The organism is Pseudarthrobacter sp. HLT1-3 (genome assembly GCF_059383535.1).
The window spans coordinates 1-56,054 of record NZ_JBWZCJ010000023.1 but is presented as its reverse complement, the minus strand read 5'-3'; the positions used below and the strand labels follow the sequence as shown (position 1 = coordinate 56,054).

Here is a 56,054-nt window from a genome sequence, read left to right as displayed (position 1 = left end):
TGCCTGATTTAGTTCCCGAGTTATGTTGCTATTTCAAGTCAAGTGCGCGCCTACGGCGCGCCCTGCCCTGCTACCGGAATATCGCGATGGCGTGCAGGATCACCGTTGGCGAGTTGAAAAGGAAATCATCCTCTGACATCTCAACACCCAGCGCCTTCGCAGGCTCAATCATGTTCTTCATTCCCTCGGTCACAACATTGGCCTCCAGGGATGTGGGTGGGGTGTCGCGCATGACCCTGATGGCCGGATAGTTCTCGTCCTCTTCCAGCAGCGCTTCAACCTGACCGATAATGGTAAATTCGCCCTCAATCCCCTGTGCTCCCCCAATCAGGAAGGCTTCGTCCAGGCCCGCCATGATCCGTGGGTGTTGAATACCAAAGGGCGCAATCTGCACCAGTTGCATGCGCGTCTCACCCTTGCCACGTATCCAGCCCGCCATCATTCTTGCTGTCTTTTTCAAGCCGGCGATTTCGGCTGTCGGCCGCTTCAGTGCTGAATCCGGATTTCCAGCTTCATTGGAAAACGAAATAAAAGCTGAAAACACGCGGTGCAGGGGAGCAAGTGTTACGCGAGCGGTGAACTCTACGGTGTCCCCAATCCCGATCTCTTCACGAATTTCTTCGTCCCAGTTGTCGAGGGTTCCGAACGCGCTGGCCGCATGAAGATGTTTGTACCAGGCATCGAAGGAGGAGAAAATCGTCCGGGTCCTGACCATCTCTTCATGGATGTCGGCAGACTTCTTCTTCCCACCGGATGCCTTGAGTGGGCCGTAACCAATAGTCCCCTCCAACCCACCTTCACGAGCTTCTGAAGCCTTTTGGATGATCTCGTCAATCTTTCCTGCTTCGACTGCTGACAGGGAATTGATGACTGTCTCGTGATTCAGGTACAGGAACTCACGGTGCAACTTAGTCTTCGGCTTGTTGTATCCAGCCACTTGGCCCTCCTGCCAATAGTCAGTCTTGAACGTACACGGCAGTAGGCCATACTCCCCAAGACCAGACGATACCCTGCAAAAGCCCCACAGACGTTCCCGAGTCCTAGACGTAAGAATGAACCGACACGCAACTGCTCACTTCATTGGGCCTAAAGCAAAGCGTCCTTGTGCGCCATCCGAACCGCCTTGGCCAGCTCGGTTCGCCAGCGCCGCACATCCGCGCCGCGTGTCTTACAAGCGTGACAATTAGGGCAGAGAGCAACCATGTTCGTGGGGTGGTCGTTCCCACCAAGTCCCAAATCCACGATGTGATCGACATCCAAAATTGGTTCGCCTCGACGGTTCATCTCTGCTGGCATACCTGTACAACGCGCGCTTTCGCAGCGTCCACCACACCTGACCAAAACCGCTTGACGCGCCGCAGCGCTACGTGCGAAGTCAACGCGCACGACACCGTCCCGACGACGGGGCTGCCCGCGGCCCTCAACGCGGTTCAACAAATTAGCGTAGGAAGCCCCAGGTCTAGCTTCAGGGACTTCCGGACCGTCGTCCGGCTCAGCTGAGGCTTCGTCTAGAGCAGTAATCGTATCCTCGGGCCATTCGCTTTGTTCGGGCCCAGGTACCGCTTCCAACCGCCATTCAATTTCTGGACGGGCTACATGGTCCTCACCAACTCCTTGAACCCAAGCGCGACCAATCACCGCCGCCCATGTGAGGAAAACAAAGGAGCCGCCGAGCGGTTTGTACCAAAACCGGACAGGCGAACGGGAACCACGAGCAGTTTCGAGCAGCGCGTTTCCGCCAGCATTCAGCCTGTGGGCCCCGTTGAGGCCCTCGCCACGGTACCCGAACTGTTCCGTCAACGTGGGAGGTTCGTCCGCATATGGGCCGGCAGCATCGGAAAAAACGTTAACCACGCTTTCCCCTGGAAACCTCACGATGCCCGCCTGTTTATTCCCCCCGAACGCGTTGTAGATTTCCGTTCGGCTTCCAAACTCGTTGCCAAGTCTCGGAGGGTTCACTTGCGCAGCGGTCACCACGTCGAAGCCGAGCCGCTGGAGCGCGCGAACAGCGCCGTTGGAGCCACCGCTAAAGTCTCCCGGTTTCAACGTGCCAACGTCGGGGTGTTGTCGCCCGAATGCGACAGCGACGACCGGCTTAGAGTCGAACAACTCGCCGTCAATTCTCAGAAAGTAGTCACGCGACTCCTCAAATTCGTAGTGGCCCAGGAAAGCAGCGCGCTGTAGCCGGCGAAACTCACCAACTGCCCAAAGAACGGCCTGCGGGTCGTCGAGCTGACTAAGCCGAGCCATAGGACTCCCCTCCAAGTTCGATTGATGGAACGTAAATTGCCACTAGGCGGGACGTCTGGCGACAGCTCCAGCGCTGTACCACTCGACCAGCGTGGCGGCCAGGGCTACTGCTGCCCGGGCCTCCTCGTGATTCACGTCGCTGTAGTCAACGCTTCCATGGCGGTCGCGGTGCCCGTGCCAAAGCGTCCGCGTCGACGTGAGTATAAGTTCGGTACTGGGGGCATGCTGATGCTCTCGCAGCGGAAGACGCCAGTCTCCCTGATCCCGCATCTGAGTTATGACCGTGCCGAGCGTGGCAGCCTTGTTATTCGGCTGTACGACGTCGATTGCCGCAATCTCCACGGCCCGGACTGCATCGGCGTATCCGGCGCTGTCATTCGGCTGAAGCCCATGAACATGAGCCCAAGCACGCGCGAGAATCCTCCCAGCGGAGCCCGCAGAGTGGATGACACCCTCAACGCTGGCCTGTACGCCCTCGGGTACCCGCTCGGCAAGCCCAATTCGTCCCGCCCGCTCTCCAACGGTCCACTTTGACCGCCCCGCCTTCAGCAAACCCTCCAGGGTCCGCGCATTTTGCGCAGTCACGTACGAGGCCGATGCGGAGACGACGTAATCAACAATACGAAGTAATTCCATGTCCGATACAAGACGCAGCTGGTAGAGAACATGCTCGGACTGTACGAAAATACCGCCAGTGGAGACGCCGAGGTCTACCCGAGTGTTCAACTGAACATCAAGGCATTTCGGGGAGCTGTAGTACGACCTGTCCTTGAGGTAGGCGTCGACGTAGCCGATCAACGGCTCCTTGAGCCAGACAGGAACACCCGCGACAAGAACCTCATACTCGACTACTTCGTTATCGTCTAGCCCAAAGGGCACCCACTCGGCTGTCATGCTACGCATCTTGCCAGAAAATTACTCCGTTGTTGTTTTGGCCACATGCTTTACTACGGTGCTCAAGACTTGGCGGTGCATTAAGAACTTGTCGGATTTCCCGACCCCGTTGCGCCGCTGATCAGGAAACTCAGACGGCGCTCCACCATCCGCTCCAGCACGGTCTGCACGAAGGACCCGAACATCCCGTTGCGCCTGAGCTCGTCCATCGAGAAGACCCGTTCCCGGCGGATTCTGATGCTCAGCAGTGTCCCGGCCGTGGAGATCGGCGGCAGGACAGCGTGCACGCGGAAGCCGCCGTCGAGTCTGATATCGACGCAGGGTGAGCCATCGTCCAGGCGCCGACCGCCGGCCGCCACCAGCCGGGCCGCCAGCGCCCGGACCTGCGGTTCACCGGAGAAGGCCACCGGTGCCCGCTCGAGTCCGCCGCCGCGGTCCAGCCAGACGGAGCCAGGGCCGTTGACGAAGATGTCGGTCACGGCCGGGTCCCGGACCAGCACCTGCAAAGGACCGAGGCCGTTCAGTTCCGCACTGATCCCCTCGACCGCGGCCAACGCGCCGGCGGTCCCCAGCAGGCGTCCGCTCGCTTGCACGGCGGCTGCCACGCGCGACGGCGTCACCGGCCCGGCGTCGGACATCACGGATTCGCGGACGGATTCCAGCAGCCGGGCGTCAACGGCGGCGCGGGCCGGCGTGCGGTACCGCGGGGCGCCCGGGCTTGCTCCGCCGTCCGGGGGGCCCGGCGCGGAATGGGAGCTCATCCGGCGGCTCCCGCGCCGAAGTCCAGCACCATTCCGGCGAACCGCCGGACGTTGCGCTGCCGTGCGGTGTCCAGCAGGCGCCCGAGTTCGGTCGCCGCCGCGGCACGCCGGACGTCCGGCATGATTCCGGCCAGCGGCAACCCGACGGACTCGGCAATCAGCCCGGCGTCCAATGCGGCCCCCGGTGTGCCCCGCACGACCAGCACAGTCTCCACCGCGGGAAGGTCCTGCAGGAGCCTCGCCGTTGCCACGGCCGCGCGCAGCAGCGCGGGCGCGATGACGACTATCCGGTCGCAGTCCCAGGCGAATGTCCGCAGCGTGTCCCGTCCCCGGCCGATGTCCACGAGAACGAGCTCGTGGCCGCGCCGGGCGGCGTCCAGGACTCCGGCGACGACTGCCTGGTCCACTCCGTTGTGGCGCTCCCTGTTGCCGGGCCAGGAAAGGAAGGGGAACCCGCCGGCCAAGGGCAGGGAATCGGCGAGCTGGCGGGGATCAATCGTGCCGCTGGCGTCGGCCAGATCCGGCCAGCGGAGACCGGGGGTTTCCTCGGCAGCGAGCGCGAGCTCCAGACCCCCGCCCCACGGGTCGCCGTCGACGAGCAGGACCCGCATTCCCTCCCGGGCGGCAGCATGGGCAAGCCAGACCGCGGCCGTGCTGGCCCCCGCGCCGCCGCAGCCGCCGACAATGCCGAGGACTGTTCCGCCGGACTCAGGGGTGCGGGCACGGGTGAGGTACTCGGCGAGCCAGGACGCGGCATCGGGCAACACCGCGACCCGTTCGGCCCCGATGGCGGCCGCCAGGTGCCACAGACCGTCGCCGTCCCCGTGGTGGCCCACAAGGACAGCCGGTGAACGCCCCCGCGGCGGCAAGTCGGGGATGTCGCTGCCGAGCAGCACCACCGCGGCCGTGTCCCACACCGCCGACGCCTCCCTGATGCTCCGCACCGTCCGCAATTGGCCGCCGGATGCCGCCACCACGCGTTCCACTTCACCGCGCAGCACCTCGGAGCCCGTCACCAGCAGCGTCTGCGCCGAGTCCTCGGGCAGCCACCGCACAGCTCCCGGCACGGGGTCGGAGCCGGTGCCCGGCGCGCCTGATGCCCCGGGGAACGGCCGGGCGCCGGCCCGTGGCTCAGCGCCGGCCCAGGGAGCGTTGCCTGCGAGGGGATCAGGGCCGGCGGCCGGGAGTTGGTGCCTGCTCATGCGGCCACTCTTCCGGGCCGCGGGGCCGGCCATAACCCGCGCGGGCCGCTATGTGGACAAGCTTTGGACCAACCAGGGACAAGCACCAGACGTTGATGCACCAGCAGCCGGCCGGCACCATGGACGGGCCCGGTGAACGGGGAAGCCCGCCGGCAGGGCAGAATTGACTCCATGTACCTGCTGCTCGCCGCCCACGCCGACGGCGCAGCCCTTCAGGAACTCACCGCGGACGGCGCCCCGCACCCTGACGCACCGGCCGCCCGGATCGTCAGCGCCGGCGAGCTGACCGGCGTCGTGCGTGGCCTCGAACGACGGCGGCCGCGCTGGATCTGGCACCGCACCCAGGACTGGTACCCCGCGCTGCTGGCCGCCGGCGTCGAGCTGGAACGCTGCTACGACCTCACCCTGTGCGGTGCGATCCTGGCGCACTCGGAGTTCACCGCCCACACCGCGTACGCACAGCACGCCGAGAAACTGACCCAGGACGAGGAACTGCCGCCGCGCGCGCTGCAGCCGCCTCCCCCGCCCGCTGACCAGGGCGCCCTGTTTGACGATCCCGGCCTGCGCAAATCACCCCGCTACAGCCCCGAGGACCTCCGCACGGAATACGCGGCCCAGCAGCAGGCACTCAGCCAGGCGGCAGGGCCCGGCGTCGAACACTCCGGCGAGAACCGCAGGCAGCGCCTCCAGCTGCTGCTCGCGGCCGAGTCCGCCGGTGCCATGATCGCGGCGGAAATGCAGCACACCGGTGTGCCGTGGCGCGAGGAACTGCATGAGCAGATTTTGGCGGACTACCTCGGCCCCCGTCCTCCCCTGGGCCAGCGTCCGGCCAAGCTGGAGGCGCTCACTGCCGAGCTGCGGCGGCTGCTGAATTCGCCCTCGCTGAACCCGGATTCGCCGCAGGAGCTGATGCGCGCCCTGCACCGGAACGGCATCGAGGTGAAGACCACGCGGCAGTGGGAACTCAAGGAATCCAGCCACCCGGTGATTGAGCCGCTGCTGGAATTCAAGAAACTCTCCCGCCTGCACGCCGCCAACGGCTGGGTGTGGCTGGATGCGTGGGTCACGGCTGGCAGGTTCCAGCCGGAGTATGTGGTGGGCGGAGTGGTCTCCGGCCGTTGGGCGTCCCGCGGCGGCGGCGCGCTGCAGATTCCGCGCCAGATCCGCGGCGCCGTGCATGCCGATCCGGGGCACAAGCTGGTCGTCGCCGACGCCTCGCAGCTCGAGCCCCGGGTGCTCGTGGCGCTTGCGCAGGACGCCAGAATGGCTGAAGCCGCGCGCGACAAAGACCTGTATGCCGGCATCGCCGCGCAGGGTTTCGGCGGTGACCGCGCCAAGGCGAAGGTGGCACTGCTCGGAGCCATCTACGGGGCAACGACCGGCGAATCCGGGCGCCTGATGCCCCAGCTGACCCGGACCTATCCCCGGGCGGTCGGTTTCGTGGAACACGCAGCCCGCGAGGGTGAGGCCGGCAGGACCGTCACGTCACGGCTGGGCCGCAGCAGCCCGCCGCCGTCGGACCGCTGGCTGCAAAGCCAGCAGTCGACCAGCGCCGAGGAACAGCGCCGGGCCGATTCGATCGCCCGCTCGCGCGGCAGATTCACCCGGAACTTCGTGGTTCAGGGTTCCGCGGCGGACTGGGCGGCCTGCTGGCTGGCGGAACTACGACGCCGGCTGCGCGCCCTGCGCGCGGACGGAACCCCCGCCGGGGAACTGGTCTTCTTCCTGCACGACGAAGTCATGGTCCACTGCCCCGAAGCCGCCGTGGACGCCTGCGTCCGCGCAATCGAGGACGCCGCGAACGCCGCCAAGGAACTGCTGTTTGGCAGAATCCCGGTGGAATTCCCGGTGAGCGTCGCCGTCGTGGACTCGTACGACAACGCCAAATAGTCCGCCGGGGTCGCCCGCCGTAACGTACCCGCCGGTAGCGTTGTGTGCCCGTGTGACGGCGGTTACCCTCGAAGGGCCGGTCGGTGATCCGACAGCGGGCTGGCATGCAACGACGCATATTCCTTGGGGAGGCAACACATTGGCTGGAATTTTTGAGATCGCCGAGGCCGGCGAGACGAAGTACTTCTTCAAGCTGACGGCATCCGACGGAACGGTGGTCGCCGTTTCACCTCTGTTCAACACCATCAAGGGCGCCGCCGCGGGCATTCGGGCCGTGCGGGAGAACGCCGCGACCGGGCTGGTCGTCGACAACTCCGGTCGACGCAGCAAGTCCGTACCCCTGAAGGCCGCCACCCGGCCCGGCACGCTTCACGGTGCGAGGCTGGCTCCCAGTTAGGACCATGGCTTAGGTCAGGACCATTTGGGCGGGGCCGGGGGCTCCGGCAAGGCCGGGACCTACCGCCTCAGCCGTGCAGCCTGCTCCAGGTGTCGACACTGAGCAGACGCGTCCGGTCCCACGGGACCGCCCAGCCCAGCTGGTCGAAGAGCTGGCTGAGGATCATCCCGGTAAAGCCCCAGACCACCACGTCATTGACGGTAAACGCGGGACTCTCGAACGTTTCCCCGGCCCGGGTCACGGTGGCCATCACCCGGTTGTCCGGGTCGAGCAGATCCCGGACCGGAACGCGGAAGACCTGGGCGGACTCGCCGTAGTCCACCACGCGCACGGGAGACTGGGACGCCCACCAGCCCAGAACCGGCGTCACGAGGAAGTTCCCCCGGGGAAGCGCCAGTTCCGGCATCACGCCGAGGACCTCGACACCGGCCGGGTCCAGCCCGGTTTCTTCTTCGGCTTCCCGGAGGGCGGCGCCGATGACGGATTCTCCCGGGTCGATGCCGCCGCCGGGGAACGCGACCTGACCCGGATGGTCATCCAGGGTATGGGCGCGCTGCAGCAGCAGGACATCCAGGCTGGCCGGCGCCAGGAGTTTGACCGAGGTCGCCGGGACATCATCGAGGGAGCCAAACAGCATCAGCACGGCCGCCCGGCGGATCCGGCCGCCGGACTCGACGGGGATTTCGCGCCAGCGCGGGTCCGGGGACGGCGCCGTCCCGGCCTCCACCGCGGCCGCCAGATCGATCAGGTCCTGGCGGGCCGTCACAGCGGCCTCCGCTGGGATTCCATCCGGATTTCCGCGGCACGGTGTGTTTCGGCGAGGAGCTTCGACAGCAGCTCTTCCTGCCCGGGCGCCAATTCGTACTTGAGCAGCTTCTTCGCCTTCTCCGGGTCGGTCTCCCCCATCCCGTAGCTCGGGCACCAGTTCGCCACAGCACAGGAGCCGCAGGCGGGCTTGCGGGCATGGCACACCCGCCGGCCGTGGAACACCACCCGGTGCGAAAGCATGGTCCAGTCCTTCGGCTCGAACAGTTCACCGACGTCGGCCTCGATCTTGACCGGATCATCGGAATCCGTCCAGCCGAAGCGCTTCGCGAGCCGGGCAAAGTGCGTATCCACCGTGATTCCGGGGATGCCGAACGCGTTGCCGAGCACCACATTCGCGGTTTTCCGTCCGACGCCGGGAAGCGTCACCAGATCGGCCAGCCGGCCCGGGACTTCGCCGTCATACTCATCGACGAGCCGGTTGCACAGCGCCATCAGGTTCCGTGTCTTGGCCCGGAAGAACCCGGTGGGCTTGATGACCACTTCCACTTCGGCCGGGTCCGCCTCAGCCATGCTCCGTGCGTCCGGATAGCGCGCGAACAGCAGGGGCGTGATCTGGTTGACGGTGACGTCGGTGGTCTGCGCGGACAGCACCGTGGCCACCAGGAGCTCGAACGGGCTGCGGAAATCGAGCTCCGCGTGCGCGTACGGATACTGCCCCGCCAGGGCCTTGTTGATCCGCCGGGCACGCCGTTTCAGGCCCAGCAGCGACTCCCCCGCGGTCCGCGCGCGGACACCCTTGGGACCGGCACTCTTGCTGCGGGCGCCCTTGACGCGGGTTCCCTGGGGATCCGCAGTCTGGGGATCCGCCGTCTCGAGCCCCGCCGCCTGGAGCCCCGCGCCCTCGAGCCCCGCGCCGTCGGAACTCGCAGCCTGGGAATCATCGCTTTGCGGACCGGGTGCGGCGCCGCCGGGTGCGGGTTTGCTGAACTCGATGGCCACGGGGATTGGCTAACCGCGCTCGATGTTGCTGAGATCGCGGAGCAGGCCCACGCGGCCGTCGGTGTGCTGGACGAGGAACTCGTGGCCCCGGTCCTCAAGGGCGAGCACCCAGCCGCCGGGCTCAATCACGAACGCCGGTGCTCCGCTGTGCTCGTCCACTGCGGTGCGGGGCTGGGCGACGGCGAACCAGAATGCCTCGTGGACGGGCTGGACGTCGTCGTCTTCTTCCGGACGGCTCGCGGGGTCAACCGTGGCGCCGATCGGCTCCTGCTCGCGCACCCGCGGGTTCACCGTGGTGGGGGCGTGGCCCGAAGCCGCGGGAACGTCGGCCGCCCGGGTGTCCTCCGCGGCCGCGGCGGCCCGGGCGTGCGCGTCCGGAACCTGCCCGGCGGGGGCTTCCTCAGCGTTTTTCCCGGCGGACGCTGCGGCAGGGGCCACGACCGCGGCGGCCTGGGTCTGCTCGACGCCGGACGGCGCTGCCGGCGCGGACGCCGCGGACGCCGCGGACGCCGCGGACACTATCCCGCCGACCTGGGTTTCCGGGGAACCCACGACCGGAGCGGGCGCGGCGGCCCGTGCCGGTGCTTCCCCGGCTGCTGCCGGCGTCGACGCTGCGGGACGCACTGCTGACGGGCCCGACACGCCTGCCGGGACGGCGGCGTCGGGCTTTCCGCCCGAGGTCATCCGCTTCGCCCAGCCGGCGACGGGATTGGCGCCTTGGGCCTTCGGCGCGTGCTCGTCTTTGGCTTCTTTCGGCGCCTTCGGGGCGCGCGGCTTGCGGTCGGGGACCGCAGACTCGCGGGCCAGCACGTGGGCAGGGACCTCGGCGCGGTCCAGGAAGTCACCGGCGAAGTACGGGATCAGGCGGCCCAGCACGGTGGCCGCGAAAAGTCCAAGGGCGCCGACCAGGGCCAGCAGCATGCTGGGGACGTAGGCGCCGGCAATGGCCAGGAAGAAGAACGCGACGGCGAACGACGCGACCACGGAGCCGAACTGGTCAACCGACAGGGAGCCAATCCGGATCTTCGTCCCGGGGCTGAGCCTGCGCGCCGCGAACAGGGCAGTCACGATCACCGGCAGCAGGATCCCGAGGCCCAGGAAGAACAGGCTGCCGAGGTTCCACAGGTTGTAGCGGCCGGCAAACATCGGGATCAGCGACGCAACGAACAGAATAAGCGTCGAGCCGAAAACGGTCAGATCGCGGATGGTGAACGGTCCGAGGACCGCTTCGTTCTTCTTGCCGGCCGGCTTGCTGGTTGCCTTGTCGACCGTAAAACGGGGGGCGTCCCCGTAGCCGGCAGGCTGGTCCCCGCTGCCGTTGCCCTGGCTTTGGGCGGGCGTCTTGAGTTGCCCGTTTGCTTGCTCGTTCATTCGGTTCTCCTTAGCATGGCGGCACTCTGGACAGCGCCGTCTAACAGCAGGCCGAGCAGGGACCGTGGGCGGTCCTGTCGCCTCCATCGGATGTCACAACTTCATCTCAGCCTAGTCAAGTGGCAGGCCGATCACTAGCTGACAAGCCGGGGGCAGGGGCACGAACTGACGTCCCGGTTTTGCTGCGCGGGGCACCCCCGCCGCCACTCGGCGCTTAACAAACACCGCTCACGGTTCGGCATGTGACGCGGCACACGTCCGACGCGGCGCAGGCGTTAGTGTGTATTTCGGAACAGCTTTTCGCGGTACGTCCGTGACCAGCCGATGCCCGACGACGCGCAAGCGGCCCGGCGCTGCGGCGGGAACGGATGCTCCCCACAGCACGGATCGATGAATGATGAGGTTCACCATGTCCCAGCAGACACCCGGCTCCACGACGACGCAGGCTCCCCAGCGCGATGCCTTCGAAAACCTGTCGCAGGAGAACCGTAAGTTCGCCCCTTCTCCCGAGTTCGCCGCCAACGCCGTGGTCACCGCCGCGGACTACGCCGAGGCCGACGCCGACCGGCCCGCCTTCTGGGCGAAGCAGGCCCGCGAGCTGCTGAGCTGGAGCAAGGACTTCAGCCAGGCCCTGGACTGGTCCAATCCTCCGTTCGCGAAGTGGTTCGTCGGCGGCGAGGTCAACGCGGCCTACAACGCGCTGGACCGCCACGTCGAGGCCGGCCACGGCGACCGCGTTGCGATCTACTTCGAGGGCGAACCGGGCGATACCCGGACGTATACCTACGCCCAGCTCACCGACGAGGTCAAGAAGGCGGCCAACGCCTTTGAGTCGCTCGGCGTCGCCAAGGGCGACCGTGTGGCCGTGTATTTGCCGATGATTCCCGAGGCTGTCATCACGCTGCTGGCCTGCGCCCGGATCGGCGCCATCCACTCGGTGGTCTTTGGCGGCTTCTCCGCCGAGGCGCTCCGCTCCCGGATCGACGACGCCGAGGCCAAGCTCGTGGTCACCGCGGACGGCACCTACCGCCGCGGCAAGCCCAGCTCGCTCAAGCACGCCGTCGACGACGCGTTGTCCCACGAGGGAGACGGTTCCGGGCACACTGTTGAGAACGTCGTGGTGGTCAAGCGCAACGGCCAGGACGTCGACTGGCACGAGGGCCGGGACCACTGGTGGGCGGACACGGTCGAGACCGCCTCGCCCGAGCACACCGCCGTCGGGCATGACTCCGAGCACCCGCTCTTTATCCTCTACACCTCCGGGACCACGGGCAAGCCCAAGGGCATCCTGCACACCACCGGCGGCTACCTCACCCAGACCGCCTACACGCACAGGGCCGTCTTTGACCTCAAGCCGGAAACCGACGTCTACTGGTGCACGGCCGACGTCGGCTGGATCACCGGGCACTCGTACGTCGCCTACGCCCCGCTCCTGAACGGCGCCACCCAGGTGATGTACGAAGGCACCCCGGACTCCCCGCACCAGGGCCGCTGGTGGGAAATCGTGGAGAAGTACAAGGTCTCCATCCTCTACACCGCACCCACCGCGATCCGGACGTTCATGAAGTGGGGCAAGGAGATCCCCGCGAAATCGGACCTCTCCTCGATCCGCGTCCTGGGCTCCGTCGGCGAACCCATAAACCCCGAAGCGTGGATGTGGTACCGCGAGGTCATCGGCGGCAATGCCGGCAAGAACGGCGAGCGGAAAGAAACCCCGGCCCCGGTCGTGGACACCTGGTGGCAGACCGAAACCGGCGCGCAGATGATCGCCCCGCTGCCCGGCGTCACGGCCACCAAGCCCGGCTCGGCCCAGGTCCCGCTGCCCGGCATCGCCGTGGACGTCGTGGACGAGGCCGGGGAGTCCGTGCCCAACGGCTCCGGCGGCTACCTCGTGATCCGCGAACCGTGGCCGGCCATGCTGCGCGGCATCTGGGGCGACCCGGAGCGCTTCAAGGAAACCTACTGGTCCCGCTTCGAGACCATGTACTTCGCCGGGGACGGCGCCAAGAAGGACGAGGACGGCGACATCTGGCTGCTCGGCCGGGTCGATGACGTGATGAACATTTCCGGCCACCGCCTCTCCACCGCCGAAATCGAATCCGCCCTCGTGTCCCACCCCGCCGTCGCCGAGGCCGCCGTCGTGGGCGCCGCGGACGAGACCACCGGCCAGTCCGTCGTCGCCTTCGTGATCCTGCGCGGCGACGCCGTGGACACCGGGGACGCGATCGTGCAGGAACTGCGGAACCACGTCAGCAAGGAGATCGGGCCGATCGCCAAGCCCAAGACCATCCTGGTGGTGCCCGAACTGCCCAAGACCCGCTCGGGCAAGATCATGCGCCGGCTGCTCAAAGACGTCGCGGAAGGTCGCGAAGTCGGCGACGCCACCACCCTGGCCGACAACACCGTCATGGCCCAGATCGCGCAGTCGCTCCGGAAGTGAGCGGGAACCCGGTCCGGGCTGCGCGGGGCGGAGCGCTGCAGCGGTGAGCGACGCGTGTGAGGTGCGGCGCGGGTGACCTTTTCCGTGTCGCGCCGGGTCGCCGCGCCCGTGCAGGATGTCTGGGCCCTGCTCACCGATCCTGGGAAGTGGCCGGACTGGGGGCCGTCGATCACCGGCGTCGAGCCCGCCCCGGCCGGAACGCCGGCGGGGACCGCGGCCGGAGGGATTGGGCTCGGCAGCCGTGGCAGGGTCCGCACCGTCCTGGGTGCGGCGCTGCCTTACACCGTGACAGCGTTCGAGCCGGCACGGTACTGGTCCTGGTCCGTGGCGGGGGTCCCTGCCACGGGCCACCGGGTCGTTCCGCAGCCCGGCGGCTGCCTCGTCACCTTCACCGTCCCGTGGTGGGCGCCCGCCTACCTTCCGGTGTGCGCCCTGGCGCTGCGGCGGATAGAGCGGCTCGCGACACGTTAGGGACGTCCGGGACACGTTGAGAACTCAGGCCCCGGAGCAGGCCCTGACCAGGACTACCTCGAAGCTCGTGGCCTGAGGCGTCGAGAACTTCGCGTTGACGAGGGCGAGGGTATCGCCGAACAGCGCCGCCGTCGTCGGGACGTCGAAGTTCGGGCTGGTGATGACTTCCTGCACCTTCCCCCTGCCCAGCGACCCGTTCAGTTCGATCCGGCTGACCTGGTTCGAGAAGTTCTGCACGGCCCAGAGGGTGTCGCCACGGACCACGATGCCGTCGACGTTCGTCACCTCGACCGGGGCGCCGGAGGAGTCCGTGACGCGGATCTGCTTGTTGGATCCGTCGTCCGGGTCCACCGCATACAGGGCACCGCGGGCGAAGTGGGCCACGATCAGCGTGTCCCCGTCGTCGGCGGCGGCGATGCCGTTGAGGTTGAACCCCTTATCCACGGTGCCGGCCGGCGCTTCCAGCGCCAGGGTCTGGACGTCGCCCAGTTCCCCGTTGTGGCCGATCGGTATCCGGTACAGCTCGCCGGCACTGGAATTGGTGAACCACGCGCCGTCGCCGGTCAGCGCGACGTCGTTGATGAAGCTGGCACCGGCCGGCGCGAGCTCATAGATTCTCGCGGTTTCTTTGGTCTCCAGGTCATACACATAGGCCTGGCCGGTGGCGCCGCCGGCGACGAACAGAAGGTCGTTGTCCCGGTCGACTTTCAGACCGACGGCCGCCCGGCCCTCCGGGGCAGTGATGAACAGTTTTGCGGTGCCTTTGTCGATGTCCCCCCGGAAGATGTTGCCCTTGAGCAGGTCGCCGGCGAAGAACGTACTTCCCTCCCCTGCGGCGATGCCTTCAGCGCCGGTAGCGCCGGGGAGTGTGATGACCGGGGACCGGTCATCCCGGTCCCCGCCGGAAGCGGCGGCCGGGGGCGCCGGCACGAGAAACGCGGCCAGGGCGATGATGCCCACGGCGAGCCGGCGGAATGATTTTTCTGCATGAATGCTGCGCATGATGTGCTCCGAGATCGGGCTTTCCGCGCACGAGCTGACCGGTACGGGAGCTCCGCACGGTGGTCCTTTCAGTTTAAGCAGGGCAGCAGCTGGGTTCCAGTGCCCGCCGGCCGCCCCCGGGCAGTCATCTGCGCACGGCCATGCGCCGTTTCCGCTGACGTTTCCGCTGACGTTTCCGCAGCCGGAGGCGGCGGGCCGCAACGCAACGCGATACATTGGCAGGCATGAGCGAAACCACCCCCGGCGGCGCCGGCCGCGGCACCATCCTGGTCCTCAACGGACCCAATCTGAACCTGCTCGGCACCCGCGAACCCGACAAATACGGCACCGCCACCCTCGCCGACGTCGAACAGCTCGCCAAGGACACCGGCGCGGCGCACGGCCTGGACGTCGAGTGCTTCCAGTCCAACCACGAGGGTGCGCTCGTGGACGCCATCCACGCCGCCCGCGGGAAGGCGCTAGGCATCGTCATCAACGCCGGCGCGTACACGCACACCTCGGTCGCCATCCGGGACGCCATCTCCGCAGTGCAGCTGCCCGCCGTCGAGGTCCACATCACCAATGTCCATGCCCGCGAGGAGTTCCGGCACCACTCCTATCTCTCCGACATCAGCAAGGCCGTGATCGCCGGCGCAGGCGTCCTGGGCTACCAGTTCGCCGTGGAGTACCTCGCCGGGCTGCAGGCCGGCAAGGACTGAACTTGTCCCCCGCTGAGCGCGGCGGCGCCCGCGGCAGGGGTCCGTCGGCCACCGCCGAGTGGTACCGGCACTTCGGCACCGTCGACGCGCCGGGCAACTCCGCCTGTTACGCGGAGTGGTCCGTGCGCATCGCGGGTGACCCGGAGCTGATCCGGCGGATCGACCAGTGGCCGTACAACAAACGCCAGCCCCTGCTGATGCTCGCGGCCGCACGCTTCCTCGGCGCCCGGATCAGCCCCTACCCGGACTTCCGGGCATTCCTGGACGCCCACGGGGACGACGTCTCCCGGATCGTGCTCAGCCGCGCCACCCAGACCAATGAGGCCGGGCGCTGCGCCACCCTGCTGCCGTCCCTGGCGCAGATCGCCGCCGCAGGCGGGCGCCCGCTGGCGCTCCTCGAGGTCGGAGCGTCGGCCGGCCTCGCCCTGTTTCCGGACCGCTACGGCTATGAGTACGACGCCGGCGGTCAGTTTACGCGGCTGGTCCCGGCCGGCGCCGCACCGGGGAGTTACCCGGTCCTGGGCTGCACCGTCACCGGCCCGGTCCCGCTCCCGGCGGAACTTCCGCCGGTGGTCTGGCGTGCCGGGATCGACCTTAACCCGCTGGACGTCAGGAACGCCGACGACGTCGCCTGGCTCGAAGCGCTGGTCTGGCCGGAACAGGACTTCCGCCGCGAACGGCTGCGCCGGGCAATCGCTATCGCCCGGGCCGACCCGCCGCTGCTGGTGGCCGGGGACCTCAACGACCGGCTCCCCGCCCTCGCCGCGCAGGCCCCGGCGGACGCCACCCTGGTGGTCCTCCACAGCGCGGTCATGGCCTACCTCGATGCGGAGGCCAGGGAGCGCTTCCGGAGCACCATGGCCCGGCTCGCCGCCGAACGCGGCTGCCACTGGCTCTCCAACGAAGGGCACACGGTGATCATCCAGGCCGATGGCTCCAGCGTGGTTCCCGAAATGGACGAATCCCGGCTCCGCGGCCGGTTCCTGCTGCTGCACAACGGCCGGCCCGCCGCGATCGCCGGTCCGCACGGCCAGAGCCTGGAATGGCTCTAGCGATCGAACCCCGCGCGCCGGGGCGGTTCCGCCGGCCCTGCTACTTCTGGATGCACTGGCCCGGGGAAACGGCACGGCCGAGGCCCGGCGCCTGGGCGGCCACCGGCCCCAGATCCGTCATCGTGATGGCATAGCCCAGCGACGATTCCTCCGTCGCCTTGGCGAAGATCACGCCCGCGACCTGCCCGTCGGTGGTCAGCAGCGGTCCGCCGGAGTTACCCGGCTGGACGTCCCCGGCAATCCGGTACACGTCCTCCGGCGCGGGGTTGCCGCCGTAGATGTCCGGCACCAGCACCGTCGCAATGTCCTGCACGGTGGCGGGTTTGGACTGGAACGGGCCGCCGTGGGGGTAGCCGGCGAACGCGGCCGGACTGCCGGCGGGCAGGTCGGCGCTGAGCGGCAGCGGGGCCGCGCGCAGGCCGTCCACGGCCACGACGGCGAGGTCATGCTGGCTGTCGAAGTACACCACGCGCCCGGGCAGGGCGCCGCCGCCGGGGATCTCCACGACCGGTTCGGGCACGCCGGCGACCACGTGGGCGTTCGTCACCACCCGGCCGGGAGACACGACGAAACCCGATCCGGTCTGGTTCTGTCCGCACTGGTAGGCGGTGCCCGCAATCTTCAGGACCGAAGCCGCGGCGTTGTTCAGGGCCGGGGTGTTGGTGCTGGCATCCGGAACGGCCACCGGCTGGCCCTGGCCGATTCCCTCGAACAGGGTCGGGATACCCTCGCCGATCACGGCGGACCGCAGCTGGGCCATCGACGCCTTGACCGGCACGGGAGTCACGCCGTCGATGAAGCGGATGACTTTCGACTCGGCGAGCGGCTGGGAGACGAAGGGAACGCCGAGCGCACCGAGGCTAAAAGCCAGCATCGACATGACCAGGGCGGAGACCACCACGTTGACGCCGCCGCCGGCCACGCGGTCGATGGACCGGAGCGGCCTGATCCGCACGACATTGCGGACCCGGCGGCCGATCGCCGTGCCCAGCCCGTGCCCCAGCACCATCAGCAGCACGGCGGCGCCAATGATCGCCGTGAGGCGCCAGCCGCTGTCCTCCACCAGGCCGCTGACAATGGGGACGGACAGGAACGCGGCCACGGCGCCCGCGGCGAAGCCGGCGATGCCGCCGACAGTGACGAGGAAGCCGTTGCGCAGGCCATGGATCAGGTAGGACAGCAGCGTCAGAATCAGGACGAGGTCCAGGATGGTCAAGCCGAACACCAATGCTCCTTGATAGGCAGGTAAGCCCCAATTCTACCGGCGCCGGCTGACAGTTTGCCGGGCCCGCCCGGCGGCCCGCGGCGGGTGCTCCTCCCGCCCCGGGCATGACGTTTGCCGCGTTTCGGTGCCAAGTACGTCACAGAAGCTCCAAAATTCTGAAACAATGGCTGAAGCGCCCCAGCCGACACAGTTTAGACAGGAGATTTCATGGATATCGAGGTATTGCGCCGCGCACCCCTCTTCGCCACGCTCGACGACGAGGCGTTCCGTCTGTTGACGGACGAACTCACCGAGGTGGACCTCTCACGCGGAGCCTCGGTATTCCGGGAAGGCGACCAGGGCGACCAGCTCTACTTCATCGTCTCCGGCAAGGTCAAGCTCGGGCGCACCTCCCCGGACGGCCGCGAATCACTGCTGGCCATCCTCGGCCCGGGTGAACTGTTCGGCGAAATGGCGCTGTTCGATCCGAGCCCCCGCACCGCCACGGCAACGGCTGTCTCGGAAACGCGCCTGGCCGGGCTCAAGAACGAGAGCCTCAATGCGCTGCTGCGCACCCGCCCGGAGGTCTCGGCCCAACTGCTGCAGGCCCTGGCCCGCCGGCTGCGCCGCACCAACGATTCCCTCTCCGACCTGGTCTTCTCCGACGTTCCGGGCCGGGTCGCCAAGGCGCTGCTGGACCTGGCGGACCGTTTCGGCCGCCCCGCGACCGACGGCGTCCTGGTCGCCCACGAGCTGACCCAGGAAGAACTGGCCCAGCTGGTCGGGGCTTCCCGCGAAACCGTCAACAAGGCCCTCGCCGAGTTTGTGCAGCGCGGCTGGCTGCGCCTGGAGGCCCGCGCCGTCGTCATCCTCGACATGCAGCGCCTCCGCCAGCGCTCCCGCTAACCCTCTTTGGCAGCACACGAAGGCCGGACCGCGGAAACGGTGCCGGCCTTCGGTGGTTAAGCCCTACCCCTACGCCCCTGCCCGCGGGACATGCCCAGCGTTGGTCACAGCTCGCCCGCGGGACATGCCCAGTCCTCGCACCCAGGAGTGGACACAATGCCACCCTGTCCACCCGCCGGGGCCACCGGAGGACATGTCCAGCCGTGGGAACCGTGGGGCCCAGGGTGGGGGCAGTCGGGGCTAGGGCCGGGGTCAGCGTTCGCGCTGGGGTTCTCCGGCGACGGTCTTGGCCGCCTCGACTTCAAGCATGAGCTGCCCGTCTTCCTCGACGAGCTTCGGCTGGTAGACGTGGAATTTGCGCTTGTAGCTCAAGTACGCGATGCAGCCGTTGGCCGCCGCCATCTTCTCGAGCATGATCTCCGAGCCGGGCACCAGGAGTTCGCCGAGGGTGCGCCCGACCGTGTTCTCCTGGCCCACCTCGTCGCCGAGCGCGGTGGTGTTCCGTTCGTCAATGACCCTGCGGGCGCAGACCCAGCGGCCCCAGACGCCCTTGGTGGCCAGCAGCGACGGCTGCTGGTTCACCGGCACCGTCGCGGCGAAATAGCGGGTGTTGAAGCGGCGGTGCGCGAAGTCCGGGCTGAGCCAGTTGACCAGGGGTTTGAGCAGGTCGGTCCGCACCGAAAGCCCGCGCTTGGCGAGCACCTCGGTGAAGGACTTCTCCTGCTCCGCCACAGCAACCCGGGCCCGCATCCAGTCCGCGGAGGTGGTCGCCTCCACCGTGGTGGACAGGTCGGGACCGGCCAGCAGGATGCCGGTTTCCTCGAACAGTTCGCGGATGGCGCCGACCACATGGCGGCGCGCCAGCCCGACGTCGGCGGTCCCCATCTGCTCGGCCCAATGCTGCTGCGAGGGGCCCAACCAGCCGACGGCGTCGTCGTCGGACGCCTCCAGGGAGCCGCCGGGAAAGGCGAGAACACCCAGCGGTGACGTGCCGGGCCGGTAGCCCAGCCACGTCTCCAGCCCCGTGGGCGAGTCGCGCAGCAGCACCACCGAGGAAGCGAAGCGGGGCTTGCGGGGGGTCCGCTCGCCGTGTTCCATCCAGCTGCGGGCCGCCCCCTCAAGATCCGGGGGAAGAGCAAAGAGGCGTCGGGCTAACTGAGGCAAGGGAGTTGACCTGCCCTCTAGGCGAATTCGGCGATCAGTTCGACTTCAACCGGGGAGTCGAGCGGGAGGACGGCCACGCCGACGGCGGACCGTGCGTGCTGGCCGGCGTCGCCGAGGACCTTGCCGAGCAGGTCCGACGCGCCGTTGATCACACCGGGCTGGCCCGTGAAGGACGGGTCAGAGGACACAAAGCCGACCACCTTGACGATCCGCGTGATCCGGTCCAGGTCACCGATGACACTCTTCACGGCGGCCAGGGCGTTGACGGCGCATACCGCGGCGTACTGCTTGGCAGCCTCCGGGGAAACGGTGGCCTCGTCCGAGGCGCCTTCGGTGCCGGAGGACACCTTTCCGGTCGCCTCAAGCCTGCCGTTGATGAACGGCAGCTGGCCGGAGGTGTACACGTGGTTGCCGGAGATGACGGCGGGCACGTAGGCGGCCACCGGGGCGGCAACCTCCGGCAGGCTCAGGCCGAGCTCGGCGAGGCGCTGCTCGACGGCGGACGACGCGCCGGTGCCGGCGGTACTCTGGGTCGGCGCCCCGGGAACTGCGGAGGCGCCCGGACCGGCGGATGCGGGGGTGCTCATGGCTACTGCTTCTCCCGCTTCAGGTAGGCAACGAGGCCGTTTCCGTCCGGGCCCGTGACAACCTGCACGAGCTCCCAGCCGTCGTCACCCCACTGGTCCAAAATCTGCTTTGTGGCGTGGATAATGAGCGGAATCGTGGCGTACTCCCATTTGGTCATGAGCTAAAGCCTAGTCCTTGCCGGTAAAGTGGAAAACATGGCGACTGGTAAGAACCCTTTATTTGACACGGCCACCACCCTCGGAAAGATCCTTCTTTTCCTGGGCGTGAGCGCCATTTGTGGCGTCCTGGTTGCGGGGCTGCTGGTCCCTGCGGCCGCGGTCACCGGCGGCTCCGCGAGCGGATCGATCAAGTTCTTCGAGACCCTCCCGGCCGAGCTGCAGGTGGACCCGCCGAGCCAGTCGACGTCGATCCTGGCCTCCGACGGCAGCGTGATCGCCAACCTCTACGCGGAGAACCGCACCCGGGTATCCCTCGACCAGATGTCGCCGTACGTCAAGGACGCGGTAATCGCCATTGAGGACAGCCGCTTCTATGAGCACGGCGGGGTGGACACCACCGGCATCATGCGCGCCCTGGTCAGCACGGCCCGCGGCAACCGGCAGGGTGCCTCGACCATCACCCAGCAGTACGTGAACAACGTCATCAACTCCACCCTCGAAGCCGAGGGCAAGGGTGACCAGGTCCTGCTGAACGGCGTGAACAAGGGCGTGGGCGACAAGCTGCGGGAGATGAAGCTCGCCATCGCGCTCGAGAAGAAGTTCACCAAGGAGCAGATCCTTGAGGGCTACCTCAACATCGTGTTCTTCAACCGTGACGCCTACGGCATCGAGGCCGCGTCCAAGTTCTTCTTCAGCACCACCGCCAAGGACCTGAACCTGCCGCAGGCGGCGCTCCTGGCCGGCCTGGTCAACAGCCCATCCTTCTTCGACCCGATCAACAACCCGGAAAACGCCAAGGTCCGCCGCGACCTGGTGCTGCAGTCCATGCTGACGCAGGGCAAGATTCCGCAGGCCGAGTACGACGCCGCGGTGGCCACCCCGGTGGAAACAAAGGTCACCCAGCCGCGCCAGGGCTGCGCCTACTCGGCGACGGCCCCGTACTTCTGCGACTACGTGCTGCACCTGCTGCTGAACAACCCGGCCTACGGCGCCGACGCGAAGGAACGCGAGCGGACGGTGTTCCGCGGCGGCCTGACCATCAAGACCACGCTGGACCCGAACGCCCAGGCGGTGGCACAGGCCCAGGTTGAGGCCTCCGCCGGGGAAAACCCGGACAAGTGGGGCGCCTCGCTGGTCTCCGTGCAGCCCGGCTCCGGCAAGATCGTCTCGATGGCGCAGAACACCCAGTTCCTTGAGGCCGAAGGAAAGTTCAACAACGTCATCAACTTCAACGTCGACATGCGTGACGCCCAGGGCAACGACCTCGGCGGCCTGGGCGGCTTCCAGCCCGGCTCCACAATGAAGCCGTTCACCTTCGCCGCGTGGCTCAACGAAGGCAAGTCGATGAACACAGTCCTCAACGGGACCGTGCGCAAGTACCCGCTGAACTACCGGTGGAAGAACACCTGCCCCACCCCGGTGGACGGCGCCTACAACACCGCGGAAAAGCGGCTCGGCGCGGCGGATGACCTGCAGAACGCCGAAGAAGGATATTACAAGAACATGAGCGTCGTCGACGGCCTCGCGAACTCGATCAACACCATGACGTTCGCCACGGCGGCGGGAGTGGACCTCTGCGGCATCCAGAAGATCGTCGACGCCGCCGGAATCCACGCGGGCCAGACCAACGAGCCCGTCCCCATGACACGGCTGTCCAACCTGATCGGCGCGACCCAGACCTCGCCGCTGACCATGGCCAGCGCATTCGCCACCTTCGCGAACGACGGCAAGTACTGCGAGCCGATGGCCATTGAGTCGGTGACCGACGCCAGCGGCGCCCAGCTGCCGGCCCAGGCCACCAGCTGCCGCGATGCGATCAAACCGGAAGTTGCCCGCGGTGTCAGCTTCGCGCTGCAGGAAGTCCTCAACCGCGGCTCCGGCTCCCTGATCAGGCCGCGGATCTCCACCAAGACCAGCTTCCCGATCGCCGCCAAGACCGGCACCAACGACCCCAACAACTCCACCTGGGTGGTCGGCTACACCAGCGGCCTGGCGACGGCGTCCTGGTTCGGCGACGCGCTGGGCGGCCAGGACCGGCCGGGACGCAACCTGACCTTCAACGGCAAGTTCTACAAGGCCATCGACGGCTACATGATCGCGGGCCCGCAGTTCTCGAACTACATGACCGAGGTGGCCCCGGCGTACGGCACCAACCCGTTCACGGCCCCGCCGTCGAACCTGGTGACCGGTCCGACCCCCACCACGGCACCCAAGCCGTCGACGCAGGCAACGCAGTCTTCACCGGAACCGTCCAGCCCGGCACCGGAGCCAGCCCCCTCGGAGACCAAGCCCGGCAACGGCGATAAGCCGAACCCGTGACCGGAAACAACCCGCTGGCAAGCCGCGTCCGAAGCATCGGGCGCGGCTTTGCCGTCACCGCCGCCGCGGGCGCCGTGACGGGTGCCGCCGCCACCGGATACGGGCTGTGGGAGAAAAACCAGTTCGTCCTGCGCGAGGAGACCCTGCCGATCCTCCCGGCAGGGTTCGCCCCGATCCGGGTACTGCACCTGAGCGACATCCACTTCGTGCCCGGCCAACGCAGCAAGGCCGCGTGGCTGTCCTCGCTCGCGGAACTGGAACCGGATCTGGTGGTCAACACCGGCGACAACCTCAGCCACGCCAAGGCCGTGGAACCGGTGCTGGAGGCGCTGCGCCCGCTGATGAAGTTTCCCGGCGTCTTCGTCCCCGGTTCGAACGACTACTTCGCCCCGCGGCTGAAAAACCCGGCCGCCTACTTCCTGGGACCGTCCGTCAAGCCCAAGGATCCCATCAAACTGGACTGGCCGCGGCTCCGCGCCGGCTTCGGCATGGGCGGCTGGGTGGACCTGACCAACCGCTGCCAGTCGCTGATCGTCAGGGGCCTGCGCGTCGACTTCTCCGGCGTCGACGATCCGCACCTGGGCCTCGAGCGGTACGCCGGCTGGCCCCGGGGCACCAAGGGCCAGGACAGCGCGCCGCACCTCCGGGTCGCCGTCATCCACGCCCCGTACCAGCGCGTCCTGGACCACTTCACCGAGGACCAGGCCGACCTGCTCCTCGCCGGGCACACCCACGGCGGCCAGATCTGCGTCCCGGGATTCGGTGCGCTCGTGGCCAACTGCGACCTGCCGACCTGGCGCGCCAAGGGCCTGCACGACTGGGAAAGCAACGGACGCACGACGCCGGTGAACGTCTCCGGCGGCATCGGCACCTCACGCTTCGCCCCGGTCCGGATCGCCTGCAAACCCGAGGCCGTGCTGCTCACGCTCGCACCGCGCCCCTGAGCCCACCCGGGTCCTCCCGCCCATTCCGGCAACCCGGCCAACGCCAGCCGCCGCAGGACATGCCCTCCCCCGGGCTCCGGGGATGGACATAGTGGCCTCCTGTCCCCTCCCCGCGGCCACCACTGGACATGCCCTCCCCGGCCTGCCCCGGCCACCGCGGGACATGCGCTCCCCCGGGCTCCGCGGGTGGACATCGTGGCCTTCTGTCCACTCCCCGGGGCCGCCACTGGGCATGTCCCGCTGCCAGCACAAGGCATGCCCTCCCCGGCCGCCACTGGGCATGTCCCGCGGGGCGCCGATGCCCTAGGGTAGTTGCTACAGGAAACTACATCCGGGTGCGTTTACCCCTACGCAGCTGAGCATTAAGAAGCGGGCATGGCCAAGCAGACCTCATTTTTCTCCTCCATCAGCCGTCTCTATCCCCACGTCAGGCCGATCATTCCGCGGCTCGTTATGGGCCTGCTCTGCGCCCTGACCGCCAGTCTTGTGGCCCTGACGATCCCCCAGGTGCTGCGGGTGCTGGTCAACGAGTCGCTCCGGCCCGGCGGCAGCGCGGACGCGGTCTGGATCGCCTCCCTCGTGGTCCTGGGCCTGGGTGTCGCGGAGGCCGGCCTGGTGGCGCTGCGCCGGCAGTTCGTGATCAATCCCGCCACCACCGTCGAGACCCGGATGCGGGTCTCCCTCTATGACCATCTGCAGGACTTGACCGTCTCCTTCCACGACCGGTGGGGCTCCGGCCAGCTGCTCTCCCGTGCCATGACGGACCTGAACTTCCTGCGCCGCTGGATGGCCTTCGGCGCCATCATGCTGGTGGTCACCACCCTTACCGTGGTGATCGGCGTCGTGGTCATGTTCACGATGAGCTGGCAGCTGGCGCTGATCTTCCTCGCCGCCGCCGTGCCGATCATGGTTTACGGCTTCCGCTTCCGCACCCGCTTCAGCAAGGTGGCCCGCCGCAGCCAGGACCAGGCCGGCGACCTCGCCACCACGGTCGAGGAATCGGTCCACGGGATCCGGGTGCTCAAGGCGTTCGGCCGCAGCCGCGAGGCGCTGGAGAACTTCAACGAACAGGCCGAGGAGCTCCGCCAGACGGAGATCGTCAAGGCCAAGCACGTGGCCACCTTCAGCATGGTCGTCACGCTGCTGCCCGAGCTGGCCCTCGGCGCCGGTCTCGTCGTCGGCGTCCTGCTGGTTTCGACCGGCGAGCTGAGCATCGGCGCGCTGGTGGCGTTCTTCGCGACCGCTGCCGTGGTTTCAACCCCGGTCGAGTTTTCCGGCACGCTGCTGGCCATGGCCCTCAACGCCAAGTCCGTGCTGGACCGGCACTTCGAGGTGATGGACTCGGTGAATACGATCACCAGCCCGGCACAGCCGCGCCGCCCGGCCGAGCTGAAGGGCGCGCTCCGCTTCAGCGGCGTCAGCTTTGCCTATGAGGATGCCCCGGAGAAGCCGATCCTCAAGGGCATCAGCCTTGCGGTCCAACCCGGTGAGACGATGGCCTTGGTCGGAATCACGGGCAGCGGCAAAAGCGCGCTGCTCCAGCTGGTTCCCCGGCTCTTCGATGTCACCGACGGCGCCGTCACCATTGACGGGGTGGACCTGCGCGAGTTCAGTGTCGAGGAGCTCCGCACGGTCGTCGGCGTCGCGTTTGAAGACACCACCCTGTTCTCCAACTCGGTCCGCGACAACGTGATGCTGGGCGCCCCGGCCGGCCTGCCGGACGGGCAACGCGAGCAGGCGCTGGAGGAAGCGCTCGACGTCGCCCAGGCCCACTTCGCGTACTCGCTGCCGGAGGGCCTGGACACGCTGATCGGCGAGGAAGGCCTCAGCCTTTCCGGCGGCCAGCGGCAGCGCATCGCCCTGGCCCGGGCCATCGCTGCCCGGCCCAGGGTCCTGGTCCTGGACGATCCGCTCTCCGCCCTGGACGTCCACACCGAGGAACTTGTCGAGACCAGGCTGCGGCAGGTGCTCTCCGGCACCACCACGCTGATCGTGGCCCACCGGCCGTCGACCGTGGCGATGGCGGACCGGGTGGCGCTGCTGGAGGACGGCCGGATCACCGCGGTCGGCACCCACACCGAACTGCTCGCGGAGAACCGCCACTACCGCTACGTGATCGCCAGCCTCGATCCGGAGCCGCGGGACCTCGACTCCGACCTGCTGGATAACGAACTGTCAGGCTTCGGCGCCGAGGAGATCTCCCGATGAGCAGCACAACCTTCGGCACCGCGAACGAGGACAACGCGCACCTGTCCCGGACCGAGAGCAAGGCCGTGCGGCGCCGCTCCCTGGCCCTGCTCGGCTCGCTCATCCGCCCGGTGCGCCGGCGGTTCTGGCTGACCATTGCCGCCGTCGTGCTGTCACAGGCTGCGCGGGTTGCCGGGCCGGCGCTGATCGCCTTCGGCATCGACCGGGCGCTGCCTGCCCTGCGGGCCGGTGACAACCTGCCGCTGCTGCTCACCGGCGCCGCCTACCTGGCGGCCGCCATCGCGACGGCGGGCCTCACGGCCCTGTACGTGACCTCGACGGCGCGCCTGAGCCAGGCGATGCTGCTGGACCTGCGCGTCCGGGTTTTCCGGCACACCCAGCGGCTCAGCCTGGAATTCCACGAAAAGTACACCTCGGGGCGCATTATCGCCCGGCAGACCTCGGATCTGGAGGCGCTGCGCGAGCTCCTGGACTCCGGGATCAGCTCGCTGGCCTCGGGGCTGCTGTTTATGGTGCTGACGGCCGCGACGGTGGTCGCCCTGGACTGGCGCAGCGGGCTGCTGGTCCTGGCCGCCGGCGTGCCGATGTACTTCCTGACCCGCTGGTACCAGAAACACTCCCAGATCGCGTTCCGCGAATCCCGCGTCGCTTCGTCCGGGATGATTGTGCACTTCGTGGAAACCATGACCGGAATCCGCGCGGTCAAGGCCTTCCGCAAGGAACGCGACAACGCGGCACACTACGCCGGCCTCGCCGAGGACTACCGCAGGGTCACGGTCCGCTCCATCAACCTCAACGGCATCTTCCAGCCCGGCCTGGTGCTGATCGGCAACGTCTGCGTTGCCGTCGTCCTGCTCTTCGGCGGTTTCCGGGTGCTCAGCGGCGATCTCGCCGTCGGCGTCCTGCTGGCCCTGATCCTGTCCACCAAGCGCTTCTTCCAGCCGGTGGACCAGATGGCCATGTTCTACAACTCCTTCCAGAGCGCCCAGGCGGCGCTGGAGAAAGTCTCCGGGCTGCTGGAGGAGGTCCCCACCGTCCGGCCGCCCACGAACCCGGAGGCACTGCACGACGCCGGCGGAACGATCGACTTCCGGCAGGTCGAATTCCGCTACGGCGACGGCCCGGTGGTCATCCCCACGCTGGACCTGCACATCCCCGCCGGCCAGACCGTGGCGCTGGTGGGCCAGACCGGTGCCGGCAAGTCCACCTTCGCCAAGCTGATCGCCCGCTTCTACGACGTCTCCGCCGGCTCCCTGACGCTCGACGGCGTGGACCTGCGGGAGCTCGCGACGGCCGACCTGCGCCGGAACGTCGTGATGGTCACCCAGGAGGCCTTCCTGTTCAGCGGCTCCGTGGCGGACAACATCGCCCTCGGCCGGCCGGGGGCGTCCCGCGCCGAAATCGAGGCCGCCGCGAAGGCCGTGGGCGCGCACGGGTTCATCCAGGCGCTCCCCGAGGGCTACGACACGGACGTCAACAAGCGCGGCGGCCGGGTTTCCGCCGGGCAGCGCCAGCTGATCAGCTTCGCCCGGGCCTTCCTGGCCCGGCCCGCCGTGCTGATCCTGGACGAGGCAACGTCCTCGCTGGATATCCCCTCTGAACGGCTTGTCCAGGCCGGCCTTGCACGGCTGCTCAAGGGCAACGGAACCGACGCCGGACGGACCGCCCTCATCATCGCCCACCGCCTGTCCACGGTGGAGGCCGTCGACCGGGTCCTCGTGATCCACGACGGGCTCGTCGTCGAGGACGGCAGCCCGGCAGAGCTGATCGGCGGCGGCGGCCGGTTCGCCCGCCTGCACGGGGCCTGGAAGGATTCGCTGGTCTGAGCCCCGATTTCGCATCCGGGGCTCCTATCGGATACTCTTGTGAAGTTGCTTTTGAAGTAACGGATCGGGATGTGGCGCAGCTTGGTAGCGCGCGTCGTTCGGGACGACGAGGTCGCAGGTTCAAATCCTGTCATCCCGACCAATCAAGAAGAGGGCCTTCCAGCTGGAAGGTCCTCTTCTTTTTGCGTCGGCGGAAGGCCCGGTTCAGGACGACGCCTTCAGCAGTTCCCGGGGCCGCCAACCCGGTTCCTGATTTACCGCCACCAGGGCAAAAAATAGCCCCGGGACGCGTTCGCGATGTCCCGGGGCTACGACGTGCGTTTGCTTACATCGGGTCGGGCCAGTTGCCCACGTTGGTGGAGTAAGTCATCGGGTCAGGCCAGTTGCCCACGTTGGTGGAGAAGGTCATCGGGTCAGGCCAGTTGCCCACGGCCTGAGGGGCGTTCATGGGATCCGGCCAGTTACCCACAGCGGTGAATCCGACCTCGTCGACAGTGGAACCAGCGGACAGCATGGCCGGGGCCGCAGCGGAGAATGCCAGTGCACACGCCAAAACGGCGCCAGCTGCAATCTTCTTCAACATAGAGTTCCTCAATATGAGTCGGAGTCGTTACCAAGTCAGCACTACCCTTGTTGACACACATTGTAAAATGATTTCCACAGAGACTGTCAAGCATTTAGTACAAAGAATGTCCGGAATTAGGAGGTATCCGTGGGGAACGGATTCGGGGAAAAACTCCGAGCGGAACGGCTGGAACGCGGCCTGACGCAGGCCGAACTGGGTCGGGATCTCTACTCGCCCAGCTACATCTCCCTACTGGAGACCGGGCGCCGTGAACCAACCGCGGATGTGATTGAAGAGCTGGCCCGGCGGCTGGAGCTCGCCCCAAAAGCGTTGGAAGCCTGGAGCCAGCCGGTATCCATCAGTGATGCCGAGTACGTGCTCGCGGGGCTTTATGCCCGACAGGCCTGGGACCTGCGGGATTACCCGCTGGCGGCGAAGCACGCCGCGGCCGCGGCCCAGATCGCGCTCGATGCCAAGAACACCAGTGCCTGGTGGAATATGAGCTATATGCAGGCCGAATGCCTGATCAAGCAGGGCCGGTGGGAAGAGTGCAAGGACATCGTGCAGCGACTGCTGGACCACCCGATGGCCGCCGAGTCGGCGGGGCTGGGCGTACGGGCTGAGCAGATGCTCGCCGCGGCCGCGCAGGGGCAGGGACAGCTGACGGCCGCCGTCGAACACTCGCAGGCGGCAGTGCGGCTCTGCGCCGAACTGCCGAAGGGATCCACCCTGATCATCGGCGCGCTGCGCGCCCTGATCGGCGCGCTGGCCGAAAGCGGCCGCCTCGATGAGGCGTGGCAGTACTGCCAGGACATGAACGAGCAGATGGATGATCATTCCATGACCCAGCTCGCCGGCGAGGTTGCCTGGGTGATCGGCAACGTGGCATTCATGCGCCACGACTACCAGGAGGGCATCAAGTACCACGAGCGTGCGGCACAGATGCTCTCCCCGGCGAACGACATCGACCTCTGGGCCCGGTTCAACAAGGCCTCGGCCGCCGTCCGCCTGTCCTCCGGCATCGTCGAACCCGAAACGCTGACCTCGATCGAACGTGCCGAGCTGGCGCTGTCCATCGTGGGGGGCAACAAAACGGACCACCTCGAGGTGGCGTTCATCCGGGCCCGCTGGCTCTACCTCACCGGCGATATCGTCGCTGCAGTCCAGAAACTGCGCGAGATCCACGCCGACAAGGATGCTCTGGCAAAGCACACCGCCGGCGAAGTCTCGTTACTGCTCGGCAAGGCGCTCAAGGCGGCTGGTGAATCCGACGAGGCTCTCGTCTACCTTGAGGAAGCGCAGCGGGAATTCAGTGCAGCCGGCGCCTCGGACCGGGTCCAGCAGTCCATGGACGCCGTGCTGGAAATCCGGCTGGCGCAGCGCCGGGCGCAGGCCGCTGCTTCCGCCGGAACCTAGCGGCCCCCGCCCGTGGTTAATTACGTCTAGGCGAACGTGCGCCCGGTGAGCTTCTCGTAGGCCTCCACGTAGCGGCTGCGGGTGCGGACGACGACGTCGGCGGGCAGCGCCGGCGGCGGGGTGTCCGAGGACTTGTCCCAGCCGGATTCGGCCGAGGTCAGCCAGTCGCGGACGTACTGCTTGTCATAGGAGGGCTGGGCCTTGCCCGGTTCGTAGGTCGCGGCATCCCAGAACCGTGAGGAGTCCGGGGTAAGCACCTCGTCGCCGAGGGTGATGACGCCGCTGGCGGCGTCGAAGCCGAACTCCACCTTGGTGTCGGCGAGGATGATGCCGCGGCCGCGGGCGATCGCCTCGGCCTTGGTGTAGATCTCCAGGGTGAGCTCGCGCAGCCGGGCGGCGATGTCCGCCCCGACGAGCTCCACGACGGCGTCGTAGGTGATGTTCTCGTCATGCTCGCCCACCTCGGCCTTCGCGGAGGGGGTGAAGATGGCCTCGCCGAGCCGTGACCCGTCCACGAGTCCGTCCGGAAGGGGGATGCTGCAGACGGTGCCGGACTGCCGGTACTCCAGCAGCCCTGAGCCGGTGAGGTAGCCGCGGGCGATGCATTCGACCGGGAACATGTCCAGCTTCTTGCAGATCATCGCCCGGCCCTCGACGGCGGCGGGCACGCCGGCGTCGACCGTGGACGCCAGCACGTGGTGCTCCACGCCGAGCTGTTCGAACCACCAGAGGCTCAGCTGGGTCAGGATGCGGCCCTTGTCCGGGATTTCACTGGCGAGGACGTGGTCGTAGGCGCTGATCCGGTCGCTGGCGACGACGAGGACGCACTCCTGGCCGATCCGCTCCGTGATAGATGCGTCGGACGAGACGTACAGGTCGCGGACTTTTCCGGAGTAGATATGCTTCCAGCCGGGCAGGTCCAGAGTCGCGGTGTCCAGGCCGGTCTTCGGCGCAGAGGTGGGTCCGGTCGTTTCCGGGACGGAGGATTCTGGCGTGCTCATGCTCAGGCCTTCGCTTTCGTGGCGCCGGGGGTGCCGGGCGTCGTGACCTTGATCTCGCCGCGGGCCGCCTTGCCTCCGATGTCGGTGCGGAACTGGCTGCCGTCCAGCTGGACCAGCTCGACGCCGTCGTAAGCCCGTTCCCTGGCCTCGACGAGGTCGGTGCCCAGCGCCACCACGGCCAGGACCCGGCCGCCGGCGGAGACAACCTTGCCTTCGTCGTCGAGCCTGGTGCCGGCGTGGATCACGTGGACACCCTCGATCAACTCGACTTTTTTGAGCCCGCGGATCCGGTCGCCGGTGCGCGGGGTGTCAGGGTAGTTTTCAGCGGCGACGACGACGGCGACCGCGGTGTCCTTGGACCAGCGCAGCGGCTGGACCTTGTCCAGTTCGCCCCTGGCGGCCGCCATCAGCAGCCCGCCGAGGGGGGTTTTGAGGCGGGCGAGCACGGCCTGGGTTTCCGGGTCGCCGAAGCGGACGTTGAATTCGATCACGCGGGTGCCGCGGGAGGTCAGGGCGAGGCCGACGAAGAGCACGCCGACGAACGGGGTGCCGCGGTGCGCCATCTGGTTCACCGTGGGCTGGGCGACGCGGTCGATGACTTCCTGGACGAGGCCTTCGGGCGCCCATTCCAGCGGGGTGTAGGCGCCCATGCCGCCGGTGTTGGGGCCTTCGTCGTTGTCGAAGATCCTTTTGAAGTCCTGCGCCGGGGAGAGCGCCACGGTGTTGAGGCCGTCGCAGAGGACAAACACGGAGACCTCGGGGCCATCGAGGAACTCCTCGATCACCACGGTGCCGCCGGCGTCGAAGCAGCTCAGCGCGTGCGCGAGCGCCTCGTCCCGGTTGTTGGTGACGACGACGCCCTTGCCGGCGGCGAGTCCGTCGTCCTTGACCACGTAGGGGGCGCCGAAGGTGTCGAGCGCGTCGGAGGCTTCCTCTGCGTTGGCGGCCACCCTGGCCATGGCGGTGGGAACATCGGCCTCGGCCATAATTTCCTTGGCGAAAGCCTTGGAGGCTTCGAGCTGGGCCGCGGCCCTGCTCGGGCCGAACACGGGGATGCCGGCGGCGCGGACGGCGTCGGACACCCCGGCGGCAAGCGGAGCCTCGGGGCCAACGACCACCAGGTCGACGGTCAGCTTGGTGGCCAGGGCCGCGACGGCGTCGGGATCGTTCGCGTCGATGGCGTGTGTGGGGACCAGTTTGCTGATGCCGGCGTTGCCCGGGGCCGCGTGGACCTCGGATACGTTCGGGTCAGCAAGCAAGGATCGGACAATGGCGTGTTCGCGGCCGCCGGGGCCGATTACTAGTACCTTCACAGTTCCCAAGGGTACTTTGTGGACCCGGCAGGCTCCTAAGCCGTGACCGCCCCGGGACATGCCCAGTCCGGGCGGCGCCCACGGGACATAAGGCCAACATGTCCACCCCGGCACCCCATGGGAGGGCATGTCCCATGCGGGGGCGGCAATCCGCGGCGGGTGCGGCTACGAAGACCAGACATGGAGAAGCCCAGCACGCAGACGCCCCGCGCGGAAGAACCCAGCCGAGGAAATCCCCCCCGGACGCCGCCGGGCAACGACTCACGGACGAAGCGGCCGTCCGGACCCACCGCCCTGGCCGCACTGGCGGGAGTGGCGGCGGCCGCCGTCGTCCTGTCCGTTGCCGAACTGGTCGGCGCGTTCTTCACCGCGCGGGCGACGCCGCTGAACGCCCTCGGCTCAACCTTCATCGACTTCACGCCGCCGTGGCTGAAGGATTTCGCGATCGCCACGTTCGGCACCAACGACAAGCTCGCCCTGTTCGTCGGCATGGCTGCCACCATCGCGCTGCTCGCCTGCGCCCTGGGCATCGTCGCGTACCGCAAATGGACCCTCGGCGTCCTGGGCGTGCTGCTGATGGGCGCCGTGATCGTGGCGAGCGTGGTGACCCGGGCCGGAGTCCGTCCGCAGGACGCGGTTCCCTCGCTGATCGGCACCGCGGCCGGATTGATCGCGCTGCGGCTCCTGATCGCAATGTTGTGGCGGGACCAGCAGCGGCCAGGGGCGGACCCGGGCCACGCAACGGGCCCGGACCGGGCCGCCGCCGGCGCAGGGAAGCGTCCCGCTGCGAGCCGCCGCGCGTTCTTTGCCGCCACCGGCGTTACCGCCGCGGCCTCAGCCATTGCTGCGACGGGCGGACGCCTGCTCAGCGCGGCCCGCAGCAACGTGGCCCAGGCCCGCGAATCCCTGCAGCTGCCCGCCCCTGCGAAAGCGGCCCCCGCCGTTCCCGCCGGAGTGCAGTCCAGGGCTCCCGGCGTGACACCGTGGCTGACACCCAACAACGACTTCTACCGCATCGACACCGCCCTGAGCGTGCCCGAAATCAACGTCCAGGACTGGGAACTGCGGATCCACGGCCTGGTGGAGCGGGAGGTCCGGCTCAGCTTCCAGGACCTGCTGGACGCAAAGCTGATCGAATCGCACGTCTCCCTGACCTGTGTGTCCAACCCGGTCGGCGGGAACCTGGCCGGCAACGCCAAGTGGCTGGGCATGCCCATCCGGGACGTGCTCAAGATGGCCGGACCCAAGGACGGCGCCGATATGGTGCTCTCCACCTCGATCGACGGCTTCAGCGCCTCGACCCCCCTGGAAGTTCTCCAGGACGACCGCGACGCGATGCTGGCGATCGGCATGAATGGTGAAGCCCTGCCGCTGGAACACGGTTACCCCGTGCGGATGGTCGTGCCTGGCCTGTATGGCTTCGTGTCCGCCACCAAATGGGTGGTGGACCTCGAAGTCACCCGCTTCGCGGACAGCCAGGCCTACTGGACGCGGCGCGGCTGGTCCGAGCGGGGCCCGATCAAGACCATGGCCCGGGTGGAAGTCCCGAAGTCCTTCGCCAAGGTTCCGGCTGGGCGGGTTGCGATCGGCGGCACCGCCTGGGCCCAGACGCGCGGCATCACCAGGGTTGAGGTCCAGATCGACAACGGGCCCTGGACCGAGGCGACCCTCTCGGACGAGGCCTCACTCATCACGTGGCGGCAGTGGTCCTTCGACTGGGAAGCCACGCCAGGCCCGCACTACATCAAGGCCCGCGCCACGGACGGAACCGGCGAGGTCCAGACGGACCAGCGCGCGGATCCGGTGCCCGACGGCGCCTCGGGCTGGCAGTCGCTGATGGTGACCGTGGAGTAACCGGGGTATCCCCACCGGGCACCATAGACTTGCTGCATGCCCCTGAATTCACACGCCACCTTCACCGTCGAGTCCGCCGTCGAACTGGCCGTCGTTGAACGCAGCGGCTTTGTGGAGTCCCGGCACATCGGCTCCGCCGTCCTCATTGCCGGGGACGGCAGCGTCGTCACCGAACTGGGCGACATCACCACGCCGATCTTCGCCAGGTCCACGCTCAAGCCGCTGCAGGCCCTCGCCTCAATGCAGTCCGGCGTGCCCCTGCGCGGCGCCCAGGTCGCAATCGCCTGCGGCAGCCACGTCGGCTCGCTGGATCACATGGACATCGTCGAGGGCATGCTCAAGGCCGCAGGCGTCAAGGAAGAGCAGCTCCAGTGCCCCGCGGCCTGGCCCGAGGATGAGACCGCCCGGAACTGGCTGGTCCGCTCCGAAAGGGGCAAAACCAAGCTCGCCTTCAACTGCTCCGGAAAGCACGCCGCGTTCCTCTGGGCCTGCACCGAGAACGGCTGGGACACCCACAGCTACCTCGAGCCCAACCACCCGCTGCAGCAGCGCATCCGCTCCGTGATCGAGGAATACACCGGCGAAAGCATCGCCCACCTCGGCATCGACGGCTGCGGCGCCCCCGTGGCCGCCGTCTCCCTGACAGGACTGGCCCGGGCCTTCTCCAAACTGGCCAAGGCCCCCGGGGACAAGAACTCCAACGCCCGCGCCGCCACGATCGCCACCTCGATGCTGGACTACCCGTGGGCGGTTCAGGGCAAGGGCGAGTGCAACACAATCGTCATGGACGACCTCGGCATCCTCGCCAAGATCGGCGCGGAGGGCGTGCTGGTGATGGCCACCCCCACCGGCGCCGCCGTCGCCATCAAGGTCCTCGACGGCAACATCCGGGCCACCACGCTCGTCGGGCTGACCCTGCTGGCCGCCGCCGGCGCCGTCGACGTCCCGGAAGTGGCCAGCGTGCTGGACAAGGTGGTCACGCCCGTGCTCGGCGGCGGCCGGCCGGTGGGCAAACTCCGCCTCGGCCAGGCAGTCTCGGCGCTGCTCGACTGACGGCGAGGCCCTCCGTGGGACGTGGGCTGGACTACGGACGGCGGCTCGGGCAGTCTGGATAGTTCCCGACGTCGCCCACTCCGGGTGAACGTCCGGGCCCTGCTACCGAACGGAGCAGCATGGTGATCGACGGCGAGCCCCGCGCGCCGCGGCTCTGGCCGCGGCTGGCCGCCGGCCTGGCTCTGGTCGCGCTCGCCACTGTGCCTTCCGACGCCGGAACCGGCCCGTCCGACGCCGGCAGCGCACGGACCGCCGCGCCGACACCCCCGTCGCCGGCCGCCGCCCCAACACTTACCGTGCTGCCTTCATCCACGGCTCCGGCGCCATTAAGCCCGACGCCGGCATCCCCCGCAGCAGCCATACCGGCCGCCGCCGTGACCGTGTCCACCTCCGCCGAGCTGGCCGCAGCCCTCGAGGCGGCACAACCGGGGCAGACCATCCAGATCCAGGACGGCGGCTACACCGGCAAATTCGTGGCCGCTGCGTCAGGCACGGCGGCGGCCCCGATCACCCTGACCGGATCCCGCACGGTTGTCCTCAGCTCCGGATCCCTGACATCCGGCTACGGGCTGCACATCACCGGCAGCTACTGGCACGTATCGGGGCTGTCCGTCGCGAACTCCGCCAAGGGAATCGTCCTGGACGGATCCGCGCACACCGTCCTGAGCCAGGTCGACGTCGGCGGTATCGGCAGCGAAGCCGTGCACTTCCGTGCCAACAGCACCGACTGCACCATCCAGGGCTCGGAGATCCACGATACCGGCCTGGCCAAGCCGGGCTTCGGTGAGGGCATTTACGTGGGCAGCGCCAAGAGCAACTGGAAGTCGGTGATGGGCTCCGCGACAACACCCGACCGGTCGGACCGGGTCCTGATCGCCAACAACCGCATCTCCCGGACCTCCGCCGAGGGAATCGATATCAAGGAAGGCACCACGGGCGGCAGGGTCACCGGCAACACCTTTTCCGGGGCGGGGCTCTCCGGCGCCAACTCCGCCGATTCCTGGGTGGACGTCAAGGGCAACGGCTACACCGTGACCGGCAACTCCGGGTCAACCACCAAGCTCGACGCCCTGCAGGTCCACAACGTCCTGGACGGCTGGGGACGGGACAATGTGTTCGCCGGCAATGCCGTGCTGGGCGGGGTGCCCGGTTACGAAGTCTGGATCCAGTCCGAGGGCCGGGGAAACTCCGTCCGGTGCATGCCCAGCGCTGCGGGCCGCGGACTGGCCAACGTCCCGTGCACGCCCTGACTGGAACCGGCCCAGCTGCCCGGTGACTAGGCTGGATTGCCGGCGGCGCCGTCGCGTGCGTCCTCCAGCAGCAGTACCGTCCGCGCCTGGTAGGGACGGCCCAGGGCGCGGTATTGCCAGCCTTTCGAGGTGTAGTCGCTGGCATCGAGGGCATGACGTCCGTCGACGACCAGGCGCTGGCGAACGAAACCGGCGAGGTAGTCCGGATCGGCGCGGCGGAACTCCTCCCACTCGGTGAGCAGCGCCACAACATCGGCCTGGACCACCGCCTCCTCCATCGAACCGACGTAGTTGAGGTCCGGGTAGAGCTTGTGGGCGTTGGCATTGGCCTCCGGGTCATAGACGGTCACCACCGCACCCTCCAGATACAGGAGCCGGGCGACGTCGAGCGCCGGGGCGTCGCGCACATCGTCTGAGTTCGGTTTGAAGGCCGCCCCGAGGGCTGCCACCCGCACCCCGGCGAGGTTCCCGCCGGCGAGTTCCCGGATCAGGTCCACCGTGCGGACGCGCCGGCGGTTGTTGATCGCGTCGACCTCCGCCAGGAAGCTGACGGCCTGGCCCACGCCCAGCTCCTCGGCACGGTGGCGGAAGGCCCGGATGTCCTTCGGCAGACAGCCGCCGCCGAATCCGAGGCCGGGTTTGAGGAACCGCCGGCCAATCCGATCGTCAAGGCTCAGCGCCTGGGCCAGCAGGCCGACGTCGGCGCCGGTGGCCTCGCAAACCTCGGCCATCGCGTTGATAAAGGAGATCTTCGTGGCCAGGAAAGAATTTGCCGCCACCTTGACCAGCTCCGAGGTGGACAGGTCCGCCACGATCAAAGGAGTGCCGGTGCCAAGAATCGGGGCAAACACCGCCCGGAGCTGGGATTCCGCCCACTCGGACTCGACCCCAAAGACCAGCCGGTCAGGATGCAGCGTGTCCTGCACGGCATATCCCTCGCGGAGGAATTCGGGGTTCCACGCAAGTTCCAGCTCGCACCCGATCGGCGCGATGTCCTTGATCATTCGGGTGAGCCGCGCGGCAGTTCCGATCGGAACGGTGGACTTGCCCACGAGCAGGGCTCTGCGTGAAATACGCGAGGCAAGGGTGGTGAAAGCGGCTTCGACATAGCCCAGGTCCGCGGCGCCGGAACCGGCCGCCTGCGGGGTGCCAACGCAGAGGAAGTGGACATCGCCGAACTGCGCCACCTCGTCGAAGTCGGTGGTAAAGCGCAGCCGGCCGGAGGCCAGGGCCTCGCCAAGCTTCTCGGGCAGGCCGGGTTCGAAGAACGGAACCCTGCCGGCCCGGAGCATCTCGATCTTGTTCCGGTCGACGTCGGCCCCGAGGACCTCGAAGCCCAGGAGTGCCATGCAGATGGCGTGCGTGGCGCCGAGGTATCCGGTGCCGACGACAGTGAGCCTGGGAGCGGGCAGGGGCGATGACGGAGGGTTGCACATTGGTTTCTCTTTTCCTGAGGGAAGCACCTGAGCGGTCATCGGCCGGCGGCATGGCGCCAGGCCGTTTCCTCTAGACGGTCTTGCAGGGCTCGTTCGAGACGCCCTTCCCCGCTTGTGCGGCTTTGTTGCTGCATTCGACGACGTTGCCGAGTACCGGCGTCAGCGAGTAGCCGAAGCCTGGACCATTAACGTCGGCTGAGTTGTTCCGGAAAACGTTTCCGGTTCCCCAGCCATCGACAATTTCGTGGGTCTGGAATCCGTCCAGCGGAGAGTTCCACCCGGAATTGTTCTCTATCGTCCACCCGTTTCCTTTCACATCCACCCAGGAGTCCGCTCCGACGATGCCGGAGCCGTCAAAGCGGTTGCCGCGGACGGCGCCACCGGATGTTCCTTCCTTGATGTCCACGCACTCCGCGGTCGTGCCGGCGATGTCATTTCCCGCGACCTCGTTGCGGTCGCTTTTATCCGGCTGGCAGCCGCTGATATCGCACCAGTTGCTTTGCGCCGTCCCGATATAGATCCCTTCACCGAATTTCGCTTTCCGCAGACCGGTGTCCCTGATCGAATTTCCGAGGACTTTGTTATCGGTGCTGAACCTGCGCAGGTGGATTCCCTCATCACCGGTGTTGCTTACGGCGAGGCCGCGCAGCACGCTGTGCGTGGATTCGTCGACCATCACGCCCTTTTGTCCGTTGCGGACGGCGAAGCCCTGGAGCACCCAGTGCGAGGCCTGGTTGAGGTGGAGGACGTAGCCGTCATCGAGCTGGCCGCCGTCGAGGATGCTGCCGCCGGTGCCGCAGAGTGTGACCGGCCGGCCCTCCGCCCCATCGCCGGTGGCGGTGAAGTTGCCCGTATAGATGCCTTCGCTCAGACCAATGACGGTTCCGGGTCCGGCGTTGGCGAGGGCCACCTGCAGTTCCGCCGCGCTGGCCACCGTGACCGTGGCCGGCGGGCAGTCCCCGCCGGGCGCCGGCCCGCCCGACGCCGGCGAAGTGGCCGCTGTCGGCCCCGGCGGGACGGTGCCGGTGCCGACGCCGGTGCCACCGCCGGTTGCACCGCTTCCGGAGGAATCGGGGGATGGGGCGTTCACGGCCAGCCAGACCGCTCCCCCGGTGAGCAGAACCAGCAGCAGGGCAAGGGCCAGCATCCACGGGCGGGCCAGTGCCTTCACCGGCTTCATCGCCGCAGTCCTGCGACGTCGTCGGGGACCACGAATCCCCTGCTGAGGCTGGTCAGCGGCACTCGTTCCGCGTACGGACTGCGGATCAGCGCCGCCCTCTTCCGCCGGACCACCGCGGTGATCAGCAGCAGGCCCCCGAGCACAATCCAGACCAGGCTGAGCGGCTGGACGACGGAGCCAACCGCTTTCTCCACGGTGTAGGCCGGTGCCCAGCCCAACAGGTTGTTCCCGAAGATAACTGCACCGCTGGACCCCTCGGCCCGGATGGCCGTGCTGCCCTCCCCGGCCACCGTATTTCCCGCGATGACGGTGCCGCCCACGTCGCCCACGAGCGTGATGCCATGGTTCGACACTGCTTTCAGATCATTGGAGTTAATGTCCGCTTTCGCGTTCCGGACGTAGATCCCGGTATCCCCGCCGATGATGGCGTTCCCGAACACGGCGGCCGAGGCCTGCGCATCGCGGACCGACACCGCCTGGAGCCGCTGGTCCCTGAACTCGTTGCGGCTGATTCCCACACCGCCGGCGCCATGGTTGACCACCACACCGACCTCGTTGCCCGCAAACACATTGCGCTCGATGGCAAGGTTGCTGCCTCCGCTGAGCTCAATCCCGTACCGGGCATTACCCGCAAGCGTACTTTCGGTCACCTGGTTGCCACCATAACTATTCACTGCCGTTCCGACGGCGTTGGGCCCGTCCGCGAGAGGCCGGCCGTCGAGCGAAATCCCGTTACGGCCATTGCGCTCGGCCGTTACCTCCTCCAGGACGACCCTGGTGGCGGAGCTGGCAACCGCGAAGCCATCCACCGCGTTGTCCGATGAGCGTGTCCTGGTGATCTGCGCGTCCCTGACGGCACGGTGCAGGACCAGACCATCCACGAGGCTTCCGCTGATGGCCGAATCCTCAATCACGATGTCCCGGGCGTTGGAGACAAACAGGCCGAACGCGTTGCCATCGATCGTGACATCGTCGATGCCGGCGGTCACCACGCTGTAGTCCTGCGTTGTCCGGGCCGCAAAGGCGGCAAGCGCCTCCTCAGGCAGCACCTGCGCTCCCCCGGCGGCTGCCTCCGCTGCCTCTTCCGGCCTCGGCGGTCCGCTTTGGAACGCCGCGACGTCGTCCGTGCCGGTCAGCGAAAGACCGCCGGTATTGCCGCTCCAGAACCCCAGGTTGGAGACGTTGGCACGGGCCAGGGAGGCATGTCCGCCAAGGATTCGGACATAGGCGCGGCCGTCGCCCGTCGTCGTGTCAACACTTTGCTCGGCGCTGTCCCAGCTGGTGAGGCGGACGTCCGCCGTCTCCGAGCCGGCCACCGTGAGGGAGCCGCCCAGCGTCACAATGGAGACGAAGTTCTCCCGGGTGCTCTCCAGCCGGATATCGAGCCCTTCCGGCCCGTCCGGCGCGATCAGGGACAGGTTGGCCCCGGGGAGGACAACGATGCTCTCGGACAGGACATAGGGCCCGTCCCCCTGCCGGGTGAAGGCCTTGGGCGTGAGCATCGCGAGGTCGGCCACGGTGTACGGTTCCGGCCGTGCCGGCAGGACCAGCGTGTAGCTGGAGCCGGTGCGGAGCCGGTAGGCGCCGGCCAGCCCTTCCACCCGCCAGCGGGCCGCCGAGGCGACGGCCCGCACGTAGATGAGCCGCTCGGCTTCGCGTTCGACGAGCTGCGCTTCCCGGGCCGGATCTCCCGGGTAGATTTCTCCCTGGACGTTGCCGTTGGCGGCAATCTCGTTCCGGCCCACGGGATCCAGCGGCCGCTGGTTCCACAGCCGGTCGGCCTGGAGGATGAGCGTTCCGGAGCCGGCGAGAAGCACGGCGGCGAGGCCGACCAGCAGGCCCTGCCGGGTGGGTCTCATGAGGAAACCGCCTTCGGTGTCAGGCTCTGGGCATCCTGGCCGTCGCCGCCCGTCTGGTCAGCGTGCCGGGTAAGCCAGCCCTGTCTGTTCATTGTCGCGAAGGCATAGACCTTGATGGGCAGCGCGACCAGGATCACGGTAAGGGCCAGGACCGGCAGGATCAGGATGTCCTTCGGCTGCCGGCGCAGATGGGAGATGCCGCGGATGCCCCGGCCCAGCAGCAGCCAGCACGCGGCCGCCGTGAAGCCCAGCGGAGTCGGGTCCAGCCGGTTGAAGACCAGGTAGAAGACCGTCAGCCCCATGGTCACGGGGGTCAGCAGGATTTGCAGCACCGTCACCTTGGTGACGAACGGGACCCGCCACAGCCAACCCATCGCGATCGCTGTCAGATAGCAACGGTAGGAGTTCCGGCTCCAGCGGACGCGCTGCTTGACGAAGGCGCCGAAGTTCGAGGGAAACATGGACAGCGCCCGCGCGGTGGACTGGTGGACCGTCTTGTACCCGGAGGCCAGGACCAGCCAGGTCAGACGCCCGTCGTCCCCGGAGATGCACCGGCGGCCCATGAAGTACTCGTTTTCCAAATGGTCCAGAACCAGCATCACAGCCTCCCGGCGGTAGACGGCCGTGCGCCCTGAGATGCACGGCACCGCGCCGGCCCTGCCCATGGCCGGCACATAGTCGAGGTACCTGAGGTCGACCATCCAGTCCGCCACGCGCCGCCAGATGCTGGTGTCCCGCTGGTAGACGTTCTGGTGCGTGCCGACGGCGCCAACCAGCGGGTCCTCAAACGGCATCTGGACATTCCGGAGCATCCCCGGCAACCACCAGGTGTCGGAATCCGTAAGTACCAGGATGTCGTACTGTGCGAGCCGCACACCGGCTCCGAGCGCTGACCGCTTCCCCACGTGATGGAAAAGCACCGGCCTGATGGTCTTGTCCCCCAGCGCGGAAATCCGTCGGTACGCCTCGAGATCCTCGACGTCGAGGACGATGATGATCTCCGTTGGCCCCTGTTGACGCCAGGAGTCCAGGGCGCTCATCAGAATATCGGGATCCTCATGGAACGAGGGGACGATCACCGAGGTCGTGGCCTCGAAGTCGGTCACATACGGTTGGGCCCGATGGGAGAGGATAAAGCGGTACAGCCACAGGCCCCAGACAATTGCGCCCGCGATTGCCACTGGAAAGTACGGCGCTGCCTGGGTGTAGAAATCACTGATGCTGGACCAGTCGAATGTTGTTTGGGTTTGATTCTGCGGGGTATTGAAAGAACGCATCATCGAGCCTTCATTGTTCAGAGAATAATTGGACGCTAAAGCTAATGGCCCCCAATAGTGTTCCGAGGCATTTGTCGGCCGTTAATTCTTCTGGCCAGGGCCCTGTGCCGGATCCAACGATCCGCCCCTTTGGGCTCGTCCGTGCCATCAGCTTGCTGCCTTTTCTCTGGCTGGCCGCACTTCGAGCATGGGCTTGCTGCAACGCGGCACGCTAGGGATTTGCTTACCCTATTAGCGGTTGCGTATACCCGTATTTACTTGGGAAATTACTTGGATGCACCGAGTCTGGAATTACTCGCTTTCACGCCCTATATACCGGAAAATTGTCAACAAGTGTTAACACACCGTGAATTCTTGCGTGACGTAAGGTGGAATGGGCCGCCGCGGGCGGCCACCCGCAGGGGATCGGTTGCGTCGGTGCGGCGCCAGGCAGAAGGCAAATCAATGGTGGTTCAACGGCGCCGAATAGCGATCGACGAGGGCCGGGCAGCCCTCGCTGCCTGGCAGGCAGCCAATGCTCCGGAAGCTGCCCCCGACGCCGCCGGCCAGGAGTCCGGCGCCCCGCTCCCCCGCGCCACGATTGCGACGGCGGTCCGCTACTCCCTGGAGGAGGTCACCGCCCGGGCACCCGGCAATTCAGTGGAGGTCCGGGTTCCGCCGTTCGGCGTCACGCAATGCGTGGAAGGTCCCCGGCATACCCGCGGCACCCCGCCGAACGTCATCGAGTGCGACGCCGCCACCTGGCTGGCGATGGTCAGCGGGCAGTTGGGCTGGGCAGACGCCGTCGCCTCCGGCCGGGTGGCCGCCTCCGGTCTGCGCGCCGACCTGTCCGGCCTGCTGCCGCTCTGACAAGCCTGCCGCTTTGGCAGGACTTCCGCCCTGGAGGCGTGCCCCCGGCGCCGGTGCTAGCCGCGGCCGATGAACGGCATCCCGGCGGCGGTGATCACGAGGGATCCGACGCTGGCCGAGGGTGGCATCCCTACCATCAGCAGCACCGCTCGGGCGGCGTCCTCAACCGGGAACGTCGGCTCGACGCGGCGGCTGCCGTCGGCCTGCACAGCCCCGGAGCCGGCACCGATCGTGTCCATCAGCTCGGTGGCCGAATTGCCGATGTCGATCTGCCCGCAGGTGATGCCGAAGCCGCGGCCGTCGAGTTCGATGCTTTTGGTCAGCCCGGTCACGGCGTGCTTGGTGACGGTGTAGGCGACCGTCCGGGGGCGGGGTGAATGGGCGGCGATGGAGCCGTTGTTGATGATCCGCCCGCCCTGCGGTGACTGCGCCTTCATGGCCCGGACGGCAGCCGCGGCGCACAGCATGGACCCGGTCAGGTTCACCGCCACCGTGGCGTCCCAGTCCGCCGGGCTGATCTCATCCACGGCGCCGGCCGGGCCGAACACGCCGGCATTGTTGAAAAGCACGTCCACGCGGCCCCAGTGCTCGAGCGCGGTGGCGAACAGCCGTTCGACGTCGTCGGGCACGGTGACGTCGCAGGGAACGGCCAGGGCCTGGGCATGCCCGGCCCCGGTCTCCAGCAGTTGGGCTTCACGCCGGCCGGCCAGCACCACCCGGTACCCGTCGGCGAGCATAAGCCGGGCGACCGCCCGGCCGATCCCCGAACCGGCGCCGGTGACTACCGCTACTCGGCCGGGCAGATGCTGTCGTGTCATCCGGCCAGCGTATGCCGAGATCCCGCATCAGGACAGACTTCCGGCTACATTGCGGCGACGTGTCAGCCCGCCGCGGGCGGCCGGTCCGCAGCCGGCCCGTCCCCGTTATCCCCCCTTTATCCCCCCTTGGATTCATGGACACACTGCAGCCGCCGCCCAAGGTGCAGGTGCGTGCCCTTTGGGACTTGCGCGGGGAAGTCCGTGGCAGCACAGTGAAGCATGGCAACCACCGCTGGAGACGCACTGCTCGCCTACTTTGCTGAACAGTTGGCTGAACTGCGCCTTCAGGCCCCGGGGGTCCGCGAGAATCAGCCCGACGCGATCCACAAGATGCGTGTCGCGGCCCGCCGGCTCCGCTCCCTGCTCGCCTCCGGCCGGAAGTTGTTCGACGACGGCGCCGCGGAGGATCTCCGCTCCGAACTCCGCTGGCTCTCCGGAACGCTGGGGCCGGCTCGGGACCCCCTGGTGGTGCAGGCCCGGCTCCGGGAACTCCTGGCCGCGGAACCCGAAGAGCTGGTTCTCGGCCAGGCAGCTGCCCGGATCGATGAGGAGCTCGACGCCGCCGCTGCCGCCGGCTTTGAGGGTGCCCTCGCCGCGCTCGACGGCGAGCGGTACGCAGAACTGCTGGGCCGTTTTGAGGCCTGGCTCAACGCTGGCCGCCTGTCCCAGAGGGCGTCCCGGCCGCCGCGGAAGACCATCGGCACGTTTGTCGCCAGGGATGAGACGCGGCTGCGGCGTGCGGTTGAGGGCCTCCCGGCGGCGGAGGACCGCACCGGCGCAAGGGATGCAGGGCTGCACGAGGTCCGGAAGGCCGCGAAACGGCTGCGCTACTCCGCGGAACTGGCCGAATCGCTCGGCGGCCGCGGGGCCGGGAAGGCGCGGCGGACGGCCAAGGCGGCGCGCAAGATCCAGACCTCGCTTGGGCAGCACCAGGACAGCGTCGTGGCCCGGTCCCTGCTCGCGGAGCTCGGCGGACGCTCGCTGCGCAGCGGCGAGAACGGCTTCACCTACGGCCGGCTGCACGCCAAGGAAGAACAGCTGGCAAGCAGCGCGGAGGCCGACTTCCTCAAAGTGTGGCGGAAGTTCTCCGCCTGACCTCCATCTGACGCCCCGGGGTTCCGCCCGTGGGGTTCCGCCCTTTGGGTTCCGCCGTTTGGTTCCGCCCGCTTGGTTCCACCTGTTTGTTCGCCGGGTCGGTGGCGCCCGTCAGGTCCGGCCGGCGCGGGTGGTGAGCCGTCCGATCGCACTGTCCGAGAGGTTCTCCAGCAGCGCCCGGGGGCCCGCGTAGACTTCGACTGCGCCGGCGTCCCGGAGTTCGGCTTCGCTGGTCCCGCCGCAGGTCAGTCCGATGGCCGGAATGTCGAGCTTGCCGGCAGCGTAGATGTCCCAGACGGCGTCGCCCACATAGACGGAGTCCGACGCCTGCACCCCCAGAACGTTCAGGGCGGCGACGAGGATGTCCGGCGCCGGCTTGCTCTCCTTCGCGTCGGCCGAGCTCGTGGCCGCATCGATGACATCGTCGGCGCCGATCACGGCCCGCAGCACTTCGAGGTCGCGTTCCCGGGCCGAGGAGGCCAGCGCGACGGCGAGGCCGCCGTTGTGGCACCCCGCCAGCAGTTCCCGGGCCCCATCCAGCGGTGTCAGCGAGGGCCAGAAGGTGGAGAACACGGCCGCGTGCGACGTCATGATGGTGCTGTCGCCGTCCGGGTCCCGGTCGGACGGCAACAGCCTGGCGAGGATCCTGTCCCCGCCCATGCCGACCGAGCGGTGGATGCTCGCCATCGGCACGTCGTGGCCGGCCTGCCGGAAGGCCTGCCACCACGCCAGGGTGTGGAAGTAAACGGAATCGACCAGGGTGCCATCGACGTCGAACAGCACGGCCGCCCTACGCAGCCGATGCGGCGGCGCGGCGCTCACCCGGGCTGCGGCGCCCGGACCCGCGAGGCCCGCGGGATCAGCGCCGGTGGAATCAGCGCCGGTGGGATCGAGGCTAGTGGGTTCAATGATGGGCGCGCGCTCGCTTTCCGGCGGCCAGCGAACCGCCGGACAGGGAGGTGCCGCGGCCTGCGCCGCCGGCGGATCGCTTGTTCAGCCTGGACAGCGGCCCGGCCGGTGCGGCCGGGCCGCCGGCGCTGCGGTCCCGGATCAGGCCGGTGCCGGCGATTTCGCGCGCCTGGGCAACACCGGCCACGGCTGCCCTTTTGGTCGGGAACGTGACGGACACTGCCATCAGGCTGCCGGCACCGTCCAGCATGCGGATCCGGTAGCCGCCGTCGGGCGCATCTACGAGCTCGAAATATCCAGCCATCGCACACTCCTTCATCCTTCGCCCCACATTGGGATATTAGTAAGTGTACTTATCTAAAGGGTGGACGAAAACCCTGCTCCCATGCCGGGCGGCGGTTTTGCCCGGGCGACCGCAATTTCGTGCTCAGCGCCCGTGCAGCGGGGTGTCGCTGCGGTGCATGCCGTCGGCCTTCAGCTCCAGTGCGCTCATCACGAGGGCGAAGTGGCTGAACGCCTGCGGCGTATTGCCCAGCTGCCGCCCTTCCTCCACGCCCCACTCCTCGCTGAGGAGTCCGACGTCGTTGCGCAGCGCCAGCAGCCGCTCGAACAGTTCCCTGGCCTCGTGATGCCGGCCGGCCCCGAGTAGGGCTTCCACCAGCCAGAAGGAACAGGCGATGAAAACGCCTTCGTCGCCGGGCAGGCCGTCGTCGCTCTCGGCCGGCTTGTAGCGGCGCACGAAGCCGTCGTGGGTAAGTTCGCGCTGGACGGCGTCAATCGTCCCAATGACGCGCGGGTCATCCGGGGCCAGGAACCCGACGCGCGGGATGAGCAGCAGGCTCGCGTCGAGTTCCGGCCGCCCGTAGGACTGCACGAAGGTGTTGCGTTCGGAGTCGAACCCGTTGGCCATCACCTCGGCGTGGATGGTGTCGCGCAGTTCCTCCCAGCGGTCCGCCGGGCCGGTCAGGCCGAAGTCGCGGACGCCCTTGACCATCCGGTCCGCCGCCACCCAGGCCATGATTTTTGAGTGGGTGAAATGCCGCCGCGGCCCGCGCATCTCCCAGAGCCCGTTGTCCGGCCAGCCCCAGGCTTTCTCGAGATGCTCCATCAGCGCCACCTGGAGATCCCAGGATTCGTCCGTGTGCTCCAGGAGCGAGTTCCGGGTCAGCGACAGGCAATCCAGCACCTCACCCCAGACGTCCAGTTGCAGCTGTCCCGCCGCACCGTTTCCGGTCCGCACCGGGAAGGAGCCTTCGTAACCGCGCAGCCAGGGAAGTTCCGCCTCCGGCAGCCGGCGCTCGCCGTGGATTCCATACATGATCTGCAGATCTGCCGGGTCGCCGGCCACGGACCGCAGCAGCCAGTCCCGCCATGCGGCGGCCTCCTCCGTGTAGCCGGAGGCCAGCAACGCCTGAAGCGTCAAGGTGGCGTCGCGGAGCCAGCAGAACCGGTAGTCCCAGTTCCGGGTGCCGCCGATCTCCTCCGGCAAGGACGTGGTCACGGCCGCCACAATCCCGCCCGTGGGCGCGAAAGTCAGCGCCTTGAGCGTGATCAGCGAGCGCTGCACGGCCTCGCGGTAGGTGCCTGTGACGGTGCACTTTGCAGACCAGTGCTGCCAGAATGACTCGGTGGAGACGAGGGATTCCTCGGGGTCCACGGTCCGCGGCCGCCGCAGGTGGCTCGGCGCCCAGGTCAGCACAAACGGGACCCGTTCGCCCGCCTTGACGGTGAAGTCGCTGATGGTTTGCAGCCGCTCGCCCCGCAGCGGCGCCTTCGTCACCAGGTAGGCGGCGTCGGGACCGGCGACCGCGTGGATCCCGTGCTCGTCGTGGCGTACCCAGGGAATGATGTGGCCGTAGTCAAAGCGCAGCACCAGCTCGCCGCGCATCCGGACGGTGCCGCGGAGGCCCACAACGATCCGCACGATGTCGGCCACCGTATCGCGCGGCGGCATGAAGTCGATGACCCTGACTTTCCCGGTGGCTGTCTCCCACTCGGTTTCCAGGATGAGGGTGTCCTTGCGGTAGCGCCGGCGCGTGCATTCGCCGCCGCCTTCCGGAGCCAGCAGCCAGCGGCCGGACTCCGGGGCGTCCAGCAGCGCGTTAAAACAGGCGGGCGAGTCGAAGCGCGGCAGGCAGAGCCAGTCGATCGAACCTTCGGTGCTGATCAGGGCCGCAGTGTGCAGATCGCCGACCATTGCGTAATCTTCAATGCGAGCCATGGGACATAGCGTGCCACACCCGTCTGGCTGCGGACCAGCGGCCGAAGGTCCAAGGATTCGAGATCCGGAAATCCGCGAAGGGGAGGCAGGATGAACGGCACCGCGCACATCGGCACCAGCGGCTGGAGCTACGACCACTGGGAGAATGTGCTCTATCCGCCCGGGCTGCCGGCACGGGACCGGCTGGCGCATTACGCCGCCCGTTTCAGCACGGTGGAGCTCAACGCCAGCTTCTACCGCTGGCCCCGGGACACCTCCTTCGCCAGCTGGCGGCGACGGCTCCCGCCGGGGTTCCTGCTGTCCGTCAAGGCCCCGCGGGGTTTGACGCACGCGAAGAAGCTCTACGCCCCGGAGGTCTGGATCGAGCGGATCGCCCGGTGCTGGCACGAACTTGGGGACAAACGGGCGGTGCTGCTGGTCCAGCTGCCGCCGGGGTTCGCCCGGGACGACGCCCGGCTGGAGTACTTCCTCACGGCGCTGCCCGACTGGATCCGGGTCAGCGTGGAGTTCCGTCATGCCAGCTGGGACCACCCGGAGGTTTACGCGCTGCTGGAACGGCACGGCGCCGCCTACTGCATTATGAGCGGCGCGGGGCTGCCGTGCGTCCTGCGGGCCACCGCGCCGTTTGTCTACGTCCGGCTGCACGGGCCCGACCAGGATTACCTCTACGGCGGCTCCTACCCGGACCAGGACCTGCGCTGGTGGGCGGACCGGATCCGCGAATGGCAATCGGCCGGCAGGGAGGTTTTTGTGTACTTCAACAACGACGGCGGCGGGAACGCCGTGCGCAACGCCGAGGTCCTGCGCGAACTGCTCGCCGCTGCCTGAACCCCGGGCGGCCCCGGCCGCAGTCCGTGCCCGGACCGGGCCCGTGTGGCAGAGTGGAGGCATGAAATTGGCGTCGCAGCAATCACCCCAGCAGCAGCCGGTCACCGGCACCCGGGCTTTCCGTCTGGCGCACTGGATTTCCGATACGTTCAACGGGTACCGCCTGCAGGCCGCGAAACGCTGGGACTTCGTCCCGCAGACCATCGGCTACCAGGGGTACGGCTCCACGGCCTGGGTCCGGGTGCTCGGCCGCGTGGTCCTCACCACCAGGCCGAATCCCGGCAGCCGCGAAGAGCACGCCGCAAAAAACGGCAACCAGAACATCCGGGGCTGGCGCGCCTTCACGTCCGTGCCGATCCAGTTCACCGAAGTGACGATCGAAATCGGCGGGGTGACCGCTCTCGTGCATGCGGACCGCGGCGGACTGGTGGACACGATCGTCAAGGTGTCCCTCCCCCCGGGGTGGCACACCGCCGTGCTGCGCGCCGAAGGCACCGAGCCGACGGAGGCGCGGATCTACGTGATCCCGCCCGACGCCAAGCTGGGAATCGTCTCGGACATTGACGACACCATTATGGTCACTGCCGTGCCCCGCCCCTTCCTCGCGCTCTGGAACACCTTTGTGCTGAACGAGCGGGCCCGGATGGCGACGCCCGGCATGGCCGTGCTGATGGACCGCCTCATGGTCGAATACCCGGAGGCGCCGGTAATTTACCTCTCGACGGGCCCGTGGAACGCCGCGCCCACCCTGGCCCGGTTCCTAAGCCGGAACCTGTATCCCTCCGGCGCCCTGCTGCTCACCGACTGGGGCCTGACCCAGGACCGCTGGTTCCGCAGCGGCCAGGAGCACAAGCGCCGCAACCTGGAACTCCTCGCCGAGGAGTTCCCCAACTTGCGCTGGCTGCTTTTCGGCGACAACGGCCAGCACGACGAATCAATCTACTCGGACTTTGCCCGGCAGCACCCCGACAGCGTCGCCGCCGTCGGGATCCGCCAGCTTTCGGCCGGCGAGGCCGTGCTGGCCGGCGGCCACTCGGACTCCGGTGACCATACCGGCGCGCCCGTCCCGTGGCTCTACTCCCCCGACGGCGCCGGGCTGGCCAAGGGCCTGCTGGACCGGGGCCTTCTCTAGCCCGCCGCAGACTCCAGCGCTGCGGGAGGCTCCGGGACGGCGTCCCGGAGCCGGGCGGCGAGCACTTCCTGGAGCCAGTAGAACGAGGCCTTCCTCGTGCGTTGCTGGGTGTCGCGGTCCACGTGCAGCAGTCCGAACTGTTGCCGGTAGCCGCCGGACCATTCAAAGTTATCCATCAGCGACCACACGTAGTACCCGCGCAGATCGACTGATTCGGCCGCGCCTCCGGGTGACGTCGCTTCCACCGCTGTCGCGATGTGGTCCGCCAGGTAGCGCACGCGACGTTCATCCGGGATGATGAGCCGGCCTTCCGGGTCCCGGATCTCAAGGTCCTCGAAGCTCGCCCCGCCCTCGGTGATGTAGACCGGCGGAAGGTCAGGGTAGCGCTCGGCCATTTCCGCGAGCGCGACAGCCATGTACTCCGGTTTGATCGGCCAGCCGTACGCGGTGATCTCGGTGTCCGGGAACGACGCGATGTGGAACGGCGCTCCGGGTGCGGTACCGCTCAGGTCATCGCCCATGGCCTCCGCCATCCCCTCGGGCACGGCGCCGTCGCCCGGACCTGATGCCACCCGCGTTGGCATGTAGTAGTTGAGCCCGTAGAAGTCCAGCGGCTGCGAGATCAGCTCCATGTCCTCACTGGACGGGCTGAACGAGGAAAACCATGTGGCGGCCCGGATCGCATCGGGGTACTTGCCGAGCAGGACGGGGTCGGCGTAGAGGCTGTTCTGGGCCATGTCCATCAAGCCGGCGCTGAGCTTGTCCAGCGGGTTCACTGAGGCCGGCACCATCGGCGAGTACACGTTCGTGATCCCGATGTCGCCCGGGACGTTGGCGGCCCGGAGGGCCTGCAGCGACAGTCCGTGACCCAGCAGCTGGTGGTGGACACTGGGCAGGGCTTTAAGCATCAGTGATTCGCCCGGTGCGTGCATCCCCAGCATGTAGCCGTTGGTACTGACAGTGGCGGGTTCGTTGACGGTAACCCAGCGGGCCACCCGGTCGCCGTACGCGGCCGCGGCGATCGCGGCGAACTCGCCGAGCCGGTAGGCCGTGTCCCGGTTCATCCAGCCGCCGGCCTGATCCAGTTCCAGCGGCGTGTCCCAGTGATACAGCGTGGCCATCGGTGCGATCCCGTTGGCCAGGAGCAGGTCGATCAAGCGGTCGTAGAAGTCCAGGCCCGCAGGGTTGACCGGACCGCTGCCGCCGGGCTGGATGCGTGGCCAGGACAGGGAGAACCGGTAGGAATCGACCCCGAGCTCCTTCATCAGGGCCACATCTTCGGGCATCCGGTGGTAGTGGTCGCAGGCTACGGCTGGGCTGTGGTCCTCCACGATCGATCCGGGAGTGCCCGCGAAGACGTCCCAGCCCGACGGGCCGCGGCCGTCCTCGTCCAGGGCACCTTCGATCTGGAAGGCCGCAGTGGCCACGCCCAGGATGAAACGCGACGGCAGAAGGGCGGCCAAGTCCTTGGCGGAAGCTTTCATAAGCGGATTCCCCTAGATAGTTTCAGGCAGGATAGGTTCAGGCAGTGGACTGATTTTAGGCCGCTGAGCATCCCCGCGCCACGCGCCGTTCCGTGGGCGGGCCGGCCGCGCCTTGCTGGGGCGCCCGCGGACCGCCCGCGGACCGCCCGAGGACCGCCAGGAAGGGATCCGCTCAATACACCGACGCCTCCGGCCCGAACAGGAAGTCCTTGGCGTGTGCCACGGCCTTCTTGAACGCGTCGTTGCGCAGGGCCTGGAGCTGTTCGGTCTCATCCGCCGAAGGTTCCAGGTAACTCGTATACCCGGGCCTCAGCACCCAGATGTCGCCGGCCGGCGGGAGATAGAAAACCCCGAAGGACCGGTGCTGGCTGTCGTCCACGGTCCAGATGGGGACCACTGCCAGTGCTGCACCGGTGTCGATATTGATCCACTGCGCCCGCGGAAGCGGCGCCTCGTGGGCCTCCGGGTCCAGAAAGGGTGCTGTGCCCTTGCCCCACCGGGCCTCGAAACGCTCGTGGAAGACCGGCATCAGGTGAGAATCGTAGCGGCGCCATGCGCTCATGGCCGCCCTCCTTGTCTTGTGCTTGTCGTGCTGGTGCTGGTGCTGGTGCCGGCGAGTGAGTGCTGGCGCCGGAGCCGTGGCGGGGCGCAGCGGCCAGGATCACCATGGCCCGCGTTCCCACTGCACGGGCGTGACGCGCAGCAGCGGCTGCTCCGTCCGGTGGTGCCGGACCTGAACCTCCCGGCTTCGGGTGCCTTCGCTGCTTCCGGCGCGTCCGGTCCTTCCGGTGGCGGGGCGGGCTGATCCGGCGGCGTTCCTGCCCGGATCATATTCGGCCCGGGATTTCGGATCCCGGAGGACTGCGAATGACTCCAGGATCCGCCGCACGTCGTCCCCGGCACCGGTCCCGGTGGCAGCAGCCGCGGGGTCAGGAGCAGCAGCCCCGACGTCGGGGTGGCGGAGGCGCATCAGCGCCCGGAAGCCGCGCTGAATCTCGGCCGGGGTCACGTCCGGCGTCACGTGCAGGGCCGCGTAGTAGCCCCGCGGGTCGCGGTTCATCCCTTCACCCCCGTCCGGCAGACCGGACGGGGACCAGACGGTGCCGGCCGCGGCAGGTGACGTCTGGTCCCCGCATTTAGCGCCGGGCTGGACGGACTCCGTCCGACCCGGCTACTTGCTGATCTCGTGCATCTGGTCCTGCGTGTGGCTGATTTCGATCTTCCGCGGCTTGGCCTTCTCCAGCACCGGAATGCGGAGAGTCAGGACGCCGTCGGCGTACTGTGCCTTGACCTTTTCGGTGTCCAGCGTGTCGCCGAGGATGAGCTGGCGGCTGAAGACGCCGCGCGGCCGTTCCGCAGCGATCAGCTCAACGTTGGGCTGCGTCGGATCGCGCCGTTCAGCCCGGACCGTCAGCACGTTGCGCTCGATATCGAGGTCCACCGAGTCAACGTTGACACCCGGAAGATCGAACGCGACGACGAACTCGCCATCCTCCTGCCATGCGTCCATCGGCATCGCAGCGGGCCTTGCCGCCGTTCCGAAGACCTGCTGGGTCAGCCGGTCCAGTTCCCGGAACGGGTCCGTGCGCATCAACATCATTTCTCACTCCTTCATGCGAGAGTTTTGTCTTTTTGCGTATCCACCGGGTCGATTATCTATGGTGGTGGATATAGATTTTTTATAGCACCGGTGCGACACTGATGCAAGGGGATAATGCTTCAGGCATTACCGGCACTTGGAAGCACCGCAAAGGAGTACCGTGACGGATCATGGGCAGGAGCTGGGTCTCTATGCCATCTCCGTGGTGGCCCAGTTGATCGGGACGGGGCAGCAGAACATCAGGCTCTACGAGCGGCGGGGCCTGCTGACCCCGGACCGCACAGCCGGGGGAACCCGGCAATACAGCAATGCGGATCTCGCTGTGCTGCGGCGGATCAGCGAGCTGCTGGAGGAGGGACTCAACCTGGCCGGTGTCGCCAAAGTCCTGGAGCTTGAAGCGGCCAACGCCGCACTGCAGAGCGAGCTGGCCCGCCTCCGCCCGCGCCGGTCCTAGCGCCGCGCGCCGGCCGCAAGGCGGTGGGATTCCTCGAGGAGCTCGCCCAGTTCCGCCAAACCGATCCGGTCCAGCCGCACGAGCACCAGTAACGGTGAACGCTCGTGATGCGGAGTCCAGAAATAGGTTTCCGGGTCCGTTCCCGCGAGGGCAGCGCGCTCCTCGGTCTTGACTGTGAGCACGCCGTCCTCCCAGATCCGGGCCATCAGCATGGCAGCGAACCAGGCGGGCCGGCCCCAGCTGGTCCGCTCCACCACACCAGGGAGAGCCAGGGCCGCGCGGCGGACATCCTCTTCGGTGGCCATGCCCCACTGTGGCACCGGGGGCGGGGCAAGGCAACGCCCACGGGGTCAGTCCTGGCTGGTATCGGCTTTGGAGAGCTCGCCGGTGATCTGCTCGCCGCGGACGCGGGCGGTCCGCCATGTGTCCAGCGCGATCACTGCGCCGAGGATCACGAACGAGATGGACATCGAGGCGAGGGCATCCGTCAGCCAGTGGTAGCCCAGATAGAGCCGGCTCACGGCGGCGAAGAAGATCCCGACGCCGGCCAGCAGAAAGCCTCCGACCGCGGCCTTCCGGTTGCCCCGCCGGGAGAAAATCAGGAAGGCGCTGACCAGCAGAAAGTCGCAGGCTCCCAGGACGTGCCCGGAGGGGAAGGAGAAGGTGAAGTCGGCGCCGAACAGCATCAGGTCCACCGGCGGGCGCTGGCGCCCAATGGCTCGCCCGATGATCTGCGCCAGGATGACACCAGTAAGCATGGCGCCGGCGAGGAGGATCGGCCGCCAGGCGTGCTTGGCCAGCAGACCCCAGGCAACGGTCACCACGAGAACGATGATGGGCAGCGCCACCGGGCCGAAGACGATCGCGAGGAAGATCATGATGGCCGTCAGCGGTTCGGAGCGGAGGGTCAGGAGCCAGGCACGGACGGGCTCGTCGCCCGCGGTGAAACCGTCCTGCTGGAGCACCCCGGCAAGGATCGAGAAGAACAGCACGGCGCCGACAACGGCGAGGCTGACGGCGATGCGGTACAGGTTTTTCCGGTCCTGCCCGCTCATGTAGCGTTCCTCCACCACGAACTTGTCGTGGAAGACCCGCCACCAGCCGGGCGAGTTCTGTGATTGTTCCTGCGCCATTTCCCGCATCCGCCTCTATACCGTGTGTGGACTCGTTCTTCGTGAAGAATATCCCGGTTCCGTTGCCTCCGTGCGGTTCCGCACGGAGGCCGCGTCCCTCCCCGGTAGCCTGAAGCAATGGGCGTGATGAATGAACTGATCAACCCGGGCGTTGTCCGCTCGCTGGAGCGGATCCTGGCCGCGGCCGCACCCGGCAGCACCTTACCGGCCCTGGCCACCGCGGCCGGAGAACTTGAGGATCTGAGCCTGCGGGAACGCACCGATCTCCTGAGCCGCGCCCTGCTCGCTGACCTGCCCGGGAATTATGCCGGGGCCGCGGCCATCTTCCGCCGGGCGCTGGAGAATCCGGACTTCACCGGCTGGATGATCTGGCCCGTGACCGAGACGGCGGCGACGCTCGCCCTTGGCTCCCCTGGGCCCGGCGACTTCGAGGACTGCCTGGCGCTGCTGGCTGAGCTGACACCGCGGCTCACCGGAGAGTTCGCGATCCGGCGGCTCCTCGCCGTCGACCTGGACCGCGCCCTGGCCGTCGTCCAGGGCTGGACGTCCCACCCGGACTGGCACGTCCGCAGGCTCGCCAGTGAGGGTACCCGGGCGTACTTGCCGTGGGCGATCCGCGTCCCGGCACTCACCGACCGGCCGGAAGCCACCCTGCCGATCCTGGACGACCTGTACCGGGACCCGGTGGCAGACGTCCGGCGCTCGGTGGCCAACCACCTCAACGATCTGGCCCGCCACGCCCCCGACGATGTCGTTGCCACGGCGGCCCGGTGGATGGCCGCCCCGGACGAGAACACACCCCAGGTGGTCCGGCACGGGTTGCGGACCCTGCTCAAGAAGGCCCACCCCGGCGCGCTGGAGCTGCTCGGGTTCCCGCCGGCGTCGCTGACCGTGACGCCGCCCCGGCTGGACCGCACCGTCGTCGAGCTTCCCGGCGAGCTGGCTTTCGATTTCGAGATTGTCAATATCGGGCCGGCCGAGGCCCGGCTCGCCGTCGACTACGTGGTGCACTACGCCAAGGCCAACGGCGCTCTCGCGGAGAAGGTCTTCAAGCTCGGCACGTCGGTCCTCGGCCCGGGTGAGTCCCGGAGATTTTCGAAGCGCCACGCGTTCCGCCAGATGACGACGCGGCGCCATCATCCGGGCGCGCATCTACTCGAACTGCAGGTCAACGGCGTGCGGTACGCCCCCACGGAATTCTCGGTCCGGACCGGTACCGGCGAGACCCTGCGCGGTGATTTGACGGGCCCATAAGTATGACGTTATTGTCGCTTCAACCATTGGGGCCGATTCATAACCCAAGAAGGAGCAGTGCGATGACGACAGTAACTGAATGTATCGAGATCCAGGTCGACAGCCGCCAGGTTCTGGACGAACGGCTCGACGACGCCGTGCGCGGACTCCAGCAAATCGCCATGGCGACCGGCACGCAGGGCATCCTGCTCACCCGCCACAAGGCCGGCCACTACACGGCGGCGCTGTCCGACCAGGTCCCCTTCGGCATGACGCGGGAACTCATTAACTGATCCCACCTAACTGATCCCAACGCGGGGTCACTTCGCGCCCATCTTGGGCGCCGGAATGGGCGCGAAATGACCCCGCGTTGGTTGGGGTTGGGGGCGCTGGCCTTCAGCGCAACAAAGCCAGGTCCCGGGCGGCGGAGCATCGACTCCCGCCCGGGACCTTTTTGTCTCCAGTGTCAGGCGGCAGCGATCACCAGTCGTGGACCGTTCCGTCGACGAGGCGGTTGTAGGGCAGGTAGGCCTGCTGGTAGGGGTAGGCAGCGGCGGCTTCCTCGTTGAACTCGACGCCGAT

Annotated in this window: 51 protein-coding genes, 1 tRNA gene and 1 pseudogene; 23 read left to right on the top strand and 30 right to left on the bottom strand. The window is 67.8% G+C overall.

The genetic code is table 11. The features are described 5' to 3' along the window. Positions 1-70: 70 nt before the first annotated feature. The 5 genes and pseudogenes from AC50X9_RS17720 to ssd all read right to left on the bottom strand — a co-directional run bounded on the left by AC50X9_RS17720 (position 71) and on the right by ssd (position 5,107). Positions 71-937: a DUF6414 family protein gene (locus AC50X9_RS17720; RefSeq protein ID WP_494895640.1), complete on the bottom strand. Its 867-nt coding sequence runs from the start codon at positions 935-937 to the stop codon at positions 71-73. Positions 938-1,086: 149 nt separating this feature from the next. Further along, entirely contained in the window at positions 1,087-2,250 is a 1,164-nt protein-coding gene (locus AC50X9_RS17715) for an SRA domain-containing endonuclease (RefSeq protein WP_494895635.1), read from the bottom strand. 42 nt (positions 2,251-2,292) lie between these two features. Then, a complete protein-coding gene (locus tag AC50X9_RS17710) occupies positions 2,293-3,144 on the bottom strand; it encodes a hypothetical protein (RefSeq protein ID WP_494895633.1) in 852 nt (283 codons plus the stop codon). Between the two features lie 89 nt (positions 3,145-3,233). Further along, positions 3,234-3,905 (bottom strand): annotated as a pseudogene (locus AC50X9_RS17705) (ATPase, T2SS/T4P/T4SS family); the annotation flags it as partial. Then, positions 3,902-5,107, bottom strand: coding sequence for a septum site-determining protein Ssd (gene ssd / locus AC50X9_RS17700; protein WP_494895631.1), 1,206 nt, complete (start codon positions 5,105-5,107; stop codon positions 3,902-3,904). The gene ssd and the pseudogene AC50X9_RS17705, both read right to left, overlap by 4 nt. A gap of 171 nt (positions 5,108-5,278) precedes the next feature. Between ssd and AC50X9_RS17695 the strand changes: the two genes are divergently transcribed. Together AC50X9_RS17695 and AC50X9_RS17690 are read left to right on the top strand one after the other, a co-directional pair. Next, positions 5,279-6,997, top strand: a complete 1,719-nt coding sequence (locus AC50X9_RS17695; protein ID WP_494895683.1) for a bifunctional 3'-5' exonuclease/DNA polymerase — start codon at positions 5,279-5,281, stop codon at positions 6,995-6,997. A 139-nt stretch (positions 6,998-7,136) separates the two neighbouring features. Beyond that, complete coding sequence (locus AC50X9_RS17690) at positions 7,137-7,394, top strand: YegP family protein (protein WP_494895629.1); 258 nt, start codon at positions 7,137-7,139, stop codon at positions 7,392-7,394. Between the two features lie 67 nt (positions 7,395-7,461). Here the strand turns inward: AC50X9_RS17690 and AC50X9_RS17685 are convergent, their stop codons facing one another. The 3 genes from AC50X9_RS17685 to AC50X9_RS17675 form a co-directional block, all read right to left on the bottom strand. Continuing rightward, positions 7,462-8,160 carry an NUDIX hydrolase gene (locus tag AC50X9_RS17685; protein WP_494895627.1) on the bottom strand — a complete coding sequence of 233 codons (699 nt, stop codon included), beginning with the start codon at positions 8,158-8,160 and terminating at the stop codon, positions 7,462-7,464. Beyond that, the gene (nth, locus tag AC50X9_RS17680; RefSeq protein ID WP_494895681.1) at positions 8,157-8,927 is read right to left on the bottom strand and encodes an endonuclease III; all 771 of its coding nucleotides are present in this window, start codon (positions 8,925-8,927) and stop codon (positions 8,157-8,159) included. The genes AC50X9_RS17685 and nth overlap by 4 nt, the downstream gene beginning before the upstream one ends. Before the next feature lie 243 nt (positions 8,928-9,170). After that, positions 9,171-10,532 carry a hypothetical protein gene (locus AC50X9_RS17675; RefSeq protein ID WP_494895625.1) on the bottom strand — a complete coding sequence of 454 codons (1,362 nt, stop codon included), beginning with the start codon at positions 10,530-10,532 and terminating at the stop codon, positions 9,171-9,173. A 409-nt stretch (positions 10,533-10,941) separates the two neighbouring features. Here AC50X9_RS17675 and acs point away from each other — a divergent pair, with 409 nt between their 5' ends. Together acs and AC50X9_RS17665 are read left to right on the top strand one after the other, a co-directional pair. Further along, a complete protein-coding gene (acs, locus tag AC50X9_RS17670) occupies positions 10,942-12,972 on the top strand; it encodes an acetate--CoA ligase (protein ID WP_494895623.1) in 2,031 nt (676 codons plus the stop codon). A 72-nt stretch (positions 12,973-13,044) separates the two neighbouring features. Then, positions 13,045-13,443, top strand: a complete 399-nt coding sequence (locus tag AC50X9_RS17665; RefSeq protein WP_494895620.1) for an SRPBCC family protein — start codon at positions 13,045-13,047, stop codon at positions 13,441-13,443. 24 nt (positions 13,444-13,467) lie between these two features. On the opposite strand, the gene AC50X9_RS17660 is transcribed toward AC50X9_RS17665, so the two are convergent. Further along, positions 13,468-14,445, bottom strand: coding sequence for an SMP-30/gluconolactonase/LRE family protein (locus AC50X9_RS17660; RefSeq protein WP_494895616.1), 978 nt, complete (start codon positions 14,443-14,445; stop codon positions 13,468-13,470). A gap of 224 nt (positions 14,446-14,669) precedes the next feature. Here AC50X9_RS17660 and aroQ point away from each other — a divergent pair, with 224 nt between their 5' ends. Together aroQ and AC50X9_RS17650 are read left to right on the top strand one after the other, a co-directional pair. Further along, the gene (gene aroQ / locus AC50X9_RS17655; protein ID WP_494895612.1) at positions 14,670-15,143 is read left to right on the top strand and encodes a type II 3-dehydroquinate dehydratase; all 474 of its coding nucleotides are present in this window, start codon (positions 14,670-14,672) and stop codon (positions 15,141-15,143) included. A 2-nt stretch (positions 15,144-15,145) separates the two neighbouring features. Further along, positions 15,146-16,195, top strand: a complete 1,050-nt coding sequence (locus AC50X9_RS17650) for a DUF2332 domain-containing protein (RefSeq protein WP_494895610.1) — start codon at positions 15,146-15,148, stop codon at positions 16,193-16,195. Positions 16,196-16,235: 40 nt separating this feature from the next. Here AC50X9_RS17650 and AC50X9_RS17645 read toward each other — a convergent pair whose 3' ends face one another. After that, complete coding sequence (locus AC50X9_RS17645; protein WP_494895608.1) at positions 16,236-17,420, bottom strand: MarP family serine protease; 1,185 nt, start codon at positions 17,418-17,420, stop codon at positions 16,236-16,238. Positions 17,421-17,627: 207 nt separating this feature from the next. Between AC50X9_RS17645 and AC50X9_RS17640 the strand changes: the two genes are divergently transcribed. Continuing rightward, positions 17,628-18,305 (top strand): Crp/Fnr family transcriptional regulator, encoded by a 678-nt coding sequence (locus AC50X9_RS17640; protein ID WP_011693220.1) that lies wholly within the window; start codon positions 17,628-17,630, stop codon positions 18,303-18,305. A gap of 252 nt (positions 18,306-18,557) precedes the next feature. Here the strand turns inward: AC50X9_RS17640 and AC50X9_RS17635 are convergent, their stop codons facing one another. The 3 genes from AC50X9_RS17635 to sp36 are packed head-to-tail and all read right to left on the bottom strand — an operon-like array spanning position 18,558 to position 20,214. Further along, the gene (locus AC50X9_RS17635; protein ID WP_494895606.1) at positions 18,558-19,469 is read right to left on the bottom strand and encodes an NUDIX hydrolase; all 912 of its coding nucleotides are present in this window, start codon (positions 19,467-19,469) and stop codon (positions 18,558-18,560) included. Positions 19,470-19,486: 17 nt separating this feature from the next. After that, positions 19,487-20,056: a RidA family protein gene (locus AC50X9_RS17630; protein WP_494895604.1), complete on the bottom strand. Its 570-nt coding sequence runs from the start codon at positions 20,054-20,056 to the stop codon at positions 19,487-19,489. Positions 20,057-20,058: 2 nt separating this feature from the next. Further along, positions 20,059-20,214 (bottom strand): Sp36 family protein, encoded by a 156-nt coding sequence (gene sp36 / locus AC50X9_RS17625; RefSeq protein ID WP_159828426.1) that lies wholly within the window; start codon positions 20,212-20,214, stop codon positions 20,059-20,061. A gap of 37 nt (positions 20,215-20,251) precedes the next feature. Here sp36 and AC50X9_RS17620 point away from each other — a divergent pair, with 37 nt between their 5' ends. The 5 genes from AC50X9_RS17620 (at position 20,252) to AC50X9_RS17600 (ending at position 27,654) form a co-directional block, all read left to right on the top strand. After that, on the top strand, positions 20,252-22,534 hold the full coding sequence (locus tag AC50X9_RS17620) for a transglycosylase domain-containing protein (protein ID WP_494895601.1): 2,283 nt from the start codon (positions 20,252-20,254) through the stop codon (positions 22,532-22,534). Then, positions 22,531-23,478, top strand: a complete 948-nt coding sequence (locus AC50X9_RS17615; RefSeq protein ID WP_494895599.1) for a metallophosphoesterase — start codon at positions 22,531-22,533, stop codon at positions 23,476-23,478. The genes AC50X9_RS17620 and AC50X9_RS17615 overlap by 4 nt, the downstream gene beginning before the upstream one ends. A gap of 375 nt (positions 23,479-23,853) precedes the next feature. After that, positions 23,854-25,686: an ABC transporter ATP-binding protein gene (locus AC50X9_RS17610; RefSeq protein ID WP_494895597.1), complete on the top strand. Its 1,833-nt coding sequence runs from the start codon at positions 23,854-23,856 to the stop codon at positions 25,684-25,686. Then, entirely contained in the window at positions 25,683-27,512 is a 1,830-nt protein-coding gene (locus AC50X9_RS17605) for an ABC transporter ATP-binding protein (protein WP_494895595.1), read from the top strand. Before AC50X9_RS17610 ends, AC50X9_RS17605 begins: the two co-directional genes overlap by 4 nt. A 65-nt stretch (positions 27,513-27,577) precedes the next feature. Continuing rightward, positions 27,578-27,654, top strand: a tRNA-Pro gene (locus AC50X9_RS17600). Positions 27,655-27,837: 183 nt separating this feature from the next. Here the strand turns inward: AC50X9_RS17600 and AC50X9_RS17595 are convergent. After that, positions 27,838-28,095 (bottom strand): hypothetical protein, encoded by a 258-nt coding sequence (locus tag AC50X9_RS17595; protein ID WP_494895593.1) that lies wholly within the window; start codon positions 28,093-28,095, stop codon positions 27,838-27,840. 129 nt (positions 28,096-28,224) lie between these two features. On the opposite strand from AC50X9_RS17595, the gene AC50X9_RS17590 reads away from it, so the two are divergent. Beyond that, on the top strand, positions 28,225-29,493 hold the full coding sequence (locus AC50X9_RS17590) for a helix-turn-helix domain-containing protein (protein ID WP_494895591.1): 1,269 nt from the start codon (positions 28,225-28,227) through the stop codon (positions 29,491-29,493). Positions 29,494-29,519: 26 nt separating this feature from the next. Here AC50X9_RS17590 and AC50X9_RS17585 read toward each other — a convergent pair whose 3' ends face one another. After that, positions 29,520-30,494, bottom strand: coding sequence for a phosphoribosylaminoimidazolesuccinocarboxamide synthase (locus tag AC50X9_RS17585; RefSeq protein WP_494895589.1), 975 nt, complete (start codon positions 30,492-30,494; stop codon positions 29,520-29,522). A gap of 2 nt (positions 30,495-30,496) precedes the next feature. After that, the gene (purD, locus tag AC50X9_RS17580) at positions 30,497-31,807 is read right to left on the bottom strand and encodes a phosphoribosylamine--glycine ligase (RefSeq protein ID WP_494895587.1); all 1,311 of its coding nucleotides are present in this window, start codon (positions 31,805-31,807) and stop codon (positions 30,497-30,499) included. A gap of 180 nt (positions 31,808-31,987) precedes the next feature. Between purD and AC50X9_RS17575 the strand changes: the two genes are divergently transcribed. The 3 genes from AC50X9_RS17575 (at position 31,988) to AC50X9_RS17565 (ending at position 35,964) form a co-directional block, all read left to right on the top strand. Beyond that, the gene (locus tag AC50X9_RS17575) at positions 31,988-33,661 is read left to right on the top strand and encodes a molybdopterin-dependent oxidoreductase (protein WP_494895585.1); all 1,674 of its coding nucleotides are present in this window, start codon (positions 31,988-31,990) and stop codon (positions 33,659-33,661) included. Positions 33,662-33,697: 36 nt separating this feature from the next. Further along, positions 33,698-34,714 carry an asparaginase gene (locus AC50X9_RS17570; RefSeq protein ID WP_494895583.1) on the top strand — a complete coding sequence of 339 codons (1,017 nt, stop codon included), beginning with the start codon at positions 33,698-33,700 and terminating at the stop codon, positions 34,712-34,714. Positions 34,715-34,833: 119 nt separating this feature from the next. Continuing rightward, positions 34,834-35,964 (top strand): NosD domain-containing protein, encoded by a 1,131-nt coding sequence (locus AC50X9_RS17565; RefSeq protein WP_494895581.1) that lies wholly within the window; start codon positions 34,834-34,836, stop codon positions 35,962-35,964. Between the two features lie 26 nt (positions 35,965-35,990). On the opposite strand, the gene AC50X9_RS17560 is transcribed toward AC50X9_RS17565, so the two are convergent. From AC50X9_RS17560 to AC50X9_RS17545, 4 genes are all read right to left on the bottom strand, one after another. After that, positions 35,991-37,400, bottom strand: a complete 1,410-nt coding sequence (locus tag AC50X9_RS17560) for a UDP-glucose dehydrogenase family protein (protein ID WP_494895579.1) — start codon at positions 37,398-37,400, stop codon at positions 35,991-35,993. A gap of 70 nt (positions 37,401-37,470) precedes the next feature. Next, positions 37,471-38,580 carry a right-handed parallel beta-helix repeat-containing protein gene (locus AC50X9_RS17555; protein WP_494895577.1) on the bottom strand — a complete coding sequence of 370 codons (1,110 nt, stop codon included), beginning with the start codon at positions 38,578-38,580 and terminating at the stop codon, positions 37,471-37,473. Beyond that, positions 38,577-40,439: a right-handed parallel beta-helix repeat-containing protein gene (locus AC50X9_RS17550; protein ID WP_494895575.1), complete on the bottom strand. Its 1,863-nt coding sequence runs from the start codon at positions 40,437-40,439 to the stop codon at positions 38,577-38,579. The genes AC50X9_RS17555 and AC50X9_RS17550 overlap by 4 nt, the downstream gene beginning before the upstream one ends. Next, a complete protein-coding gene (locus tag AC50X9_RS17545) occupies positions 40,436-41,716 on the bottom strand; it encodes a glycosyltransferase (RefSeq protein ID WP_494895573.1) in 1,281 nt (426 codons plus the stop codon). Before AC50X9_RS17545 ends, AC50X9_RS17550 begins: the two co-directional genes overlap by 4 nt. A gap of 444 nt (positions 41,717-42,160) precedes the next feature. On the opposite strand from AC50X9_RS17545, the gene AC50X9_RS17540 reads away from it, so the two are divergent. After that, the gene (locus tag AC50X9_RS17540; protein WP_494895571.1) at positions 42,161-42,565 is read left to right on the top strand and encodes a sterol carrier family protein; all 405 of its coding nucleotides are present in this window, start codon (positions 42,161-42,163) and stop codon (positions 42,563-42,565) included. A gap of 56 nt (positions 42,566-42,621) precedes the next feature. Here AC50X9_RS17540 and AC50X9_RS17535 read toward each other — a convergent pair whose 3' ends face one another. Next, on the bottom strand, positions 42,622-43,383 hold the full coding sequence (locus AC50X9_RS17535) for an SDR family oxidoreductase (RefSeq protein WP_494895569.1): 762 nt from the start codon (positions 43,381-43,383) through the stop codon (positions 42,622-42,624). 219 nt (positions 43,384-43,602) lie between these two features. Here AC50X9_RS17535 and AC50X9_RS17530 point away from each other — a divergent pair, with 219 nt between their 5' ends. After that, entirely contained in the window at positions 43,603-44,478 is an 876-nt protein-coding gene (locus AC50X9_RS17530) for a CHAD domain-containing protein (protein ID WP_494895567.1), read from the top strand. 111 nt (positions 44,479-44,589) lie between these two features. Here the strand turns inward: AC50X9_RS17530 and AC50X9_RS17525 are convergent, their stop codons facing one another. The 3 genes from AC50X9_RS17525 to AC50X9_RS17515 form a co-directional block, all read right to left on the bottom strand. Continuing rightward, positions 44,590-45,261, bottom strand: coding sequence for an HAD family hydrolase (locus tag AC50X9_RS17525; protein WP_494895565.1), 672 nt, complete (start codon positions 45,259-45,261; stop codon positions 44,590-44,592). A 121-nt stretch (positions 45,262-45,382) separates the two neighbouring features. After that, positions 45,383-45,691, bottom strand: a complete 309-nt coding sequence (locus AC50X9_RS17520) for a hypothetical protein (RefSeq protein ID WP_494895563.1) — start codon at positions 45,689-45,691, stop codon at positions 45,383-45,385. Positions 45,692-45,814: 123 nt separating this feature from the next. Then, on the bottom strand, positions 45,815-47,608 hold the full coding sequence (locus tag AC50X9_RS17515) for a glycoside hydrolase family 15 protein (protein WP_494895561.1): 1,794 nt from the start codon (positions 47,606-47,608) through the stop codon (positions 45,815-45,817). 90 nt (positions 47,609-47,698) lie between these two features. Between AC50X9_RS17515 and AC50X9_RS17510 the strand changes: the two genes are divergently transcribed. Next, positions 47,699-48,436 (top strand): DUF72 domain-containing protein, encoded by a 738-nt coding sequence (locus AC50X9_RS17510; protein WP_494895560.1) that lies wholly within the window; start codon positions 47,699-47,701, stop codon positions 48,434-48,436. A 61-nt stretch (positions 48,437-48,497) separates the two neighbouring features. Further along, positions 48,498-49,568, top strand: a complete 1,071-nt coding sequence (locus tag AC50X9_RS17505; protein ID WP_494895558.1) for an App1 family protein phosphatidate phosphatase — start codon at positions 48,498-48,500, stop codon at positions 49,566-49,568. Here AC50X9_RS17505 and AC50X9_RS17500 read toward each other — a convergent pair. The 4 genes from AC50X9_RS17500 to AC50X9_RS17485 all read right to left on the bottom strand — a co-directional run bounded on the left by AC50X9_RS17500 (position 49,565) and on the right by AC50X9_RS17485 (position 52,649). Then, positions 49,565-51,052 carry a GH1 family beta-glucosidase gene (locus AC50X9_RS17500; protein ID WP_494895556.1) on the bottom strand — a complete coding sequence of 496 codons (1,488 nt, stop codon included), beginning with the start codon at positions 51,050-51,052 and terminating at the stop codon, positions 49,565-49,567. The genes AC50X9_RS17505 and AC50X9_RS17500 overlap by 4 nt on opposite strands. 172 nt (positions 51,053-51,224) lie before the next feature. Then, on the bottom strand, positions 51,225-51,614 hold the full coding sequence (locus AC50X9_RS17495) for a hypothetical protein (protein WP_494895554.1): 390 nt from the start codon (positions 51,612-51,614) through the stop codon (positions 51,225-51,227). Positions 51,615-51,713: 99 nt separating this feature from the next. Continuing rightward, entirely contained in the window at positions 51,714-52,112 is a 399-nt protein-coding gene (locus AC50X9_RS17490; protein ID WP_494895552.1) for a J domain-containing protein, read from the bottom strand. A gap of 111 nt (positions 52,113-52,223) precedes the next feature. Continuing rightward, positions 52,224-52,649: an Hsp20/alpha crystallin family protein gene (locus tag AC50X9_RS17485; RefSeq protein ID WP_494895676.1), complete on the bottom strand. Its 426-nt coding sequence runs from the start codon at positions 52,647-52,649 to the stop codon at positions 52,224-52,226. Between the two features lie 163 nt (positions 52,650-52,812). Here AC50X9_RS17485 and AC50X9_RS17480 point away from each other — a divergent pair, with 163 nt between their 5' ends. After that, on the top strand, positions 52,813-53,106 hold the full coding sequence (locus AC50X9_RS17480; protein ID WP_494895550.1) for a MerR family transcriptional regulator: 294 nt from the start codon (positions 52,813-52,815) through the stop codon (positions 53,104-53,106). Here the strand turns inward: AC50X9_RS17480 and AC50X9_RS17475 are convergent. Both AC50X9_RS17475 and AC50X9_RS17470 read right to left on the bottom strand, forming a co-directional pair. Continuing rightward, positions 53,103-53,411 carry an MmcQ/YjbR family DNA-binding protein gene (locus tag AC50X9_RS17475; RefSeq protein WP_494895548.1) on the bottom strand — a complete coding sequence of 103 codons (309 nt, stop codon included), beginning with the start codon at positions 53,409-53,411 and terminating at the stop codon, positions 53,103-53,105. The two genes, AC50X9_RS17480 and AC50X9_RS17475, sit on opposite strands and share 4 nt — an antisense overlap. A gap of 45 nt (positions 53,412-53,456) precedes the next feature. Then, entirely contained in the window at positions 53,457-54,239 is a 783-nt protein-coding gene (locus tag AC50X9_RS17470) for a phosphatase PAP2 family protein (protein ID WP_494895546.1), read from the bottom strand. Between the two features lie 117 nt (positions 54,240-54,356). On the opposite strand from AC50X9_RS17470, the gene AC50X9_RS17465 reads away from it, so the two are divergent. Together AC50X9_RS17465 and AC50X9_RS17460 are read left to right on the top strand one after the other, a co-directional pair. Beyond that, positions 54,357-55,493, top strand: a complete 1,137-nt coding sequence (locus AC50X9_RS17465) for a DNA alkylation repair protein (RefSeq protein ID WP_494895544.1) — start codon at positions 54,357-54,359, stop codon at positions 55,491-55,493. 62 nt (positions 55,494-55,555) lie between these two features. Beyond that, complete coding sequence (locus AC50X9_RS17460) at positions 55,556-55,765, top strand: hypothetical protein (RefSeq protein WP_226760658.1); 210 nt, start codon at positions 55,556-55,558, stop codon at positions 55,763-55,765. Positions 55,766-56,054: the final 289 nt, after the last annotated feature.

Bases quoted from the DNA above. Each gene is read 5' to 3' on its own strand.
- AC50X9_RS17715 (WP_494895635.1), bottom strand. From the start codon at position 2,250: ATGGCTCGGCTTAGTCAGCTCGACGACCCGCAGGCCGTTCTTTGGGCA.
- AC50X9_RS17710 (WP_494895633.1), bottom strand. From the start codon at position 3,144: ATGACAGCCGAGTGGGTGCCCTTTGGGCTAGACGATAACGAAGTAGTC.
- ssd (WP_494895631.1), bottom strand. From the start codon at position 5,107: ATGAGCAGGCACCAACTCCCGGCCGCCGGCCCTGATCCCCTCGCAGGC.
- AC50X9_RS17695 (WP_494895683.1), top strand. From the start codon at position 5,279: ATGTACCTGCTGCTCGCCGCCCACGCCGACGGCGCAGCCCTTCAGGAA.
- AC50X9_RS17675 (WP_494895625.1), bottom strand. From the start codon at position 10,532: ATGAACGAGCAAGCAAACGGGCAACTCAAGACGCCCGCCCAAAGCCAG.
- acs (WP_494895623.1), top strand. From the start codon at position 10,942: ATGTCCCAGCAGACACCCGGCTCCACGACGACGCAGGCTCCCCAGCGC.
- AC50X9_RS17660 (WP_494895616.1), bottom strand. From the start codon at position 14,445: ATGCGCAGCATTCATGCAGAAAAATCATTCCGCCGGCTCGCCGTGGGC.
- aroQ (WP_494895612.1), top strand. From the start codon at position 14,670: ATGAGCGAAACCACCCCCGGCGGCGCCGGCCGCGGCACCATCCTGGTC.
- AC50X9_RS17640 (WP_011693220.1), top strand. From the start codon at position 17,628: ATGGATATCGAGGTATTGCGCCGCGCACCCCTCTTCGCCACGCTCGAC.
- AC50X9_RS17630 (WP_494895604.1), bottom strand. From the start codon at position 20,056: ATGAGCACCCCCGCATCCGCCGGTCCGGGCGCCTCCGCAGTTCCCGGG.
- sp36 (WP_159828426.1), bottom strand. From the start codon at position 20,214: ATGACCAAATGGGAGTACGCCACGATTCCGCTCATTATCCACGCCACA.
- AC50X9_RS17620 (WP_494895601.1), top strand. From the start codon at position 20,252: ATGGCGACTGGTAAGAACCCTTTATTTGACACGGCCACCACCCTCGGA.
- AC50X9_RS17610 (WP_494895597.1), top strand. From the start codon at position 23,854: ATGGCCAAGCAGACCTCATTTTTCTCCTCCATCAGCCGTCTCTATCCC.
- AC50X9_RS17605 (WP_494895595.1), top strand. From the start codon at position 25,683: ATGAGCAGCACAACCTTCGGCACCGCGAACGAGGACAACGCGCACCTG.
- AC50X9_RS17595 (WP_494895593.1), bottom strand. From the start codon at position 28,095: ATGTTGAAGAAGATTGCAGCTGGCGCCGTTTTGGCGTGTGCACTGGCA.
- AC50X9_RS17585 (WP_494895589.1), bottom strand. From the start codon at position 30,494: ATGAGCACGCCAGAATCCTCCGTCCCGGAAACGACCGGACCCACCTCT.
- AC50X9_RS17575 (WP_494895585.1), top strand. From the start codon at position 31,988: ATGGAGAAGCCCAGCACGCAGACGCCCCGCGCGGAAGAACCCAGCCGA.
- AC50X9_RS17570 (WP_494895583.1), top strand. From the start codon at position 33,698: ATGCCCCTGAATTCACACGCCACCTTCACCGTCGAGTCCGCCGTCGAA.
- AC50X9_RS17565 (WP_494895581.1), top strand. From the start codon at position 34,834: ATGGTGATCGACGGCGAGCCCCGCGCGCCGCGGCTCTGGCCGCGGCTG.
- AC50X9_RS17560 (WP_494895579.1), bottom strand. From the start codon at position 37,400: ATGTGCAACCCTCCGTCATCGCCCCTGCCCGCTCCCAGGCTCACTGTC.
- AC50X9_RS17555 (WP_494895577.1), bottom strand. From the start codon at position 38,580: ATGAAGCCGGTGAAGGCACTGGCCCGCCCGTGGATGCTGGCCCTTGCC.
- AC50X9_RS17550 (WP_494895575.1), bottom strand. From the start codon at position 40,439: ATGAGACCCACCCGGCAGGGCCTGCTGGTCGGCCTCGCCGCCGTGCTT.
- AC50X9_RS17545 (WP_494895573.1), bottom strand. From the start codon at position 41,716: ATGCGTTCTTTCAATACCCCGCAGAATCAAACCCAAACAACATTCGAC.
- AC50X9_RS17540 (WP_494895571.1), top strand. From the start codon at position 42,161: ATGGTGGTTCAACGGCGCCGAATAGCGATCGACGAGGGCCGGGCAGCC.
- AC50X9_RS17535 (WP_494895569.1), bottom strand. From the start codon at position 43,383: ATGACACGACAGCATCTGCCCGGCCGAGTAGCGGTAGTCACCGGCGCC.
- AC50X9_RS17530 (WP_494895567.1), top strand. From the start codon at position 43,603: ATGGCAACCACCGCTGGAGACGCACTGCTCGCCTACTTTGCTGAACAG.
- AC50X9_RS17520 (WP_494895563.1), bottom strand. From the start codon at position 45,691: ATGGCTGGATATTTCGAGCTCGTAGATGCGCCCGACGGCGGCTACCGG.
- AC50X9_RS17515 (WP_494895561.1), bottom strand. From the start codon at position 47,608: ATGGCTCGCATTGAAGATTACGCAATGGTCGGCGATCTGCACACTGCG.
- AC50X9_RS17510 (WP_494895560.1), top strand. From the start codon at position 47,699: ATGAACGGCACCGCGCACATCGGCACCAGCGGCTGGAGCTACGACCAC.
- AC50X9_RS17505 (WP_494895558.1), top strand. From the start codon at position 48,498: ATGAAATTGGCGTCGCAGCAATCACCCCAGCAGCAGCCGGTCACCGGC.
- AC50X9_RS17500 (WP_494895556.1), bottom strand. From the start codon at position 51,052: ATGAAAGCTTCCGCCAAGGACTTGGCCGCCCTTCTGCCGTCGCGTTTC.
- AC50X9_RS17495 (WP_494895554.1), bottom strand. From the start codon at position 51,614: ATGAGCGCATGGCGCCGCTACGATTCTCACCTGATGCCGGTCTTCCAC.
- AC50X9_RS17490 (WP_494895552.1), bottom strand. From the start codon at position 52,112: ATGAACCGCGACCCGCGGGGCTACTACGCGGCCCTGCACGTGACGCCG.
- AC50X9_RS17485 (WP_494895676.1), bottom strand. From the start codon at position 52,649: ATGTTGATGCGCACGGACCCGTTCCGGGAACTGGACCGGCTGACCCAG.
- AC50X9_RS17475 (WP_494895548.1), bottom strand. From the start codon at position 53,411: ATGGCCACCGAAGAGGATGTCCGCCGCGCGGCCCTGGCTCTCCCTGGT.
- AC50X9_RS17470 (WP_494895546.1), bottom strand. From the start codon at position 54,239: ATGGCGCAGGAACAATCACAGAACTCGCCCGGCTGGTGGCGGGTCTTC.
- AC50X9_RS17465 (WP_494895544.1), top strand. From the start codon at position 54,357: ATGGGCGTGATGAATGAACTGATCAACCCGGGCGTTGTCCGCTCGCTG.
- AC50X9_RS17460 (WP_226760658.1), top strand. From the start codon at position 55,556: ATGACGACAGTAACTGAATGTATCGAGATCCAGGTCGACAGCCGCCAG.